Source organism: Mesorhizobium sp. WSM3868, from assembly GCF_002294785.1.
Lineage (GTDB): Bacteria > Pseudomonadota > Alphaproteobacteria > Rhizobiales > Rhizobiaceae > Mesorhizobium.
In genome coordinates, this window is the sequence record NZ_NSGB01000006.1 from 1 (window position 1) to 55,477 (window position 55,477).

Here is a 55,477-nt window from a genome sequence, read left to right on the forward strand (position 1 = left end):
CGAATCGGATGGCCGTCCGGTTCGAGGCTCAGTCGCTCTTCTCGCACAAAGTCTCCTCCGCGCAGATACAAGGGGTGCTCCAGCTTGGCGGCGCCTTAAGTCTAGACAAGAATCTAGCAGACGCGCTCGCGAGCGTCTCACTCCGCTGGAGCGCCCCTCATCCGTCTCGGCGCTGCGCGCCGATCCACCTTCTCCCACAAGGGGAGAAGGAAGAGGCGCTAGCTCACCTCCGACGTCCTTCTCCGTACGATCACACCGAACTCGTCGCTTTCACGCGCAATGCGCAGGCGCTCCTCGGCTTCGGTGGCCTCGCGCTGGCGGTCCCACATCGAGGCGTAGAGGCCCTGCTGGCGCAAGAGCGCGGCGTGGGTGCCGCGCTCGGCGATCTGGCCGTCCTTCAGCACGATGATCTCGTCGGCCGAGATCACCGTCGACAGCCGGTGGGCAATCACAAGGGTGGTGCGGCCCTTGCTGACGAGGTCCAGCGCCGCCTGGATCTCCTGCTCGGTCTGGGTGTCCAGCGCCGAGGTCGCCTCGTCCAGCATCAGGATCGGCGGGGCCTTCAGGATCGTGCGGGCGATCGCGACCCGCTGCTTCTCGCCGCCCGACAGTTTCAGGCCGCGCTCGCCGACCATCGAGCGGTAGCCGTCGGGGAGCTTTTCGATGAACGGCCCGATTTGGGCGAGCTCGGCGGCCTTGCGCACCTCCTCCTCGCTGGCGCCGATGCGGCCGTAGCGGATGTTGTAGGCGATGGTGTCGTTGAAGAGCACCGTGTCCTGCGGCACCATGCCGAGCACCGCGCGCAGGCTCTCCTGGGTGACGTCGCGGATGTCCTGGCCGTCGATCAGCACCTGGCCGCGCTGCACGTCATAGAAGCGGAACAGAAGCCTGGAGATGGTCGACTTGCCTGCGCCGGAGGGGCCGACGATGGCGACCGTCTTGCCGGCTGGCACCTCGAAGGAGACGCCCTTCAGGATCTTGCGGTTTGAATCATAGGAGAAGTGCACGTCGCGGAACTCGACCTTGCCGGCACTCACCTTCAACGGCTTGGCGTCCGGCTTGTCGACGATCTCCTGGGGCACGTCGAGAAGGTCGAACATGTGCTCGATATCGGTCAAGCCCTGGCGGATTTCGCGATAGATGAAGCCGATGAAGTTGAGCGGCACCGAAAGCTGCATCAGCATGGCGTTGATGAAGACGAAATCGCCGACCGACTGCGTGCCGGCCTGCACCTCGAGCGCCGACATGCACATGACGATGACCGTGCCGAGGCCGAAGATGAGACCCTGGCCGAAGTTAAGCCAGCCGAGCGAGGTCCAGGTCTTGGTGGCCGCGGTTTCATAACGCGCCATCGAGCGGTCGAAGCGCTCGGCTTCCATGCGCTCATTGGTGAAATATTTGACCGTCTCGAAATTCAAGAGCGAGTCGATCGCCTTGGTATTGGCGTCGGTGTCGCTTTCGTTCATGTCGCGGCGGATCGAGATGCGCCAGTCGCTGGCCTTGACCGTGAACCAGACATAGATCCACACGGTGACCGCGACCACGGCGACGTATTTCCAGCCATAGGTGTAGGCGAAAATGCCGGCCGTCAGCGCGAATTCGAGAATGGTCGGCGCCGTGTTCAGCATGACGAAGCGCACGATCGTCTCGATGCCCTTGGTGCCGCGCTCGATGATGCGCGACAGACCGCCGGTGCGGCGCTCAAGATGGAAGCGCAGCGACAGCTGGTGCATGTGGACGAAGGTGCGGAAGGCAAGCTGGCGCACCGCATATTGGCCGACGCGGGCAAACAGCGCGTCGCGCAGCTGGTTGAAGCCCAGCTGGACCAGCCTCAGCACATTATAGGCGATGACCAGCATCACCGGCGCGAGCATGAAGGCGGGCAGCGGCGGCGGCGTCTTCGAGGCGTGGGCGAGCGCATCGGTTGCCCATTTGAAGAAATAGGGGCCGGCGACCAGGGTGACCTTGGCGACGACGAGAAGCAGCGTCGCCCAGCTGACGCGGGCTCTCAAGTCGGCACGGTCGGCCGGCCACATATAGGGCCACAGATTGCGCAGTGTGGTGAGGGTGCCGGTTTCGGCGGAGACGGTCTTGTCGGCCATTTTGTTCTTAGCTTTCTTTCATGCTTTCGCCGCAGCAGGAATCGACCAGGGCCGCGAGCGACGCCGAGACCTCGGCGAGCGTAGCGCGGTCCACCGCGTAGCGTGAACGCTGGCGATCCGCCTCGAAGCGGACGAGCCCTGCTTCGACCAGGATCTTCAGATGCTGCGAAACGGTCGACTGGGCGAGATCGAGATGATCGACCACCTCGCGGCAGGAGCAGCAGCTACTGGCCGAGAGATGCTTCAGGATCTCAATGCGTGCCGGATGCGACAGCGCCGCGAACCGCGTGGCGATGCCGCGGCTGTCGAGGGCTCGGCTATTGAGGGCGCGGTTGACGGATAAGGATTCGGTCATCGTTCATCGCCGATAAACGATGGAGGATGAGAGGGCAAGCCAGGCGGATGGGTAGCACGGTAGGAAGTGTCGAACGCCGGCGGGGCAGCGCCCCTCTGCCCTGCCGGGCATCCCCACGAGGGGGATTGCGCTCTTACTCCGTCTTTGGCGCCGTCATCTGGTCACCCATGGCCTTCATGTCGGCCGGCTCGCCTTCCTTCGACTTGCCGGGGACCTTGAAGACCTGACCGGGCCAGATGCGGTCGGGATTGCGGATCTGATCCTGGTTGGCGAGATAGATGGTCGAGTAGCGCACGCCATGGCCATAGACGCGCCGCGAGATGCGCCAGAGCGTATCGTTGCGGCGGATGATGACCGCGCCATCGACGTGTTCGAGCTTCGGCGCCATGGTCTCAGGCACGTCGGCCGCAGGATTCGCTTCGGCGACCTCGGCCGACGTGTCCGCCGTCGCGGCGGGCTTGCCCGCTTCGGCGGTAGCGGTGGCCGGCGCCGCCGTCTCGGCGGGATTGGCCGCCCCGGACTTTGCCTCCGCGGGCTGGGACCCCGCACCCTGGGCGAGCTTGCTGTCGGCGGGCTTGGCTTGGTTGGGCGCGACGGCGGCAATCGACTCGCCGGGCTCGCGTTCGAACGGAACAGCGGCACGGGCGACGACCTTGACGCCGTCGTCGGCCAGGCCGTCGACATGAATGGTGTGGTTGCCGACCGGAATGTCGCGCGCCGCCTCGATCAGGAAATGGCCGTCAGGCGAAGTTTTCGCCTCGCCAAGCAGTACATCGTCGGCATAGGCGCGCACCTTGCGGCCGGGATCGGCCCTGCCCGCGACGAAGATCTTGCCGCCGTCGATCTCAACCGCCTCGACGGCGATCTTCGGTTCGTCTGCGGCGGCGTTCTGGGTCGCGGGAGCCGAAGCCTGATCCGTAGCTGCCGGTGCCGTTGCAGCCGGCGCCCCCGCCGGGGCAGACGCCGCCGGCGCGGTTGCGGCCGGGGCCTGCGCGTCCGGGGCGGCTGCCTGACCGGTGGCGGCAGGTGCCGCCGGCTTGGCCGCGGGCTGCGGAATGGTCAGCAATTCGGACGGCTTGCCGGGCTCCTCGACCATCGCCAGCACCTGGCCGGTCGGGCTCTGCGGCACCGAGACGACGGCGGTCTGCGCCGAGGCGACTGCGACGCCGCCAGCGGTCGAGCGCAGCGTGATCGTGTAGTCGCCGGGCTTCAGCGGATCGTCGAGCACAATGGCGAAGGCACCATCGGGACCGGCATCGGTCGAGCCGAGCACCGTGCCGCCGTTCAGGACTTCGACCTTGGCATTGGGCGCCGCGCTGCCGGCGACGACAATCGAGCCATTGCCTTCGACGCGCACGACATCGAAGGTTGGCAGCGTGGGTCCTGCGGCGGCCGGCGCCTGAGCGGCCGGCGCGGATTCCGCCGGGGCCGTCGCGTTGTTGGCAGGCGCCATTGCATTGTTGGCGGGCGCCATCTTGTTGGCCGGCGCCATCGTGTTGTTGGCCGGCGCCATTGTAGTGGCCGGGGCTTGCGCCTGCGGTACACGCGCCTCGGTGGAGGTGCTTGAGGATTCGGCCGGCTTCGTGCCTGCCTGCGGCAGCGACGCGACCTGCGGCGGATTCTGCTTGTTGATGTATAGGTCGAGCGCGCCCGACCCGTAGGCGACCGCCGCGACGACGGCAACGCCGCCCGCCGCGAACAAAAACGCCTTGGAAGAATTGATAGCCATAATCTTTTCTGCCCCTTAGCCACCTAACGCCGGTCTAGCGTGTTTTCACCAAGCTCACAAGAAAAAGCCCGTCCTTGGGCTTGACCGCGCCAACCGTCCCTATCACCAATCATGACATGAACACGATTCGATCCGTCTGCGTCTATTGCGGTTCGTCTCCGGGCCGCGACGAGGCCTATGTCAAGGCCGGCCACCTGCTCGGCCGCTCGCTGGCGAAGTCCGGCCTGCGCCTGATCTATGGCGGCGGCACCAAGGGAATCATGGGCGCCGTCGCAGACGGGGCACTCAAGGCCGGCGGCAAGGTGACCGGCATCATCCCGCGCTTCCTGATCAACAAGGAGGCGACCGAGAGCGCTCTCGACAAGCTCGACGAGCTGGTGATCACCGACAACATGCACGAGCGCAAGCACAGGATGTTCGAGAAATCCGACGCCTTCGTGGCGCTGCCGGGCGGCATCGGCACGGTCGAGGAGATCGTCGAGATCATGACCTGGGCGCAACTCGGCCATCACCGCAAGCCGATCGTGTTCGCCAACATCAAGGCCTTCTGGGACCCGATGCTGGCGCTCATCGAGCACATGTCGGGCGAAGGCTTCATCCACACCGCACATAGGGTGAAGCCGCTGGTGGTCAACGACCCCGAGGCAATCGTCGCCGCCATCATGGTGGCGGGCTCGTCGGTCGACGCGCCGACGGAAGGCGTGCAGGCGGTGATCGACAAAATGTAAGGTGAATGGTGAATAGTGCGGATCGCGCGAGCCGAAATCTGTCCACTGCCAGATAAGTAACTATTCGCTATTCATCATTCACCGCTCACCGTCCTCCTCAAATCCTCAATCACCGCCCTCCGGTCATTGCGCCGCCAGGCGAGATGGATTTCAACGCTGCGCTTGAACCATGGCAGGTCACGAAAGACGATGCCGGCGGGCGCAGCGCTTTGCAGGCTTTCCTGTACCGTCGCCAGGCCCAGCCCGGCGCTGACCAGGCCGAGCGAGGTCAAGGGATCGGCCGTCTCGTAGGCGATGTCGGGCACGAAACCGGCCTCCACGCAGGCCGCCAGGAACTGGGCGCGGTTGGTGTCATCGGGTTGGCGCACGACGGTGATCCAGACGCGGGCGTCAAGATGGCGGGGCCTGATGTCGCTCGCATCGACAAGCGGATCGCCTTCGGGGATCGCCAGCACCAGCGGTTCGCGCCGCACCAGCATGCTCTCGATATCCGGATCGCCTTGCGGCGTCGGCGCGTAGACGAATCCGAGGTCGAGCACGCGCTGGCGCAGATCCTCGAACTGCGCGGCCGTGCGGCGGCTTCTCAGTTGCAGATGAAAATCCGGCCGCTCGCGGCGGAATTCCCTGAGCATCGCGGCGATCAGCCCGGCATGCACCGCCCCCTCGACGTAGCCGATGGCGAGGCTGCCGGTCGCGCCGCTTGCAAGCTTCCGGCCGAGCTCCTCCAGCCGCACGGCATTGACGAGCAGAGCGCGCGCCTCGGCAAGGAAAGCCCTGCCCTCGGCGTTGAGATGGACGCGCTGCTTCGATCGCTCGAAAAGCGTGACGCCGAGTTGTTCCTCGAGCTGCATGATCTGGCGGCTCAAGGGCGACTGCGAGATATGCAGCTGCTCGGCGGCGCGGCCGACATTGCCGGCCTCGGCGACGGCAACGAAATAGCGGATCTGCCGCAGGTCAAGCATTCTGCGTCCCCATGACTCAAGTCCTTCAAGGTCTGATCTTTAGCTTAATCAGTCTTGGACAGTCTGACCAGCCGGCGCGATATCTTCCGCATCAACCGGCCACAAAGGAGACCGCCATGCAGTTCTTTGCCCTTCTCACCCGCAACACCGAAAAGTTCAGCGATAGCGATTTCGCGCCGCTGCTTCCGGGCGAAGCCGAGCAGCGGCGCACGCTCTATGCGCGAGGCGCCGTGCGCCAGGTCTGGAACCGCGGTGACATCCCCGGCAGCGGCATGATGTTCGAGGCTGCCGACGACAAGGAGGTGCGCGGCCATCTCGCCACCCTGCCGCTGGTCGAGGCCGGAATGATGGACATCGCGGCGATCGTGCCGCTCAATCCCTATCCCGGCTTCGGCCCGAAGCGTTGAGACCGGGATGAAGAGAGGTGCTGCCGCTCACCCGGCAGCACCTCTGAGCGATCAGGAAGCGACGCAAAAGGCCCGCCCGCGACGCCCCTGTATAGCGCTTGGGCAATTGCCGGGTGAGCAGGAACTGGTCGCGCCCTTCGAGGGCGCACCCGATGATGAAGCATGTTGCCAGTTCACGAAGCGACAGCCCAGATCTCACGATCAACCGCGTTGGGTGGCGTCGAGCGATATGGAGGCGCGCCGGCCTATGGGCCGAACTGTTTCGCTTCGCGCGGTCGAACAACCCAAGGTCGCTGTGCCCGATCACTCCGCCGGCGCCACTCGCAGCGTCGGTCTACGGGCGCTGAGCCGGTCGAGATAGAGATAGACGACCGGCGTGGTGTAGAGCGTGAGAAGCTGCGAGACGATGAGGCCGCCGACGATCGCGATGCCGAGCGGCTGGCGCAGCTCCGCCCCAGTGCCGGTCTCGAGCGCCAACGGCAAGGCGCCGAGCAAAGCTGCGAAGGTCGTCATCATGATCGGCCGGAAGCGCTGGAGGCTCGCCTTGTGGATGGCTTCTCGCGGCGCAAGCCCTTCCTGGCGCTCGGCCTGCAAGGCCATGTCGATCATCATGATGGCGTTCTTCTTGACGATGCCGATCAACAGGATGATGCCGATCAGCGAGATCACGTCGAATTCCATGCCGGTGACGACGAGCGCGAGCAGCGCGCCGATGCCGGCCGAGGGCAGCGTCGACAGGATGGTGATCGGGTGCACGTAGCTTTCGTAGAGCACGCCGAGCACGACATAGATCGTGGCGAGCGCGGCAGCGATCAGCAGGAGCTCGTTGAGCAGGTTGGAGCGGAAGGCGAGTGCCGTGCCGGCAAGCGAGCCGTGGATCGACACCGGCATCTTCAGCTCCGCCATGGCGCGGTCGATTGCTGCCGAGGCGTCGCCGAGCGTGGCGCCATCGGCAAGGTTGAACGAGATCGTCGTGGCGACGAAGTGGCCCTGGTGGTTGACCGAAAGCGGCGTGGTCGCCGGACCGTAGGTGCTGAAGGCGGCGAGCGGCACCATGGTCTCGGCCGAGGTGCTGACGGCGGCGCCGCTCGAGGCGCTGCCGTGGCCGGTGACGGCGATCGCATTGGTTGCCTGATTCTGCAGCGAGCCCGACAGGCTGCCGGCCAGTGCGTTGGTCTTCTGCGTGCCGCTCGCCGCCGCGCCCGAGGTGCTGACATAGATGCCGTTGAGCGCGCTCGGATCCTGCAGATAGCGCGGCGCGACTTCCATCACCACGTGATATTGGTTGCGGGCGTTGAAGATGGTCGACACCTGGCGCTGGCCGAAGGCGTCGTAAAGCGTGTTGTCGATGCTCGCCGGCGTCAGGCCGAGCCGGGCCGCGCTCTCGCGGTCGACGGTGATGTTGGTTTCGAGCCCGGCCTCGTCGCGGTCCGAATTGACGTCGGTTAGCTCCGGCGCCTGTTTCAGCAATTCGACGAGTTTCGGCGCCCATTCGTCGAGGTCCGCGGTCGTATCGGCCTGCAGCGTGTATTGATAGGTGGCGAGGCTTTGGCGGCCGCCGACCCTGATCTCCTGGCGCGGGTTGAGGAAGAGCTGCGCGCCGGGCAATTGCCTGAGCTGCGCGCGCAGCCGCCCCAACACCGCTTGCAGCGGCGCTCGATCGCCCTTCGGCTTCAGGTTGACATAGACGAAGCCGGAGTTGGTCTGGCGGCCGCCGATGTAGCCGACGACGTTCGCCACCGCCGGGTCGCTCTTCAGGATCGTCTCCAGCCGCTCGAATTTCTGCCGCATCAATTGGAAGGAAATGGCCTGGTCGGCGCGCAGGCCGCCGATCAGCTCGCCGGTGTCCTGCTGTGGGAAGAAGCCCTTCGGCACGATCGTATAGAGGTAGACGTTGAGCGCGACGGCCGCGATCAGGAGGATGAGCATCACCTCGGCATTGTCGAGCGACCAGGCGAGCGAGCGGCCGTAGCCGGCGCGGACGCGCTCGAAGACGCTTTTGCCGAAGCGGGCGAGGATGGAACGGCGCTCCGACCGGACTGCACCCGCGCGCAAAAAATGTGCGCACATCATCGGCGTCACCGTCAGCGACAGCACCAGCGAAATGGCGATCGCCAGCGACAAGGTCATGGCGAATTCCTGGAACAGGCGGCCGAGTATGCCACCCATCAAAAGGATCGGCAGGAACACGGCGACGAGAGAAGCGCTCATCGACAGCACGGTGAAGCCGACCTCTTGAGCGCCGACCAGCGCCGCCCGGCCGCGCGGCATGCCGTCCTCGATGTGGCGCATGATGTTTTCCAGCACCACGATGGCGTCGTCGACGACGAAGCCGGTGGCGATGGTGAGCGCCATCAAGGACAGATTGTCGAGCGTGTAGCCGAGCAGGTACATCGCCCCGAAGGTGCCGAGGATCGAGACGACCAGCGCCACGCTCGGGATCAGCGCCGCGCGCCAGTCGCGCAAAAAGCAGAACACCACGAAGACGACCAGCAGCACCGCCAGCACCAGCGTCAGCTCGGTGTCGCGCAGCGAGCCGCGGATGGTGAGGCTGCTGTCCGACGCGATGCTGAGGCGCGCATCCGCCGGCACCGAACCCTGCAGTGTCGGGATCAGCGCGCGCACGCGGTCGACCGTGTCGATGATGTTGGCGTTGGGCTCGCGATAGAGCACCAAAAGCACGGCCGGCACGCCATTGGCGAGGCCGAGATTGCGCACGTCCTCGACCGAGTCCTCGACATCTGCGATGTCGGCGAGGCGCACCGCCGCACTGTTGCGCCAAGCGATCACCAGGTCGCGATAGTCGGCGGCATGGCTCGCCTGGTCGTTGGTGTAGAGCTGGTAGCGGAGCGCGCCGTCCTCCTCGAAGCCCTTCGGACTGCGGGCATTGGCCGAGGCAAGTGCGGCGCGCACATCCTCCAGGCCGATGCCGTAATGGAACAGCGCGCCTGGATTGAGCTCCACCCGAACGGCGGGCAGCGACGAGCCGCCGAGATCGACATTGCCGACGCCCTCGACCTGGGAGAGGCGCTGCTGGAGCACGGTCGCGGCGGCATCGTAGAGCTGACCGGGTGTGAGTGTGCGCGAGGTCAGCGCCAGGATCATCACCGGCGCGTCGGCGGGATTGTATTTGCGGTAGGTCGGGTTGCTGCGCAGATCGGACGGGAGGTCGGCGCGCGCGGCGTTGATGGCGGCTTGAACGTCGCGCGCGGCGCCGTTGATGTCGCGATCGAGGTCGAATTGCAGCACAACATTGGTCGAGCCGGTGCCGGAGCGCGACGTCATCTCGGAAACCCCGGCGATCTGGCCGAGATGGCGTTCGAGCGGCGCCGCGACATCGGTCGACATCGTGTCGGGGCTGGCGCCTGGCATCGAGGCCTGCACCGAGATGGTCGGGAAATCCACCTTGGGCAGCGGCGCGACGGGAAGATTGACGTATGCGATCAGGCCCGCCGCCGCCAATCCGATGGCCAGCAGCGTCGTGGCGACCGGCCTAGCGATGAAGGGCGCGGAGAGGTTCACGGCGTGAGCCCGCCGGCCGGCGCTCTCGCTTCACGCGCCCCCGACCGCGTCAGTCTATCGAAGGCAAGGTAGATCACCGGCGTGGTGAAGAGCGTCAGCACCTGGCTGACGATCAGCCCGCCAACGATGGTGATGCCGAGCGGCTGGTGCAATTCCGAGCCGGCAAGGCCGCCGAGCAGGAGCGGAAGCGCCCCGAACAGCGCGGCCATCGTCGTCATCAGGATGGGCCGCAACCGCAGCAAGCAGGCTTCGTAAATCGCCTCGCGTGGGTCCAGCCCCTGCAGGCGCTCGGCCTGCAGGGCGAAGTCGATCATCATGATGGCGTTCTTCTTGACGATGCCGACCAAGAGCACGATGCCGATGATGCCGATCACGTCGAGATCGTGGCCGGCGAGCATCAGCGCCACCAGCGCGCCCACGGTTGCCGAGGGCAGCGTCGAGAGGATCGTCAGCGGGTGGATGAAGCTCTCATAAAGCACGCCAAGCACGACATAGACGGTGGCGACTGCCGCGAGCACCAGCAGCAGCTCGTTGGAGAGCGAGCTTTGCAAGGCAAGCGCGGCGCCCTGGAAGCCGGTGACCAGGCCGGCGGGCGGCTGCATGTCATGTTCCGCCTTGCTGATCGCCGCGGTGGCGTCGCCGAGCGACACGCCCGGGGCGAGGTTGAAGGAGATGGTCGCGGCCGGGAACTGGGCAAGGTGGTTCACCAGCAGCGGCGCCTGCCGGACACTGATATTGGCGATCGCCGATAGCGGCACCTGGCCGGAACCGGAGGACGGCAGGTAGATCGAGCCCAGCGAAGCCGGCGTCTGTCCCACCGAGGGGTCGGCTTCAATGATGACGCGGTATTCGTTCGACTGGGTGAAGATGGTCGAGATGATGCGCTGGCCGAAGGCATCGTAGAGCGCGTTGTCGACGGTCGCTGGCGTAATCCCGAAGCGTGCCGCCGTCGCTCGGTCGATGGTGATGTCGACCGCAAGCCCGCTCTGCTGGCTGTCGCTGGCGACATCGGCGAGTTCGGGAAGTGCCGCCAGCCTATCGGTGAGCTTCGAAGTCCAGGTCGCCAGCTCGGCCGGATCCGAATCCTGCAGAACGTATTGGTACTGCGACGCGCTGGAGGTGGAGTCCACGCTCAGGTCCTGCACCGGCTGCATGTGCAGCGCGATGCCGGTCACGACGTCGGTCTCCCGAGCCAGCCGCCGGATGATCGCGCTGGCATCGGCCGCGCGCTCGTCGCGTGGCTTGAGATTGATCAGCATGTGGCCACTGTTGGCGGTCATGTTCTGGCCGTCGACGCCGATGAAGGACGACAGGCTCGCGACATCCGGGTCCTTCAGGATGACATCGGCGAGCGCCTGCTGGTGCGCTGCCATGTCGGCGTAGGAGGCCGAGCCCGCGGCCTCGGTGATCGCCGAAATCGCGCCGGTGTCCTGAACCGGGAAGAAGCCTTTCGGGATGACAACATAGAGATAGACGGTGAGCGCAAGCGTGGCTGCGGCGACCAGCAGCGTCAGCGCCTGACGGTCGAGCACCCACCGCAAGGCGGCGGCATAGCCATTCGCGACAGCGTCGAAGCCGGCCTCGGCGCCGCGCGCCAGCGCGCCCTGCCTGCGTTCGGACGGCGGCTTGAGGAGCCTGGCGCACATCATCGGCACCAGCGTCAGCGAGACGATGGCCGAAATGACGATGGCGATCGCAAGCGTGATGGCGAATTCGTGGAACAGGCGGCCGACGACGTCGCCCATGAACAGAAGCGGGATCAGCACCGCGATCAGCGAGACGGTGAGCGAGATGATGGTGAAGCCGATCTGGGCCGAGCCTTCGAGCGCGGCGGTGACCGGATCGTCGCCATGCTCGATGAAACGCGAGATGTTTTCGATCATGACGATGGCGTCGTCGATGACGAAGCCGGAGGCGATGGTCAGCGCCATCAGCGACAGATTGTCGAGGCTGAAGCCCCAAAGATACATGACCGCGAACGTGCCGATCAGCGACAGCGGCACCGACAGGCTCGGAATGATCGTCGCCGGAATGTTGCGCAGGAACAGGAAGGTGACGAGCACGACCAGAAGCGCCGCCGTCGCCAGCTCGAACTCGACGTCATGGACTGAGGCACGGATGGTGGTCGTGCGGTCGGTCAGCGGCTCGACGGTGACCGCCGCCGGCAGGCCGGCGCGAAGCTGTGGCAGCAGCGCCTTCACCGAGTCGACGACGCGGATGACGTTGGCGCCGGGCTGGCGCTGGATGTTGAGCAGGATCGCCGGCGAGCGGTTTTCCCAAGCGCCCAGCTTCGAGTTCTCCGGCCCCTCTATGATATCGGCGACCTCGCCCAGCCTGACCGGCGCCCCGTTGCGGTAAGCGACGACCATATCCGCATAGGTCTTGGGGTCGCTGATCTGGTCGTTGGCGTTGATGGTGTAGGAACGGGCCGGCCCGTCGAAGCTGCCTTTCGGCGTGTTGACGTTGAGCGTGCCGATGGTGGTGCGCAGATCGTCGATGTTGAGCCCCATGGCGGCCAGCGCCTTGAGCTTTACGCGGATGCGCACGGCCGGCCGCTCGCCGCCCGAGATGCTGACCAGCCCGACGCCCGGAAGCTGCGAGATCTTTTGCGCCAGCCGCGTCTCGGCATAGTTCTCGACTTCGGTCAGCGGCAGCGTCTTCGAGGTGATCGCCAGCGTCAGGATCGGCGCGTCGGCCGGATTCACCTTGGCGTAGATCGGCGGCGCCGGCAGGTCGGCGGGCAGAAGGTTGCCGGCCGCGTTGATCGCCGCCTGAACCTCCTGCTCGGCAATATCCAGGCTGAGGTCGAGGCTGAAGCGCAGCGTGATGACCGAGGCGCCGGCCGAACTCCCCGACGACATCTGCTCCAGACCCGGCATCTGGCCGAACTGGCGCTCCAGGGGCGCCGTGACTGAAGTCGTCATCACGTCCGGGCTGGCGCCGGGATAGAAGGTCTGCACCTGGATCGTCGGGTAGTCGACCTCAGGCAAGGCCGAGAGCGGCAGGAAGAGATAGGCGATCATGCCGACCACCAGGATGGTCGCCATGATCAGCGTGGTGGCCACCGGCCGCAGGATGAAAGGCCGCGACGGGTTCAGCCAACCGGAGACGAGACCGCTTGGCGTGCTCATTGGGCTTCGCCGCTGTCGCCACCATTTCCGCTGCTGCCGCTATTACCGTTGCCGTCGCGACGATGGTGGCGGTGGTGCTTGCGGCCGGCATCGCCCGATGCGTCCGCGCCGCCGCCTGCCGAGCCTTGGCCCTGGCCGCCCGACAATGCGGGCGCGTTGCCGGGGCCGACGGCAGACGTATTGCTGGTCGCGGCGGCCGGCGCACCGGCGGCCGCGCTGCCCCTACCCGCGGCTTTTGGCTGCGCGGGAGATCCAGCGCCGGCGGTCGGCGCGGCGCTGTTGTCAGGCACGGTCACCTTGGCGCCGTCCTTCAGCCGGTCGACGCCATCGACGACCACCTTGGCGCCCGGCGGAAGGCCCGACAGCAATTGCGTCACCGAGGCGTCGCCCGGGCCAAGGGAAACGGTCTTCACCGAGACGGTGCTGTCGTCGTTGAGCTGATAGACGAAAGTGCCTGGAGCGCCGTGCTGGATGGCCGCGTTGGGCAGCACCGTCACGCCGGTCAGGGTGCGCACCAGGAGATGCACGTTGACGAACTGGTTGGGATAAAGCCCGCCGTCGGCGTTAGCAAACACGGCGCGCAGCTTCACGGTGCCGGTGGTCGGATCGATCTGGTTGTCGATCGTCTGCAGGGTGCCTTCGGCGATCTGCTTGGTGTCGTTGCGGTCGAACAAGGTGGCCTTGAGCCCCGCATTGCCATGCGTCTGTTCCAGCACTTCGGCGAGGGTGTCTTCCGGCAGCGAAAACAGCACCGAAATCGGCTGCATCTCGGTGATCACCGCAATGCCGGTGCTGTCGGAAGGCGTGACGTAATTGCCCTGATCGACCTGCCTGAGGCCGATGCGGCCGTCGGCAGGTGCAACGATATGGCTGTTGGCGATATTGACCTCGACGGCCTCGATCTGCGCCTGGTCGGACATGACCGTGCCCTCGTCGGATTGCACGGTCGCGCGCTGCAGGTCGACCGCCTGCTGCGTGATGGCGTTGGAGGTCAGCTTCAGATCGCGGTCGAGGTCGAGCCTGGCATCGCTCAGCAGCGCCTGATCGTGCTTCAATTGCCCCTGCAGCTGATGCAGCGAGGCTTGAAGAGTGCGGTCGTCGACCTGGGCAAGAAAATCGCCTTTCTTCACCATCTCCCCTTCGGTGAAGGCGATCGCGGTGATCTGCCCGCTGACCTGCGGGCGCACCGTCACCGTCGACAGTGAGGTGACCGTGCCCAGCGCCTCCAGCGTGATCGGGATGTCGGCCTGCGTCACCGAGGCGACGGCGACCGGCTGCGCGCCGAGATCGCCGCCCCGGAAGCGCCCGCCGCCGCGCGCGCCTTGCTGGTGCACCGGTGCTGGATGCAGCCAGAAGGCGACGCCCGCTCCAGCCGCCACCAGCAGCAGCGCGACCATCCAGCCGCGGCGCCGGCGACGCACGACCACCGGCTTGATGTCCGTCATCGGCTCACGGAGCGGCTGTAGCCGGCTGGCGACTTCGTCGTCCACTTTGTCACCTATCCATCGAACCGGAAGCGGCCAGGTCGAAAGCGGCCAGGTCGACCACGTCCTTGGCCAGCGTCACAGGCCCAAGAAGCAGTCCGGCCGGGAACATAACGCCGGAACCCGGCCGTGCAATTGCGCGCGACATTAAATTCCCGTAAGAATTGAATGGGTTAGGTTGAAGACCACACTCAAAAATGCATGCCCGGGGCGGGCTGTTCGGGGACGTGCCCCCATCGCGTGGGAGTGACCGGCCGCGCCGCACCGGCCAATGATGACAAGGCTTTAAGGGGTGAATCCGGCCCGTGCGGCGGACCACCTTTCGAAGGCCGGACGTCGTTCCCGTCCCGGCGGCAACCGCAGCCTCCGAGCGGGACGCCACTCCATCCCGCTCGCAAAGATGTGAACGCAGCCACGTGCGAAGCTGCCCTATTCCTCAGCTTTATCGGCAGCGGGCCGGATCGCGATCGAAGAGGGAAGCCATGACCTTTGCCCGGCTGCTCGCCTTGCCCCTGCTCAGCCTGTTGGCGCTCGGCCACGCGACCGCGCAAAGTCCGGACGGGGCCACCTCGCATGACGCACAGGTCGAGGATCTGAAAGTCTTCCGTCACGACTTCCTCGATGTCGACAAGTCTTATTCCAGCGCCGCCCGCGCGGAAGCGGCATCGCGGCTGCAGGCGCTCGAAACCGCGGCAGGTCCCACCGACGCGACTGCCTTCGCTGTCGATCTCTGCCAGATCGCGGCGCTGGCCGACAATGGTCACACGACCTGCAAGCTGCCGCGCGCCAACGGTGTGGCGATGTCTTTGCTGCCGATCGGCGGCGCCTTCTACGTCATAGCGGCCAGTCCCCAAAACGGCGATCTGCTGGGCAGCCGACTCGCCGGCATCGACGGCCATCCGGCTGCTCAAGTCTCCTCGGCACTGCGCAGCCTGCATGGCGGCGTGGCGGCATGGCGCGACATCGAGGCGACCGACGCGATCGTCCGGCCCGACCTGCTGCATGCACTCGGGCTCGCCAATGCCGCCGGCGACGCGACCTTTCGTTTCCAGACGCCCGACGGCCGCAGCATCGACCGCAAGCTCGCCCCGGAGCCGCAACGCCGCGGCTGGGTGAAGATTTTTCCCAAGGGAAGCGCGCCCTGGCCGCTGCAGGATCAGGAACAGCCTTTCCGCTGGCGCGATGCGCCCGAACTCGATGGCGTAGTCGCCCAAATCAGACGCAACGTCGACGGCAAGACCGGGAAGATAGCCGATTTCCTGGCTGAGGTCGAAGCCGCCCGGGTCCGCCTCGGCCGCAAGAACCTCGTCCTCGACATGCGCTTCAACACCGGCGGCAACTTGATGCTGACCCGCGATGCGCTCAGTTCCTGGCCGTCCCGCGTCAGCCCGCCGGGACGGCTGTTCGTGCTGGAAAGCCCGATTACCTTTTCGGCGGGAATTGTCGACGTCGCCTATCTCAAGCAGGCTGGCGGGGACAGGGTCACACTGGTCGGCGAAGCGCCCGGCGACCGCATGATGTTCTTCGCCGATCAGCAGCAGGTGACGCTGCCGCATTCGGGCGTCGTGCTGCAGTCCGCGACGCAGCGCTACGACCTTCAAAACGGCTGCAAGGCCTACACCGACTGTTTCGTCGGCATGGCGCAACCGAGTTCCGCCACGGGCACGACGCCCGTGCTTGTCGCCACCATCGACAAAGGCAAGGGCCGCAAGCCGGTTGCGCTCAAGACGCTGGAGCCCGACATTGCCGCGCCATGGTCGATCGACGATCTGCTCAAGGGTCGCGATCCCGGAATGGCGGCCGTTCAGGCGGCGTTGGCGGGACAGCAAGAGTAGGACTGTTCAGTCGTGTTTTTATAGCGGAAGCGACCGGCGACATGGCGGCAAGGCTCTCGCACCGCGCGCATACGACGACGACCGAAATCGCCGTCACCACCCAGAAGCCGAGCGCCGTGTCGACTAGCGGCAGCGCGCCGACATTTATGCCGAACAGGCCGGAGATGATGGTCATCGGCAGCAGCACCGCCGTCATCACGGAGAGGATGTAGAGCAGTTGGTTCGACCGCTCGGTGAGCTTCGCCATCAGTTCGTCCTGCAAAAGCCGGGTTCGCGCCTGCAACTGCTCGCCGTCGTGATGCAGCGCCGGCATCGTCTACATGGTCGTACGGCGGCTGGGCTGGGTTTAGCGTCCTATGCGCTTGCGCGCAGATCCTCGACGACCGTACCGGCAGCGCGGACTTCCGCCTCATGGTCCGGCTCGCGCCATGTCTCGGCGAGGCCGGCCGCATACCATTCGCGCATGGCAGGCAGACCGAGCAACCGCTTGGGATAAGCAGCGGCGGCGCCCTCGAATGCCAGTCCATAGGACTGTGCCCGGAAAACGACCGGAGCGAAGAAAGCATCGACCGCGGTGAAGTGGTCTCCGGCTAGGAACGGTCCGCCGAAGCGCGCAAGGCCGTCGTTCCACAAGTCGCCCAGGCGGAAGAGATCGTGCTTCAGCGCATCGGACATCGATGCCAGCTTGACGCGCACGCCACAGCTCATCGGGCAGTCATTGCGCAGCGCGGTAAAGCTCGAATGCATTTCGGCGGCGGCGGAGCGCGCCCATGCGCGCGCTTTCGCATCGGCCGGCCAGACGCCTCGATGACGCTCTGCCAGATATTCAACGATCGAGAGCGAATCCCACACCGCCCAGCCATCGTCGACCAGGCAGGGCACGCGGCCATTCGGCGAGAATGACCGGAAGAGGCTGAAACTTGAACCGGTCGGGAACGGCGTCAGCCGCTCCTCGAAGCGAATGTCGAGGGTCCGCATGAGCAGCCACGGCCGCAGCGACCAGGACGAATAGTTCTTGTTGCCGATATGAAGCTGGTACATTTGCCGCCCTCACCTCGTCGCGGGACCCGCCTGGCGAACCTCGCGCCCTCTGAACATCGACCAGCTGTACATGGCCAGCGCAGTCCAGATAAGGGCGAAAGCTATGGCCTGCGTGCTGCCGAACGGCTCATCGAAGATCAGGACGGCGATCAGGAACACCATGGTCGGCGCGATATATTGCATGATGCCGATGGTGGAGAGGCGCAAAAGCCTGGCGCCGAAGGCAAAGAGCAGAAGCGGCACCGCGGTCACCGGGCCGCAGCCAATCAGCAGTGCGGTGTCGCCGCCGGTGCTGGAGATGAAATGGTCCTCGCCCGTGGCGACCAAGTAGGCGATGTAGCAAAGCGCCGGCACCGACAGCAAAAGGACCTCGAGCAGAAAGCCCTGGCTCGGCCCGATCGGCAGCGTCTTGCGGAAGAAGCCGTAGGCGGCGAAGGAGAAGGCCAATGCCAGCGATACCCAAGGCAATTTGCCGGCCTCGACGGTGAGCACGGTCACCGCAATGGCGGCCAGCGCCACCGCCGCGATCTGCAGCCGGTCGAGCCGTTCGCCGAGGAGAACCGCGCCGACCACCACGCTGACCAGCGGGTTGATATAGTAGCCGAGCGCCGTCTCGACCGTGCGGTCGACTGCGATCGCCCAGACATAGATGCCCCAGTTGACCGAGATGAGCGTCGCCGTCAGCGCCGCCATGGCGAGGCTTTTCGGCGAGCGGATCGCGGCCTTGAAGTCGGCGGTGCGGCCGGCCCAAACCAGCACGGCAGCGGCGATCGGCACCGACCAAACGATCCGGTGCGAGATCACCTCGATCAGCGGCAGATGCGCCACCGCTTTCATGTAGAAGGGCAACAGCCCCCAGAGAAAATAGGCGCCGAGCGCCAAAAGGAAGCCGCGGCGAGCCTTGGCGTCTTGATCGAGATCGGCTGTTGCGGTGACCATGGCCCAACGCTATGGCCCAGGGGACCGTCCAAGACCATCGCAAAATTCTGATGGATCAATGGACTTTTGATGATGGTTCAACCTACTCCGCCGCGACTAAGCCAGCCATATCACGGTTCTTCATCAGCTTGTAGATGATTGAATCCATCAGCGCTTGGAAGGAGGCGTCGATGATGTTTTCCGAGACGCCGACAGTCCACCAGCGGGCGCCGGTGGAATCGTGCGATTCGATCAGCACCCGGGTGATGGCTTCGGTCCCGCCGTTGAGGATGCGCACCTTGAAGTCGGCGAGCTCGAGGTCGACGATCTCGTTCTGATACTTGCCGAGATCCTTGCGCAGCGCGATGTCGAGCGCGTTGACCGGGCCGTGGCCTTCGGCCACCGACATCTTCTCCTCGCCGTCGACCATCACCTTCACGATCGCCTCGGACACGGTCTTCAGGTTGCCGTTGGCATCGAAGCGGCGCTCGACCATGCAGCGGAACGAGGTGACGTTGAAGAACTCCGGCAGGCCGTGCAGCATCTTGCGGGCCAAAAGCTCGAAGGAGGCGTCGGCGCCCTCATAGGCGTAGCCTTCGGCCTCGCGCTCCTTCACGACGGCGATGAGCGCGTCGAGCCGGCTGTCGTCCTTCGGCACGTCGATACCGCGCCGCTTCAATTCGGCGAGAAAATTGGCCTTGCCGCCCTGGTCGGAGACCATGACGCGGCGGCGGTTGCCCACCGCTTCCGGCGGCACATGCTCGTAAGTCGCCGGCTCTTTGGCCAGCGCCGAGGCATGGATGCCGGCCTTGGTGGCGAAGGCGGATGAGCCGACATAGGGCGCCTGAGCTTCCGGCGCGCGGTTGAGCAACTCGTCGAAAGCGCGGGAGAGCCGCGAAATGCCGGTCAGTGCTTCGGCCGAAATGCCTGTCTCGAAGCGGTCGGCGAAGGCCGGCTTGAGCGCGAGCGTCGGGATGATTGTGACCAGATTGGCGTTGCCGCAGCGCTCGCCGATGCCGTTCAGCGTGCCCTGGATCTGGCGCACACCGGCCTCGACGGCGGCAAGGGAATTCGCCACCGCCTGGCCGGTGTCGTCATGGGCATGAATGCCGAGATGGTCGCCAGGGATGCCGCCCGCGATCACCTTCTCGACGATGGCCCGCACTTCCGAAGGCTGCGTGCCGCCATTGGTGTCGCATAGCACCACCCAGCGCGCCCCGGCATCATAGGCGGTCTTGGCACAGGCCAGCGCGTAAGCCGGATTGGCCTTGAAGCCGTCGAAGAAATGTTCGCAGTCGACCATCGCGTCCTTGCCGGCGGCGGCGGCCGTCTGGACCGAGACTTTTATCGAGTCAAGGTTCTCCTCGTTGGTGCAGCCAAGCGCCACGCGTACGTGATAGTCCCAGCTCTTGGCGACGAAGCAGATCGCGTCCGACTTCGACTGCAGCAGCGCCGCCAGCCCCGGATCGTTGGAGGCCGAAACCCCCGCCCGCTTGGTCATGCCGAAGGCGACGAATTTCGCGCTTTCCGTGCGCTTCTGATGGAAGAAGGCGGTGTCGGTCGGGTTGGCACCGGGATAGCCGCCCTCGACATAGTCGATACCGAATTCGTCGAGCAGCTTGGCGATCGCGATCTTGTCCTCGACGGAAAAGTCGATGCCCGGCGTCTGCTGGCCGTCGCGCAGCGTGGTGTCGAAGAGGTAGAGGCGTTGCTTCATCATGGCTGTAGCTCGAAAAGTCGAGATCCTTCGCGCTGGGGGCGCCGTAGAGCACAAACCTGCATGGTTATTTGCCTGCGTATTTATCCGTCGCCCGGATCAGCCGATCCAGAATCCCCGGCTCCGAATACGAGTGGCCGGCGCCTTCGATGAGGTGGAAATCCGCCTTCGGCCAGGCCTTGTGCAGGGCCCAGGCATAGCGCGCCGGGCACGGCATGTCGTAGCGGCCGTGGACGATGGTGCCGGGGATATCCTTCAGCTTCCAGGCGTCGCGCAGCAGCTGTCCTTCTTCCAGCCAGCCGGCATGGACGAAATAGTGGTTCTCGATGCGGGCGAAGGCGATGGCATAGTCGTCCTGGCCGAAAGGCGTGCTGGTTTCCGGCTCCGGCAAAAGCGTGATCGTCTCGCCTTCCCACAGACTCCAGGCAAGCGCCGCCTCGACCTTCGCCTTGCGGTCGGTGCCCACCAGCCGCTTGCGGTAGGCGGCCATCATGTCGCCGCGCTCGGCCTCGGGGATCGGCGCCAGAAAACGTTCCCACTTGTCGGGAAACATCTCGGAGACGCCGAACTGATAGTACCATTCGAGCTCGGCGCGGGTGAGCGTATAGATGCCGCGCACGACGAGCTCGCTGACGCGCTCGGGATGCGTTTCGGCATAGGCGAGCGCCAGCGTCGAGCCCCACGAGCCGCCGAACACCAGCCATTTGTCGAAGCCCGCCATCTCGCGCAGGCGTTCGATGTCGGCGACGAGATGCCAGGTGGTGTTGGCTTCCAACGAGGCGTTGGGCGTCGACTTGCCGCAGCCGCGCTGGTCGAACAGGATGACGTCGTAGAGTTTCGGGTCGAACAGCCGCCGGTGTTTCGGCGAGATCGTGCCTCCGGGGCCGCCATGCAGGAACACGGCTGGCTTGGCGCCTTTGGTGCCGCAGCGCTCCCAATAGATGGTGTGGCCATCACCGACATCGAGCATGCCTGTTTCGAACGGCTCGATCTCGGGATAGAGCGTGCGCAAGGAGCTGCTGTGGATCGTCATAGTTTCAGTCCCTGCTGCGGCCAGTTGGCCGTCTCGTGATCGGGATGCTGGAAGGAGATGATCTGCTCCTGCCGTCGATAGTAGTCGGGGTCGTCGTGGACCGGCGCCTCGAAGATCTTCTCCACCCAGGGCAGCCGCACCGCGTAGTTGACTTGGATCTGCGGCGCCAAGTCCGAACGATCGTCGAAGGCACCGATGGCGATCTCCAGCCCGCCCGGCTGGCGGTAGGTGAGCGGCGTGCCGCAGCGGCGGCAGAAGCCGCGATCGATGTTGACCGAGGACTGGAAATAGCTCGGCTCCTCATGGGTCCATTCGACGCCATCCTTCGGCACCGTCACCAGGGCGCCAAAGAAATTGCCGAACTGTTTCTGGCACATGCGGCAATGGCAGATGGACGGGCGCCCGAGCTTGCCGTGGACGCGGAAGCGCACGGCGCCGCACTGGCAGCCGCCGGTTCGAATTTCATCGGTCATGGTTTTTCCTCCGGCGGCCATTGGTCCGTGTCGTGATCGGGATGTTGATAGGAGACGAGCTCGGCGAGATAAGGCGCCGACGAAATATCGCCCATCGTCTCCTCGGAGGGCAGTTTCGAAACGCCGTCGACATAGGGAAGCTTCGCTTCGACGCCCCACTGGATGGTTGGCGCGATGCCGGCCGGGTCGTCGAAGGCGGCGATCGCCAGCGCCACGCCGTCCGGCGCCTCGAAGGTCAGCGGCGTGCCGCATTCGGCGCAGAAGCCGCGCCATGCCGCGCTGGACGAGCGGAAGCGCTTCGGCTCGCCGCGCGTCCAGTCGAGCCTGGCGCCGCGCACCGAGACCAGCGGCAGATAGAAATTGCCGCTCGCCTTCTGGCACATGCGGCAATGGCAGACCGAGGAATCGCCCAGGGCGCCCTCAACGCGGAAACGTACGGCGCCGCACTGGCACCCGCCCGTATAGACCGGCCGGTTATCAAGGCTCATCGATCCCTCCCATCGAGCTCACTCCGGATCATGGCAGACCGCCTCGACATTGTTGCCGTCGGGATCGAAGACGAAGGCGCCGTAATAATTGGGGTGGTAATGCGGACGCAGCCCCGGCCCGCCATTGTCCTTGCCGCCGGCCGCAAGGGCCGCGGCATGGAAGGCGTCGACCTCGGCGCGGCTGCGCGCGGTGAAGGCGACATGCTGATGGTCCTTCGGCTTCTCCTTGCCCGCGCTCAGCCAGAACACCGGCCGGTCGCGGCCATAGCCGCCGACCTTGGCGCCGCCGGTATACTCCTCCGGCACCATGTAGAGCAGCGAAGCGCCAAGCGGCGCCATCGCCTGGTCGTAGAACGCCTTGGACTTTTCGAAATCGGAAACGCTGATGCCGAGATGATCGATCATGGAACGAGCTCCTGCGTTGCGGTCTCCGGCACTTCGGCGCCGGCCAGGCCGGCCGCAATAACGATGTGCTGGCAGACATTGTCGATATCGCGGATCACGTCGTCGTTCCAGAAGCGCAGCATGGTCCAGCCGCTTGCAGCCAGATAGCCACTTCTTGCCTCGTCACGGTTTAAGTGTTCCGCATCGCCATGCTGGCTGCCATCGACCTCGACTATGAGGCGATGGGCCGAGCACGCGAAGTCAACGATATAAGGTCCGATCGGCACCTGCCGCCGGAAGCTGATGCCCATCAAGCGGTGGGCACGCAACTCGTTCCAAAGTTTCAGCTCGGCATCCGTCATGGCACGCCGCATGGACTTGGCGTTATTGCGCTGACGGGATGGAACGAGGTCGTGGCCCATAGCTAAATGCCCTCACGTTTGCGATTAACGAAATCGCACGCCCGAGCTAATCTCCCCCCTTGCGGGGGAGATGTCCGGCAGGACAGAGGGGGGTGCTGTCCCGCCGACGTAGCAACGAGAGAGTGCTGCCCTCCTAGGAAATAGCGGGTGTGTGAGTGGGAAAACTCAAACCCTGGAGTTCCTTCGCACCCCCCTCTGTCCTGCCGGACATCTCCCCCGCAAGGGGGGAGATTGGACGTCACCGGCGCCTCCGCCAGTCCTGAAACGATCCCCTGCGCCACCCTCACCGCTTGATCTCCCAGGTCGTCACCCGCTGGCCGGTGACCGGATCCTTGCCGTCCTTGAGCTGAACGCCTTGCGCCAGAAGCTCGTCGCGGATGCGGTCGGCCTCAGCCCAATTCTTGTCGGCGATGAACTTCAGGCGCCTGGCGATCGCCTCAGCGATCACGGTTTCGTCCACCTTCGCTGCGCCGACATCGAAACCCAGAAAGACAAGCGCCGCTTTCAGCGAAGCCGCGGCGGCGTTCTCGCCGGCGCCGGTGAACTCCACCGCCTCGCCGGCAAGCTGTGTCAATCGCTGGAAGGCAGCGTAGGTGGCGAGGTCGTCGGACAGCGCTTCCAGCACGTCTGCCGGCTGGTCCCTCGCCGCCGCGGGCGCAAGGTCGGCCGCTCGCTTCCATTTGCGCAGCGTGTTTTCCGCCTCCTCCAACTTGCGCACGGAAAAGTCGATCGGCTCGCGGTAATGCGTCATCAGCATCGCCAGCCGCAGCACTTCGCCCGGCCATTTCCTGCCGCCGAAAGTCTCGGTCTCCAAGAGTTCATGGATCGAATAGAAATTGCCGAGGCTCTTCGACATTTTCTGGCCCTCGACCTGAAGGAAGCCGTTGTGCATCCAGACATTGGCCATGACTTTGGTGCCGTGGGCGCAGCGCGACTGGGCGATCTCGTTTTCGTGATGCGGGAAGATCAGGTCGAGGCCGCCGCCATGGATGTCGAAGATCTCGCCGAGATAGGCGGCCGACATGGCCGAGCATTCGATGTGCCAGCCCGGACGGCCCCTGCCCCACGGGCTTTCCCAGCCGGGCTCTTCCGGCGTCGAGAGTTTCCATAAAACGAAATCGCCGGGGTTCTTCTTGTGGGCGTCGACCGCGATGCGGGCGCCGGCCTGCTGCTCGTCGAGATTGCGCTTCGAAAGCTCGCCATAATCGGGCATCGAGGCGGTGTCGAAGAGCACCTCGCCGCCGGCGACATAGGCGTGGCCGCGCTCGATCAGCTGCGCGATCAGCGACAGCATGTCGGCCTTGCCGTCGGCGCGGGGCGCGACGAACTCGGTCGCCCGCGGCTCGTAGGTCGGCTCGAGGCAGCCGAGTGCTGCGACATCCTTGTGGTACTGGTCGGCGGTCTTTTCGGTGACGCGCCGGATCGCGTCGTTCAGCGAAAGCTTCCCGGCTTCGATCTCGGTGCCGAAATCGCGCAGGGCGCGCGCATTTATCTTGTCGTCGACATCCGTGATGTTGCGCACATACGTGACGTGCTTTTCGTCATAGAGTTGGCGCAGCAAACGGAACAGCACGTCGAAGACGATCGCCGGCCGCGCGTTGCCGATATGGGCAAAGTCGTAGACGGTCGGGCCGCAAACATACATGCGCACGTTTTGCGGATCGATCGGAACGAAACGCTCCTTCGTCCGCGTCAGCGTGTTGTAAAGGCTGAGGCCCTTCGATGCGTCAGACATGCGTGCCCTTCCGATCCCTTATGTTGGACGGAGCCTCCCCGCGCCCGGGCGCAAATCGGGCTCCAGCCTGCTGGCCGGGGCGTTTGTCCAATCTAGGGGAAGATAAGGCGAAAACGTCCGGACCAGCGCGAGGCTAGCCAATAATGCAAATGCCACAAATGGCGAAAGACGTTTTCATGGCCGGCTTTATCGCGCCCGCAAGTGTTGCCGTCAAGTCGCTCAACTCGGGAAAGCTGTCGTTCCATCACAGGTAAAAACCGGCCGAAACATTTTATTAAGCATCTCGGCACAGTGATGAAACATTATCGGACTAGACCGCCAAACGTCACGATTTGGTCCGAATCGACCACCAAACCCAGACACGAAAACGTTACCAGGGAAGAGAACAATGCCTCGAAGTAAGCAAGAACAAAGCCGACCGGCGCAACAGCCGCTCACCAGCCACTACCGCGCGATCGGCCCTGCGGCCATCGTCGCAGCCCTTCTTCACACCGCGAAGAAGAAGAAGCCGGCGCAGAAGATCATCTCGCCGCGCGCCGCCTGAAACGGCAGGACCGGCGCAGCCCCGATGATCGGGGTGCCGGCAATGAGGGCGACGCCAATGCTCGCCCTGGGAGATGAAGGCCTCTGCTAGCAGCCTTCGCTAAAACAGGGTCATCTGGTTTTCGTCCGCGCCGGGTTTCTGGCGCCTGTCCTTGTCGGGCTGAGGCCCGACCATGCCCCGCTCCCGAATCTCCGGCCCGGTGTTGGCGACCTTGTTGACGAGGTCGGAAACCGGAATCGCCTCGAAGAAATCGGGCTCGGCGGGCTTGAGGAGGTCGAGCACGTCGCGCGGCTCCTGCGTGCGGCAATCCAACCAGCGGGCGAAATCGCGTTCGTCGATCACCACCGGCATGCGGTCGTGGATATGGGCGGTGCCGGCGTTGGCCCGCGTGGTGAGGATCGCGCCGGTGTCCATCTCGGAACCGCCCGGCTCGGCATAGGTCTCGATCAGACCGGCGAAGGCGATCACCCCGCCCCGCCGCGGCTGGATCCAGTAGGGCTGGCCCTTGGCGCTCCCCGACTGCTGCCATTCATAAAAGCCGGAGGCCGGCACAAGGGCCCGGCGATGGCGCATGGCGGTCTTGAACGAGGCCTTTTGCAGCACGCCTTCCGAGCGCGCGTTGAAGAGCAGCGGAAATTCCTTCGTATCCTTGACCCAAGTCGGGATCAGCCCCCAGCGCACCAGCATCGCCTGGCGGTCTGGCAGGTTGGAGCCTGGCGCTCTTGGCGGACCGGCGAACGCCATCAGCACCGGCTGCGTCGGAGCGATATTGTAGCGGGCCGGAAACGCCTCCAGCTCCGCCAGGCCAAGAATGGCGGCGGTCTGGTCCGGCGAGGCGGTCAGGGCAAAGCGTCCGCACATGGATTGGCTCTTCGGTCGGGATCGCCATGAAAGTGGCGATGGAACCGCCGCGCCGCAACCGCTAAAGCTGTCCGGTCCACAACCAAGCCGGCAGCCGGCGCGATTCGCAACGCATGAACAAGGTTCGCAAGATTATCCCGGCAGTCTCCGTCGCCGTCGTGCGCGGCAAGACGGTGCTGCTGGTCAAGCGGGCGCGGCCGCCTTCGCAAGGGCTCTACGCGTATCCCGGCGGCAAGGTCGAGCCGGGCGAGACGCTGGCGCAAGCCGCGGCGCGCGAACTCAAGGAGGAAACGGGGCTCCAGGCGAAGGATTACCGCCCGCTGCGCGACATCCATATCGACGGTCGCGCTGAGCACCACGCGGTCGACTATCTGCTGACGGTGTTCGGCGCGGCCTATGTCGGCGGCGAGCCGGCAGCGAGCGATGATGCCGAGACGGCGGCGTTCTACACGCTGGCGGAAATGGCGGCGATGCCGCTGGCGGGCGATGTGTTTGAAGTTGCCGAGGAGTTGCTTGGCCCTGCGCAAGCCGCCGAGCGGTGACCCCAGAATGGCCTTGCAGGCGACAAAATGTTTCGCCACAAAGCCTTGCTCTTCCATCGCAAGGCCCTGATGACCCGCGCCTCCCCCTTTCTCGCCGCAAGCCTCGCCATCAGCATGGCCGTCACGGTGCAGCCGGCATCGCCGGCCGAGGCGCCGTTCGAGCCCGGGCTAATGCGGCTTGCCGAGGTGCTGGGTTCGCTGCATTTCCTGCGCAACCTCTGCGGCGAGAAAGGCGACCAGTGGCGGCTGGAGATGGAAAAGCTGCTTGAGTCGGAAAATCCCGATCCCAACCGGCGCGCCCGCTTCATCGCCTCCTTCAATCGCGGCTACCGCTCCTTCAGCGGCACCTACACGCAGTGCACGCCTTCGGCCACTGAGGCCATTGCCCGCTACATGAAGGAAGGCGAGACGCTGTCGCGCGATATCGCTTCCCGTTACGGGAATTGAGGACCGGCATCGATCGCGACTATCCACCGACAAATCGCTCCAATGTGGCCGGCCTTATTGTATCAGGCTGCGCCTTGGTGCAATCATCTGTTGCGCTTGTGCAACAATGTTAATGAAACGTTAGTGGACAAATGCGGAATTAACTCAAACTGAAGGTTTTAATGCCGCAAGTTGGTCTAATCGGCTAAGCTCGGTCGGAATTGATCGCAGCCTTGCTCGATATGTAGATTGCGACTGCAGAAATGTCGTATTTACAAGCACTTGTACGAGCAGCGCATGAACTGGCAAGTCAAGCCCGGTGCCTTGCCGGACCGAGCTTGAAAAGGTGGACATCGCAATGGAACATGGCGTCAGCGACATCGACGCGTTGGTCAGGGAAGAAAAGCGCCTGACCGCCGTGGAGAGCCACAGCGAAGCCTGGGCGGAAGGATTGTCGGCCGGCATCGAGCCTGAAATCATCGCCGAGGCTGCGCTGGAAACCGCCTTCGGCGAGATGCTGCGCGCCAATGGTGAGACCTCAGCGCTGGCCCTGCTCGACCGCATGCGCGAAAAGGTGATCTCCGGCGCCTTCGAGCCGGAACGGCTCAGGCACTAGCCCGCCCGCTTTTGGCTGCTTTTGACGGCGACGCGCCGTTTGGGCATCATACCCGCCGCCTAGCCATTAGTCTTTTTCGCAATTCCGGACGGAAACCATGCACAGTTTTCCTGGAATTGCCCTAGCGAGCCCGGAACCATGGAGAGGCAAGGGGTGAGATTTTCGTTGGCAGGCAGGCCGCGCGGGCTGGCCCTCGGCATCTGGATCACTGCTTCCTGCGCCGGACCATTGGCAATCTGCCTCGCCAGCACGCCTTCCTATGCGCTAAGCGAGATCCAGCGCGAGGATTTGCCTTCGCCGGTCACTCCGCCCACCAGTGACGAAACGACCGCTCCGGGGACCACCGTGCCAATGCCGGCCGCGCCCGGCACCAAACCCTCCGACAACAGCCAGCCGGCCGACGAGACGGACAAGAGCGCGCCGGAAGCGCCAACCGGCAGCGGCGGCATCACCAGCCCGCGCTCCGACCCGGATTCGCCGCCGCCGCCCGTCGTCTACGACCTCGACAAGCTTCCCGAACCGGTCAAACGCATGCACGGCCTGATCATCGAGGCCTGCAAGAGCGGCGATATCGAGAAACTTCGGCCGCTGATCGGCTCGGGCGAATCCATGACGCAGCTTTCGCTCGGCGACATCGAGGGCGACCCGGTCGCTTTCCTCAAGGGACTCTCCGGCGACGGCGATGGCCAGGAGATTCTCGCCATTTTGGAAGAGGTGCTCAGCGCCGGCTATGTCCATGTCGACACCGGCACCCCGCAGGAGCTCTATGTCTGGCCGTATTTCTTCGCGCTGCCGCTCGACAAGCTGGATCCCAGGCAGCGCGTCGAGCTGTTCAAGCTCGTCACCGCAAGCGACTATGACGACATGAAGCAGTTCGGCGCCTATATCTTCTACCGCGTCGGCATCACGCCCGCCGGCCAGTGGCTGTTCTTCGTCGCCGGGGATTGAGCCAGAAGCTCATCCCTTGCCAATTTTGGTCTGCGGCCATATGCGGTTTGCCTCCTCTCGCAGAGCCGGAATCGCATCGGCTCCCACCGTGGGCATTTCGAGAAGAAAATCGACGAGGGCAAGTTCCCGCAGCTGCAGGCACTGTTAATGCAGGGCGCGCTTAAGAAATCCAACGTGGCCTAAGCCGCCAGCGCCTCGGAAAACTCCACCGCCCTGCCCTGGCCGGGCGTGACGATCTCGCCGTCCCACATTACCCGGTTGCCGCGCACGATGGTGCCGACCGGCCAGCCGGTGACCTCTTTGCCGTCATATGGCGTCCAGCCCGCCTTGGAGCCAGCCTGCGCGTTGGTGATGGTCTCGCGGCGCTTCAGGTCTACGACGGTGAAATCGGCGTCGGAGCCGGCGGCGATGCGGCCCTTTCCCGCCATGCCGAAGATGCGCTGCGGACCATGACTGGAGAGATCGACGAAACGCTGCAAAGTGAGCCGGCCGGCGTTGACATGGTCGAGCATGATCGGCACCAGCGTCTGCACGCCCGTCATGCCCGAAGGCGAGGCAGGATAAAGCTTGGCCTTCTCGGCCAGCGTGTGCGGCGCGTGGTCGGACCCCAGCACATCGACGATCCCTTGCTCGATGCCGTGCCAGACGCCGTCGCGGTGGCGCGCCGCGCGCACGGGCGGGTTCATCTGGATCAGCGTGCCGAGCCGCGCATAATCGTCAGCTGAGAGCGTCAGGTGATGCGGCGTCGCTTCGCATGTGGCGACGTCCTTGTGCTGCTCGAGGAAAACGATCTCCTCGGCCGTCGAGATGTGCAGCACATGGATGCGGGCGCGCGTCTGTCTCGCGATGCGCACCAGGCGCTCGGTGCAGCGCAGCGCCGCGATCTCGTCGCGCCAGACAGGATGCGACGAGGGATCGCCCTCGACGCGCAGACCGAGCCGCTCGCGCAGACGGAACTCGTCCTCGGAGTGGAAAGCGGCGCGGCGGCGGGTATTGCGCAGGATGGAGGCGACGCCTTCGTCGTCCTCGACCAGCAGGTCGCCGGTGGACGAGCCCATGAAGACTTTTATGCCGGCAGCTCCTGGCAGCCGCTCGAGCTCGCCGACATCGCCGGCATTGTCGCGCGTGCCGCCAACCCAGAAAGCGAAGTCGCAATGCATGCGGCCGGTGGCGCGCCGCACCTTGTCGGCAAGGGCCGCCTCGCTGGTGGTCAGCGGATTGGTGTTGGGCATCTCGAAGACCGCGGTGACGCCGCCCAAAACCGCGGCGCGAGACCCGGTTTCCAGATCTTCCTTGTGCTCCAGTCCCGGCTCGCGGAAATGCACCTGGCTGTCGACGACGCCGGGCAGGATGTGCAGGCCCGTGCAATCGATCGCCTCGCCGGCCGACGCTTGGCCGAGATCGCCTATCGCGGCAATACGCCCGGCCTTCACGGCGACATCGCGCCGGCCTTCACCGTCATGGTTGACTACCGTGCCGCCTGTCAGGATGAGGTCGAAGGTGGTTGCCATGGACTGGTCCAATCTCTTGCGGGGGGAGTGTGGCCGGCTTACGTAATGACCATCATTTTTGCAAGATCAGGCCGACTTCACGCCCATGCCCTTTGCCCTGCTGAAAGACCGCGCGCTCATTTCCGTGTCAGGCCCGGATGCCGAACATTTTTTGCAAAACATCCTCACCACCGATCTCGATGCGCTCGGCGCCGGCGAGGCAAAGCCTGGCGCGCTGCTTTCGCCGCAAGGCAAGATCCTGTTCGATTTTCTCATCTCTCGCGCCGGCGAGAACGGCTTCCGGCTGGAATGCCGGACCGACATAGCCGATGACTTCGTGCGCCGGCTGATGCTTTACCGGCTGAGGGCAAAGGCCGAGATTGCCAAGCAGGATCAGGCGCTTGTCGCGGTTGCATGGGGCGATGATTCAACCGCCTCACTTGCCGATTCAACTTCGCTCGCCGACACGCGCTTCCGCGAGGTGGAGGTCAGGCGCACATATGAGGGCGCAGTTCAGGAGAGCGGCGATGCCGGCGCATGGCAGGCCCTGCGTATCGCCAACGGCATCGCCGAAAGCGGCAGCGACTACCAGCTCGGTGACGCTTTCCCACATGACGTTCTCCTCGACGAGAGCGGCGGCGTCGGCTTCAAGAAAGGCTGCTATGTCGGCCAGGAAGTCGTCTCGCGCATGCAGCATCGCGGCACCGCGCGACGCCGCGTGTTGATCGCCACAGCCGGGGGTTCCCTGACTGCGTCCGGTAACGAGCTCACCGTCGCCGGCCGGCCGGTTGGCACGCTGGGTTCGGTAAGCGGCGGACGCGGCCTCGCCATCGCCCGCATCGACCGCGTCAAGGCAGCGCTCGATGCCCGCGACCCGATCATGGCCGGCGATGTCCAGGTGACGCTCGCCATCCCGGGCTGGGCGAAATTCTCCTTCCCGCAAGACACCGTCAGCGCGGAGGAGGCCTGATGGCGGCCGACAGGGCGGGAGCGCCGCCGCGCGCCTGGCAGCGCATGCTGTCCGGCCGGCGGCTCGACCTGCTCGACCCCTCGCCGCTCGACATCGAGATCGCCGACATCGCGCATGGCCTCGCCCGCGTCGCCCGCTGGAACGGCCAGACCAGCGGCGAGCACGCCTTTTCGGTGGCTCAGCATTCGCTGCTGGTCGAGGCACTCTATGGTGAGCTGGTGCCGGCCGCCTCCGCCGAGGCGCGGCTCGCCGCGCTGCTGCACGACGCGCCCGAATATGTCATCGGCGACATGATCTCGCCCTTCAAATCGGTGATGGGCGGCTCCTACAAGGACTGCGAGCTCAGGCTGCAGCGCGCCATCCATCAACGTTTCTCGCTGCCGGCCGAGCTCGGCGCCACCTTGCGCAAGGACATCAAGCGCGCCGACCAGATCGCCGCCTATTACGAGGCGACGCTGCTTGCCGGCTTCTCGACCGCGGAGGCGACGGAATATTTCGGCCGGCCGCGCAGCTTTTCCGCCGACCATTTCGACTTCACCCCACGCTCGGTGACCTGGGCGCAGGCGGCATTTCTGAAACGATTCGCGGCGCTGGAAGCTAAACGCCAGCCTTTTCTTGCGGCCAATTCCGTCAAATAAAAGAACGCTAAATTAACCGGCGGCCACGACAGTAAACTGTTCAGTCACGGTCGGCAGGCGCGCTCATGCCCGTTGCTCATGTCAAGGCTGGTTCGGCCGCAGTCAGGCGGAAGGCAACCGGTATTGGCCCGGTTCGACGAATAGCGGAGGAGCTTCGCGCACAAAACGAACGGTTTTCGGCCGCCGTCGAGAACATGTCGCATGGCCTGTGCATGTTCGACGCCGACGAGCGCATGATCATCTGCAACCGAAACTATATCGACCTCTTCCGCCTCGACGCCAAAGTCACGAAGCCCGGCATTCGCTTCTTCGACATCTTGCAGCACAGCGTCGAAATCGGCATCGCCTCGCAAACCGCCGAGCAGCTCTACGCCGTCCGCAAACCCTATATCGACGGCGCCAAACCCTCGACCTATGAGGAGACGCTGGCGGACGGGCGCATCATCGTCATCTCGCATCGGCCGCTGGCGTCCGGCGGCTGGGTGTCGATCTACGAGGACGTGACCGTGCAGCGGCGCGCCGAAGAGGAATTGAAGGAGCAGCATCGCCGCTTCGACGCCGCTTTGGCCAACATGTCGCAAGGCCTGCTGATGTATGACGCCGACGGCAAGCTGATCGTGCGCAATCAGCGCTTTCTGGATCTCTACAAAGTCGCCGCGGCAGATTTCCCCTTTGGTACGACACACCGCGACGCGCTCAAACGACTGCTGCAACTCGGCATCTACACCAAGATCGACGTCGACAGCGAAGTCACCAGGACCGAAGCCTGCCTGCGAGCAGGGAAAATGCAGTCGGCTTACCGCTATCTTGCCGACGGCAGGACGTTTCTAGTGGTCCGGCAGCCGATGAGCGGCGGCGGCTGGGTCGTGACCTTCGACGATGTTACCGAGCGTCGCCGCGCCGAAGAGCGCATGACGCATCTTGCGCATCACGACACGCTGACCAACCTGCCGAACCGCTCGATGTTCCGCGAGCGCCTGGACCAGGCATTGAGCGAGGCCAAGCCCGCGCCGGTGGCGATCTTCTCGCTCGACCTCGACCGCTTCAAGGCCGTCAACGATACGTTCGGGCATCCGGCCGGCGACTGGCTGCTGAAAAGGGTGGCCGAGCGCCTGCAGCGCTGCCTGCGCAGCGACAAGGACGTGGTGGCGCGTTTCGGCGGCGACGAATTCGCCATCATTCAATCCAATATCAGAAACGCGGTCGACGCCGAAAAGCTGGCCAAGCGCATTATCGAGGTGATCGGCAAGCCTTATCGCGACAAGGGCCGCGAAATGCATGTCGGGGTGAGCCTCGGCATCGCGCTTTATCCCAGCGACGGGCAGGATGCGGATACGCTGCTCACCAATGCCGACATGGCGCTCTACCGGGGCAAGAGCGAGGGGCGCAACATCTACCGTTTCTTCGAGCCGGGCATGGATGCCATGGTGCGGGAGCGCCTGGCGCTCGAGGCCGACCTCGAAGCTGCACTCCCGAGGCGCGAGTTCGAACTGGATTTCCAGCCGATTCTCGACATCGCCGCCGGCGAGATCGTCGGCGCCGAAGCGCTGATGCGCTGGCGCTCGCCGTCGCGCGGGCTGGTGCCGCCGCAAGACTTCATCGCCGCGGCCGAAGAAACCGGGCTGATCGTGCAACTCGGCGACTGGGCGCTGCGCAAGGCCTGCGGCGTGGCGGCGGGCTGGCCGCAGGACGTGCGCATGGCGGTCAACGTCTCGGCGGCCCAGATCAAGAGCGGCGGCTTCGCCCGCAGCGTGATTGCGGCGCTCGCCTTTTCCGGCCTGCCAGCAAGCCGGCTGGAACTCGAAATCACCGAAACGGTGATGATGGACGAGAGCGACAGCGTGCTGAGGACGCTCGGGCAATTGCGCGGGCTCGGCGTGCGCATCGCGCTCGACGATTTCGGCACCGGCTATTCTTCGCTCGGTTATCTGCGGCGCTTCCCGGTCGACAAGATCAAGATCGACCGCTCCTTCATCCACGATCTCGACAAGCGCGACACGGCGGCGATCGTGCGCACGGTTATCGGGCTCGGCGCCGAGCTCGGCATCACCGTCACCGCCGAAGGCGTCGAGGCCGAAGCGCAGCTCGACATGCTGCGCAAGGCCGGCTGCGGCGAGGCGCAAGGTTTTCTGATCGGCGCGCCGGCCAGGGCCTCGGAGATGAGCCGCCTGCTGCGCTCGCAGGAAAAGCTTCGCCGATCCGGTTGATGCCAGGCACCGGTCAGCGCAGCGTCTCGAAATATTTCTCGTGGAAGCTCACATAGCCGGGTTCTACCACTTTGAGATGCCGCGCGATCAGCCGATGAAAAGCCGGCAATTGATGGAACGGCACACCCGGATAGGCGTGGTGCTCGGCATGGTAGGGCATGTTCCAGGCGAGCTTGCGCACGAGCCAGTTGGTCAGCGTCGTCCTGGTGTTTTCCAGTATATTGGCGACGAAGGGGCAGCGGCCATGCTCGGCCAACAGATAAAGCCTGAGAAAGGGCTGCCCGAGCAGCGCCGGTACGAGCCAAACGTAGAGGATCACGGTCGCCTCGAGCCAGATCGCAAGCGTCAGCACGACGAGGTAGAAGGCGATCATCGCCCGCGCCTCGGCCTGGACTTTCGGCAAGCCTTTCGGGGGCACATAGCTGTCCCGGCAGCGGCCGCTGGCATTTCTGTAGAGCGTCTTGAAATGACCCCACCACACCGGCAGGCCAGACACATGGACGATGTACTGTCGCAAGGTCTCGGGCTTCGGGAAAGCCAGCTCCGGATCGTTCTGCGGGTCCTGAGTGAAGCGATGATGGGCGAAATGGAAATAGCGGAACCAGTCGGCGGGCAGCGCGATCGCCAGGCTGCAGAGCCGCGCGACGGCATCGTTCAGCCACTGCGTCTCGAAGGCCGTCCTGTGCACGGTCTCATGCAGCAGCGTGAACAGGAACACGATCAGGATGCCCTGCGGCAGCATCAGAACCGGCCAGTACGGCACCTTGGCCGCGATCAGCGCGCCGAGAGCGATGATGGCGCCGAGATGAACGACGAATTGGATGATGCCCGGCAGATCGGACTTGCCGGTCAGCCGGCTGCGCTCCTCATTGGTCAGCGAGGCGATGACGTCGCGGTGGTCGATGGTGTGGTCGATGGCGCTCATGAGGCTACCGTACTGCAGAAAGAAAGCTTTCGAAAAACGAGGAATTCTGCAAAATAGATAAGCTCAGCTTATCTTTTCGGTCGCCATGGTCGCACTTCCCTCCCTCCGCGGACTTCAAGCCTTCGAGGCGGCGGCGCGCAGCGGCAGCTTTGCCGCAGCGGCGGAAGAGCTGTCGATTTCGGCGGCGGCGGTCAGCCAGCTCATCCGCACCGTGGAAGAACAGCTGGGCCGCAAGTTGTTCCACCGCGTCAACCGGCGCGTCCTGCTCACCGAAGCCGGCGTCGAGATGTTGCCGAGGCTTACCATGGCCTTCCAGGAAATCGGCAGCGTCGCGCGGGATATAGGCGGCGATGCGTTCCGGCCGAGGCTCGTCATCTCGGTGCCGCCTTCGATGGCGATGGGCTGGCTTTCCGAACGCCTCGCCGGCTTTGTCGCCAGCCACGGCGCCGCGGATATTTCGCTGAGAGGCGAGGACGACCCTGTGCCGTTCGACCATGAGATGGTCGACATCCGGCTATCCTACGGCCCGCACTATCGCGAGCACCCGACCCGGGCGATCGCCCGGGATGCGGTCTATCCGGTCTGCGCGCCCAGCCTTGCCGGCGCAGCCAAGCCGGAAACTCTCGCCGGCTTGCCGTTGATCCACACCGATTGGGGCCCGACCGGTGCCGCCTTTCCGTCCTGGCGCAACTGGTTCGGGACCGCAGGCATCGAGCCCGGTCGGGCCGTCAAACTCGGCCTCTCCGCCAACTCGTCGCGGACGGCACTCGACCTCGCCATTTCAGGACTGGGCGTCGCGCTGGCGCAAGGCATCTATTGCGCCCGGGCGCTCGAAAATGGCAGGCTGGTGCGGCCCGTGGCCCGATCCCTGGAGCTGCGCCAGCCCTATTGCCTGACGATCCCCGAACGCAGCGCAAGGCGCGACGTCGTGGCGGCGTTCCGCGAGTGGCTGATCGAGGAATGCGTGCGCGCGGTCAGTTCGCCGGCGCTCGGTGCCTGGTCATACGAGGACTGACGATCGCCAGCGCAGCGATCACCAAGGTCGATTTCAGTCGAACGAAGCAGGAGATTTTCTAATGTCGCTCGAACTCATCAACCCCGGTGATCTGCCGGTTCCGGAGATGTACACGCAGGTGGTCGTCGCGACAGGGTCCAGGCTGGTCTTCGTCTCAGGTCAGCAGCCCGAAGACATAAACGGCAAGCTCGTCGGACATGGTGATTTTGCCGCGCAAGCGCGGCTGGCATTCGGCAATCTCGGCCGAGCGCTCAGGGCGGCAGGCGCGCGGCCTGAGCAGGTTTGCAAGATCACGATCTACATTGTCGACTATGATCGCGATGAACATGTCCCGATCATCGAAGAGGCGCAGATTTCGCTGTTTGGAGATCACAAACCGGCGAATGTGGTGATCGGGGTTGCGACAATGTCCCCAGGCTACCTGATTGAGGTCGACGCGATAGCGGTCATTTGACGAGGCTGTCAGAAGCCAGTTGCCGATCATCGAAAGATGTACGGTGAATGCGAAAAATAAGTGCACTGTCCCCAAATTCCGTTGCCGGGCGCTGGAAGACGGCAGGCTGATCCTGCCCGTTGCCCGATCGCAGCAACTGCGCCAGCCCTTTTGCCTGACGATCCCGAGCGATCGCCGGCGCTCAGCGCGAATGTCGCGGATCAAGCATCTTCGCTGTAAACCTGCTATCGCATCCTTTGACCGAATTGACCTGGAACGCGCCGGGTCGGTTCCGGCACGACAGTCTGCCTCACCGGCTCGGCGCGGGGCCCGCGGGCAAATCCGCCTGGCACGAACCCGAGCAGTATGATCGCAGCAACGAAGCCGTATTGCAGGATCTCGAAGGTGAGTGGCGGGAACGTTCCGGGAAGGATCCTGATGGCCAGTTTCGGAGCGAGAACGCCAAAACCCACCGCGGCCGGCCAGCCGATGTCGCGCACACGCGCGAACACCATCCATATCATGGCCACGATGGTGGCAAAGCCCATCGCCACGAGTACGGAGATGTAGGCCATTCGGATGGCGGAGTTCTTTGCCTCCATGGCGAGCGCCTGAGCCACCATGCCCGAGGCATGCTCTCGCACCGACTGCGGCTGCGAATGCATCCCATAGTCAGGTGTTCTCAATCCTTCGACAAAGGACCTCTGGCTCTGGGCAATATCGGCGCCGTCGGATCCATAGACCTGCTTCTGGATGCCCTCTTTTGTTCCAACCAGAAAATGCTCGATCGGGTCCTTGGCAAAATCGAATCCGACAAGGAAAAGCAGCAGGCAGAAATATAGTATCTGGCCGCAACTGCCTGATTGAAACAGCTTTATCATCTATTCATAAACCCCCAAGCAACCCGCAATATCTGCAGGTAGCATGATGGGCTTAAGCTGCGGTTAGGCGGTCCGCTCCAAATTGAGCAAACCGCGTGCACAGGCGCCAGTCACAGATGCCCGGCCAGCGCCGCCACCATGTCCTTGCTGGTGGCTACCGGAACGATCTCGAACTCCACCAGGTCAGCCCATTCGATGACCCAACGCTGCAGCAGCGTGACGTCATCGGCTTCGACCAGCAGGAAGCAGCGGCTCATGTCGCCTGCGATCCAGCTATGGTGAACGACAAGCGCGTCCGGTTTCAGCCGGCCCCGATCGCGGAAACGCCGGTATATTTCCTTGCGGTCGCAGCCGCGAAAATCCTCGATCACCAAAAACAGCATCTTGCCCCCATTCAGTTGATTGTCTTGGCCGTATTCAGCGACGCCAGCCGATCCCGTCCGGATGCAAAATGCTCTAGCGGCCAGTGCGCTCCAGCCGCTCCAGGAACCATTGCGTAAGCCGCACCCAGAGCTCGTCCTTCTCGCCGGAATCCTCCCAGCCATGGTCGAGATTGGGGTTGTCGTTGACCTCGATAACGAAGACGCCGTCCTTGGTTTCCTTGAGGTCCACGCCGTAGAGCCCGTCGCCGATGCAGCGCGCCGCCTTGACCGCCGTCTCGACGACGTGCGGCGGCGTCTGCTTGAGCGTGAAGGTCTTGATGCCGCCCTGATCGGGCTTGCCGTTGGCCTTGTGGTTGACGATCTGCCAGTGTTTTTTGGCCATCAGGTAATGCACGGCAAACAGCGGTTGGCCGCCGAGCACGCCGACGCGCCAATCATATTCGGTGGGGATGAATTTCTGCGCGATGAGGAGGTCGGAATCCTCCAGCCACTCGGTCGCCAGCTTTGTCAGATCGGCAAGGTTCTCGCATTTCTTGACCCCGCGCGAGAAGGATGAGTCCGGGATTTTCAGCACCAGCGGAAAGCCCAGCGTCTGGGCGGCGAGCTCCAGATCGGAGGTGCCGGCAATCATCACCGTCGGCGGCACCGGCACCTTGTTGTAGGTCATCAGCTCGTTGAGATAGACCTTGTTGGTGCAGCGGATCATGGACAGCGGGTCGTCGATCACCGGCATGCCCTCCTGCTGGGCGCGGCGCGCGAAGCGGTAGGTGTGGTTGGAGATGGATGTCGTCTCGCGGATGAACAGCGCGTCGTAATTGGCGAGCTTGGCCAAATCCTTCCTGGTGATCGGCTCGACCTCGACGCCCATCTTCTCGGCGATCCTCGCCCAGTAGCGCAGCGACGAAATCTCCGAAGGCGGCAATTCCTCATGCGGATCGACGAGCGTCGCGAACGTGTAGCGCGCCGGCGTGCGCCCCTTGGTGTCGCGCCACTCGCGGTTGGTGTAGGTCTCCAGGCACTGCAGGAAGACTCCTTCTTGCTCCTCGCTCATGCGCGCGAGCGGCAGGAAGCCGATCTTGCGGATCGAAGCCCATTCGGCGCTGTCCTTGATGTGGACCTCGAGCGCCGGCGCGCGAAACCAGTCGAACAAGAGCTTGGTGAACCGGTCCCAAACTTTTGAGGGCCCGATGCCGAAAAAGACGGCGACCTTCGTCGGAAAGGTTCCGTCGAGATCCTTGCGGCATTTATTGAGCGCGAGCTCGAGTTCCGGCAACGCATGCTCATAGAGCTTGCGCTCCGACAGATCGATCATGGTCTCGACGGTCGGGATCACTTTGTGGCCGCGCGATCCGGCGAGCAGCGAGGCATAGTAGCCGCGACTCTGATAGCCGTAGTTGTTCGACAGGTTGATCACCTTCGGCCGCTGGCCGCGAAACAGCGCCGGATGCGCGAGATAGTCGCGGTTGGTGATGATCTTGTGCGGCGTCGCCACCTGGTCGAGATCGTTCTGCCTGCCTGTTAGGATGACCCAGGTCATTGTGTCAGCGTTTTCCCAGGTTGATGGCGGCGCGCAACCCGTCGCGGCCGAACTGAGCCATGTTCATGAAGATGCCATAGGGCACGGGAATGTTGGCGGCGTCGAGGATGGTTTCCTGCCTTTCGTCTTCGACCCAAGGATCGTGGATGAGGATATGGTCGCCGTCGTCGCCTATGGCCAGCACCCAATGCGGCACCTTCTTGCCGAACATCAGGAAGCCGCTGATCAACACCAGCACCAGCTTGCCCTCGGCAAGGGCAGCGCGGATGTCTTCGATGCCGAACGGACGGTAATTCACCGGGATGCCGTAAAGTTCCGCGCGCCGGCGGAAGTCGACCTGGGCGAGCTCCATCACCCGGCGCTTGTCCTCGCTGCGCACCGACTGCAGGAACAGCGCGCCGTGAAAGGATACGAAGATCTCGGCGGCAAGCCCGCTTTCATAGCCGGCCACGGCCAGGCCGAAAGGCTCGCAGCCGCCCGGCCCCGACATCATGAATACCGTGGTCGCCTCGCGCCACAGGCGTATTTCCATGACCGGATCGGGCACGAAGCCGGAATCGAAATTGGCCATTGCCATCATCAGGCAGCACGGACCGCAGGTGAACTCGCAGGTCTGCTGGTAAAACGGCACCCCGGTGCTGGTCGGGACATCGCCGCGCAGGGTCTTTTCGTAACGCAGCGCGGTGGCGCCGTCCTCGTAATAGTCGGGCTCGCGGCCGATCTTTCGGTAGCCTGCCTGCTCGTAGATGCCGATGGCGCGCTGATTGTCCTCGCGAACCTCGAGCCGCAGCATCATGCGATCGTGTTCATAAGCCGCCTCTTCGGCCGCGGCCAGCAATTGGCGGCCGATGCCGAGATTGCCGAAGAAGGGACCGACGGCGATGGAATAGAGCCGGGCCACGCCGCTGCCCTTGCGAAACAAGACCACCGCGTAGCCGGCGACATGGCCGTCATTCTCGGCCACCAGCATCTCGGCGGTCTCACGCTCGATCAATTGGCGAAAGGAGCGGCGCGACAGGCGATCGCTTGAGAAGACAGCCTTCTCGATGGCGGCGAGGTCATCGACGTCCGACGCGCGGGCCTTGCGGATCTCGGCAGGCATGCGGGGTTTGGGAGAACCTCGATTGGATTAAAGGAAACGGCCCCGGTCAAAAGCAGCACCCCGGCCGAAGCGCCGGTCTTCATCAAGCGCTATCGCTCCTTGATTAGGGCCGAATTGTGACAGGTTCCGAGCCGGCAGAAAAGCACCACGGCTTTGAACTGAACCACTAATTCGAAACAGCGTAGGCCGTTGAAAACAGCCGCCTCCTCAGCTCGAAATACCGGCCAGAAGCTGGCCATAGGCGCTCTTGGCGACCTGCGACAGACGCTCCGGCGGCAATGTGCCGACGACGGCGCAGCCATAGCCCTTGTCCAGCCAATACACCGCTTCCGGACCGTCAGCCTCGGCCGTATAGGTTCCCTTGGTGGTCTGCGATGATTCGGCGGTGACGAAGAGCGAGATGCGCTCGCCCTTGGCGTCCTCGTAAAGCAACATCGCGGCCTTGCCACGCTCGCCCGCCGGCAACAGCCGGCCGCCGACGAGTGCGAAGCCCTCGGCCGCGAGATCGGGCGCCACCAGCTTCAGCCCTACCCGGTTGGACAGCCAGGTCTGCAAATGGTCCTTGTCGCTTGCCGGCACCTCGACCGCGTGACGCTTCTCGGCGGCGTAGATGAGATGGGCGGCGATCGCCTGCTCCGCGAGTTGGTCGTCGCTCTCACCGCTGCGGCCAATGCCGTCGATGCCGGCGAGATAGCCACCGAACCCGCCGACCATCAGCACGGCTGCCGCCGCCGCCGAAAGCCACCAGCGCGAGCGCCAGGCAGGCGTCCGCGCCGGTGCTTCGCCAAGCACCGCGTGCCGTAGCCTTGCCGGCACCGGTTCGTCCATCACGCCGGCCAGGGCGGCGCGGAGCGTCGCACCGTCGGCTATGTAACGGGCACTCTTCGCCTTCATTTCGGGATTGGCTTCGAGCCAGGCGTCATAGGCCATGCGCTCCTCGCCCGGCAGTTCGCCATCGAGGGCCATGTGGATATCGCGTTCGGTGAAATCGCGCCGGGTCATCGCTCGACGATCCTTATCGAGCGGCGGCGCGAGGAGTCGTCCAGCAGGCCGCGCAGTTCCTCGCGGCCGCGCGCGATGCGCGACATCAGCGTGCCGGCCGGCACGCCCAGGATGTTGGCGGCCTCGGCATAGGAAAAGCCTTCGATAGCGACCATGACCAATGCCGCGCGACGATCGGGGCCGATCGCCTGCAGGGCATCCATGATCTCGCGCGAGGCTATGCTTTCGACCTGATCGGCGGGCGCGGCCTGGGCCTCGCCGGCTTCCAGAGGCAACATTGCCGCCTCGCCTCGCCGGTTAACCTTGCGCATCTGGTCGATGAACAGATGATGCATGATCGTAAACAGCCACCTCCTGGGGCTTTCTCCAGTTTGCCAGTTGTCGAGCCGCACAAGCGCCCGCTCGAGGCAGTCCTGGACGAGATCGTCGGCGGAATCGCGGTCGCGCAGCAACGAGCGCGCGTAGCGGCGCAGACGCGGTATCTCGCTCAGGATCGCTGCCTTCTTGTCGTCCATGACCGCTTGTTTCGTGGTCGTCTTCCATTCGATTGAACGCGCCTTGCCGGCGCGGCGCAAGCAGCCAGCACGAAGCGGACCACCCGCTCCGGTACCCAAGCACCTGGATAACGCCGGCGGATGCCGGTTTATTCCCGGCGCGAGCGGAAGCGGAACCAAGGTTGAATACCGGTTCTGGCCATCGTATATTCGTCATTGAATATCTTGCATATTCATCTTAGAATATACGCCGGAGGAATTCGACAATGTCTTTGTATATCCGCGATGACGAGGTTGACGCGCTGGCTCGTCAGCTGCAGTCCGCGATCAAGGCGCCCACGAAGACTGAAGCCGTGCGGATCGCGCTCAAGCGTGAGCTCGAACGGGCACATGCCGTCCTCCCACTAAGCGAGCGCATTAGAAAGTATCAGGACGCAGCGAGGGCGCTCGGTCCGGACGACCCGGACTTCGACATGAAGAAATTCATGGACGAAGGATGGGATGACCTCTGATGTTCCTCGATGCTTCCGCTATCATCGCTATCATATCGGAAGAGCCGGATGCGAACCGCCTTCTTAGGAAAATGGAAGCCGCCGAGAAGCTTTATTTCTCGCCGAGTTCCGCATTCGAGGCGATTGTTGGGATAGCTCGCAGGAAGTCCGTAGCGGAAAACGACGACCAGCTTCCGACACCACCCGCCCTGATCGAACGATGTAAAATGATCGTCTTGGGTTTCCTGGCCGAACTCAAGGCCGTTGAGGTCCCGCTGGACACGCGGATCCGAGAACTCGCTGTAAGGGCCGCGCAAGATTATGGTCGATATGTGGGCCACCCAGCCAAACTGAATTTCGGCGACTGCTTCAGCTACGCATGCGCCAAAGCCTATCGCGTACCTCTGCTCTACAAAGGCAACGACTTCTCGCAGACCGATCTGGCCTGACCTTTATTCGGCTCCTAACCTCGCCGCCCTTGTCAGCAGACGCTGATAGAAAAGTCCGATGCCGATCAGCACGGCGCCCAGACCGATGAAGGAGAGTGCGCGCAGCACGCCTTCCAGCTCCGACATGTCGAAGAGGAAGACCTTCAGCACGGCGACCGCTATGAGCACGGCCGAGGCAATGCGCAGCACCTGCGACCTCAGCCAGACGCCGGCGGTCAGCAGCGCCACGCCGATGACCAGCCAGAGCGCCGAATAGGTATAGGTCTCAAGCTGGCCGAGGCCGCTCCACAGGCCGATGAACTCGCCCTTGAACAGGCGCCGGACCGACAGCGTGGCGTAGGCGAAGGCGAGCAGCGAAGCGACCAGCGCCAGCATCGCGGCATACCATCTCGGGCGCCTCTCGCGAACATAAAGCGCCAATGCTCCTGCTGCGACCGCCGGCAGCAGATAGGCGAGCAACAACAGGTTGAAGAACGGGACGGCGCCGGTCGATTCATCTGTCAGCAGCGGGTTCAGCACCACGAAATGCCGGATGAGGATGAAGGCGACCGAGAGCACGCCGGCGGCCATCGAGCCATAGCGCAGCACCGGGCTCGGCGAGCGCAGGTCGATGGCGACCAGTATGGCGCCGGCGCCGAGCGCGATCAGCGTGTAGATCGCCTGCTCGGCAAGGGTGACGGGGCCGGTGTCGATGACGCCGCCATGCATGGCATGGCGCACCAGCATCGCAATCGTGAGCAGGCCGAACAGCGCCGAGGCCGCTTCCATGGCAAGACGCGGCCGTCCGTTGGTGGTGCGCGCGAGTTGCCAGGCGGCGAAGCCGAAGGCGAGCGCCGGAACGCCATAGCCCGGCAAGAGCCAGTTGAAGACCGGCGTCGTCGACAGTGCCGCCGCGCCCACGATGGTCGGATCGAAGGCGACGCGGCCGAGCACAGCGACCGCCGCGCCGACCGCGATCCAGCCCAGCACCGGGAAGCTGCGCCAGCGCGTCGCGAGCGCCGGCACGACGGCGGCGGCGCCGAGCAGCACCGTCGTCCAGCCGGAGCCGAAGGCCATGTGCAGCATCAACAAGCCTGCGACGCCGCCGCCGCCGAGCGCGAAGGAGACGGCGGGGCCGCCGCGGAGCGGCGGTTCCTCGGCGCGCGCGATCCACTCGCCGCCGGCGGCAAAGACGAGCACCAGAAGCAGGGCTGGCAGCGCGTAGCCAAAATCGCGGTCGATGTCGCCGAAGGTGAGCCAGAGCGCGGTGAGCACGACCAGCGGCACAATGACACCCCATGCCGCCCAGGACGCGGCGCGGATAGGAGCAGCAGCCGCAAAGCGGCGCGCGGCCCAGAACCCGGCTGCGACGAAGACCAGGGCAAGCGCGATGCCGAGGCGGAAGGTCAGCGTGTCGGATGCGGCCAGCGGCTCGGCGCCCAGGCCGACATCCAGCGCATCGGCGCCGATGGTGGCGGGCGGGATGATGCCAAGATAGATCAGCGCCGTCGCCAGGCCGGCGGCGAAGAGGAGCGGCAAGGCGCGCGGCCGGTAGAGCGCCACTGCCAGCAGAGCGGCGAGCAGCACCGCGCCGTGCGAGGCATAACCCGCCTTGGCAAACACCGGATCGACCGACAGCCCGAGCGCGGTCAGCGCAACGAAGAAGCCGGGCGCGATTGATGGCCAGTCGAAGCCGGGCTCCGCGTCGTCGCGGCCAGCAGTCAAGAAATCGGCTAGCCAGACGAAGGCGAGCACGGCAAGCGAGGCCAGGCTGATGAACAGCACCGTCGAGAGATTCACCTCCGGTGCATTGGTCATGTAGACGATGGTCCAGATGCCGGTGCCGGCGAAGGCTGCCGCGACAAGCGCCTTCCAATCACGGATGCGGGCGATAGCCGCCGTGGCGGCAAGCACGATCGCCAGGTAGACGAACAGCGCCCACGGGTTCGGCGCCTCCGAGGCGACGAGCGCCGGCGTCACCATGGCACCGACGAGGCCGATGCCGGCCAGCGCCAGGCCGTGGACCAGCGAGACGGCAATGGTGGCGACGCCGATCGCGCCGAGCAGCGTGAAGGCGAGCGCGGGGCCGATAAAGCCGTAGATGCCATAGGCTGCATAGACGGTGCCGAACAGGATGAAGGCGCCGGCGCCCGTCAGAATCGCTGGGATGTAGGCGCCGGCAGCTCCCTGCACCGGCACCCGGAAGCCGGTGCGGCGGATGAACTCGGCGCCGGCAAGCAGCACAAGACCGAGAACGCCGGCCATGGTCAGTCGCACGCCGGGGCCGAAAATGCCGGCCTCGATCGTGTAGCGGATCAGGAACAGGCCACCCAGCGCCAGCGCAATGCCGCCGACCCAGACCGCCCAACGCGTGCCGAGCGCCGTCTCGACATCGCGGGCGGCCCTTGCAGGTACTGCCGCTTCGGCCGGCGCGGCAGGTTGCGTCAATTGTCCCTCTCCGGCGGGTTCGGACGGAGTCCCCTCGCCCGCTTGGGCTGGCGCTTCGGCTTTTGGTTCGTCGGGCGTCGCGGCGGCTGTGGCCTGCGGGGCTGCTTCACCTGCCGACGGCGCGGCCGCTGCGGCAATCACGGCGGTAGCTTCGCCTGCAGCAGCTTCCGCGGCCTCGCCAGTCCGGGGCGCGGGCTGCGGGATGCCCGAAAGCACCAAGCTGCGCAGCGCGCCAAGCTCGCGCTCGATCAGTCCGATGCGCGTTTGCTGGCGTGAAATGATGACGAATAGAGCGATGACGGCGGCAATGGCGATCAGGCCGAAAAACATGGCGGTTTCCCCTCAAAACCGTGCCAGTCGTGGCCGACAAATGCGGCGATGAGACGGCTACCCAATCAGCGCCCTGCCGGCCTTGCAAAGATCGAGCATGTTTCGGCGCCGATTGCCAGCGACCGCAGGCTTTATCCAACGGCGATACGTCGAAGCGGCTGAGGCTCGGGCCGCAAATTGCCGGCCGCTCGCCGCGGAACACTCGTGCTATCCTCGAACCCTAGCGGGAATTAACAAGAGGATGACCGATGCCGCAACGAAGCGCGGGCCTGCTGATCTTCAGGCAAACCTCCGCTGTGTTCGAGTTCCTGCTGGTCCATCCCGGCGGACCGTTCTGGGCAAGGAAAGATGAAGGGGCCTGGTCGATTCCGAAGGGGCTGATCGACGATGGCGAGGACGATCTCGTGGCCGCTCGGCGTGAGGCCGAGGAGGAGCTAGGCGTCGCGATCGACGGCGATTTCCAGCCAGTCGGCAGCTACAAGCAGCCGGGCGGTAAAATCGTGATCGCCTGGAGCGTCGAAGCGGACATCGACGTGGATGCCGTCAGGAGCAACATGTTCACCATGGAGTGGCCGCCAAGGTCGGGCGCCATGAAGGACTTTCCCGAAGTGGACAAAGCCGGCTGGTTCTCACTTCCAGAGGCGGGTCTCAAGATCCTGAAAGGCCAGCGTCCCATCCTCGACGATTTTCTGGTGCGACGGCGAGCCGACTAGATCCTCGCCTTACTCGCCGGCAATCACCTTCACCGCCGCCTGATGCCGGCGCAGAGCCGCGAGGAAGCCGGCGCGGGCGTCGGGCGGCTCGATGCCGCGCGGCTCATAGACGTGGCGAGTGAAGAAGAAGCCGGTCAGCCGGAAGGCGTCCTCCAGCGCCGCGGCATCGGCGCGCACGCCGGAGCCGCGCTGCAAGAAGGCCGGCAGCGCCAGCATCTTGTCGTGCCAAGCCGCGCCCGCAGCGCGCGAGACGGCGCGTCCGGATTTCGGCGACACATAAGCGAGATCCTGCCGCGATCCGGTCGCCGCGCATTGGCTGAGGTCGAGGCCGAAGCCGAGCTCATCCAGGATCAGCAATTCGAAGCGCGCCACCAACTCGCCCGCGGCATCGGCATCGCCCAGATGGGAGATCATCACCGCAAGAGCCTCGTAGAGGCCGCCATGGGCATCGCGTTCGGGCAGAAGCCTGAGATGCGCGGCCATGGTCTGCAGGCCGTAGACGGCGACTGCGCTGTCCATCAGCCGGGCGGCGTTCATCTCGATCGCCTCGGCCTGGAAGATGCCGAGATGCTCGTCGAGACGCGCCCGCCACAAAAGATCGACGCGATTGCCGGGCTGCAGCAGCGGCTGCTGCTTGCGCGAGCGCCCGCCCCGCACGAGGCCGAGATGCCGGCCATGGGCGCGCGTCATCACCTCGAGGATGGCGCTGGTTTCGCCATGCTTGCGGGTGCCGAGTATGATTCCCTCGTCGCGCCATTCCATACGTCGAGCTTTTCACCTGTTGGGCGGCGAAATCAAGATTGCCGCCCGTGACCCATAATCTGTCCTGACAGTAATGGCAGGCAACATCTGCCGCTGCCGCCGCGGCGGCAATATCGGAAAATTCTCAGAAACCGTTCGGGATTTTTCGGCCGCGCCGGCGCCAAATACCGGCGCGTTGACCGGGTGAACCGGCGCAGACCGCCGAGCGGCTCGGCTGGCTATTTCCCGAAGCGTCGACCTCTCGGGCAGGCGACCACTCGCTACAATGGCCCGATGAGAGGATCGATATGAGCTCCTTCCTGGGCGTGGTGCGCGGGCACCAGTTGACCATCTTCTTTTCGCTGGCGCTCGGCCTGACATGGCTGGCGTTCATTCCCTTCTATCTGTCGCATGGCCAGAGCATTCCCTGGTTCACCTTCGGACCGGCAATCTCGGGCTTCACCGTCGCGGCACTCGCCGGCGGCTGGGGCGCGGTGAAGACCATCCTCGCCTCGATGGTGAAATGGCGCGTTCGCCCGATCTGGTATCTGGTGGCGGTCGGCCTGCCGTTCGGGACGCAGCTCGCCTCGATCCTGATCAATCCGTTCCTCGGTTCGGCGGAGCCGTCGTGGGGGAACATTCCGGCCTTCTCCGAGGTGGCGCCCATGATCGCGCTCTATGCCGTATTCAGCGGTCCGCTGGGCGAGGAGCCCGGCTGGCGCGGCTTTGCGACCCCGCATCTTCTTGGCCGTCGCCCAGCACTCGCCGGCAGCCTGATCCTCGGCGTGATATGGGCAATCTGGCACTTGCCGCTCGGCCTGCTTGGCGATCTCAGCCTCTACAGCACGATCAACGTCGTGCTGGCCGGGATCGTCTTCACCTGGCTTTACCAGAACACGGGCAGCGTATTGCTGGCCATCCTGATGCATGTCTCACACCAGAACAGCGTACGCTTCCTCGCCAAGGTGTTCGTCGACGGCGACTATATCCAGCAGCAATGGCTCGGCGTCGCGATCTGGGCGGTCATCGCGATCACGATCGTTGCCTATTACGGCACGGAAAGCTTTATGCGACGGCCGGCGAAGCGACTTGCCACTGCATGAATACTCGACCGGTGACGGCGCCTGCTTGGCGCCGTCATCCCAATTTGCGATGATCGGCGAGCACTTCGTCGATCACGCGGCGCTGCCTCCCGACCTCGGCCTGGTTGGCGTCGTGACCGGCAACGGTGATGAGCGCCTTCCACAGCGTCCAGCCGCGTCCGCGCGCCCAGGTCGCGTCATCGACGGAGATGCGCGCGCGGAATGCCTCGCGGCTCTCGCCCTCGAACAGCGTCCAGGCAATCGCCAGATCGCAGGAGGGATCGCCGACGCCCGACGTGCCGAAGTCGATGACAGCGCTCAGACGGCCGTCCTCGACCAGCAGATTGCCTGAGGCGACATCGCCGTGGAACCAGACGGGCGAGCCGTGCCAGCCGGCAGCAAGCGCCGCCTTCCAGACGGCAGTGGCGGCTTGCGTATCGATCCGGCCTTCAAGCGCAGCGATGGCCTGTCTCGCCTCGTCGTCATAGACGGCCAGCGGGCCGCCGCGATAAAAATTGTGCTGGCCAGGTGCCGGGCCGGCGGTCGGATCAATCCGTTTCAGGGCAACGAGGAACTCAGCCAGCGAGACCGCGAACGCGCGAAGGTCGGCGATGTGCCCGGTTTTCGCCGTCTCGCCTTCGATCCAGCGGTAGACGGACCAGTGCCAGGGATAGCCCGCCGCCGGCTCGCCCATGGCGAGCGGCTCGGGAATCGGCAGCGGCAGAAGCGGCGCGAGCTTGCGCAGCCAGCGATGCTCCTTCTCGACCTGCAGCGCATAGGGAGCAGCACTTGGCAGCCTGACCGCCATCGTGTCGCCGAGATGGAAGGTGCGGTTGTCCCAGCCACCGAACGCGACCGGCTTCACAGGCAGATGCCGCCATTCGGGAAACTGCGCGTCGACGAGCCGCCGCACGAGAGCGGTGTCGATATCTATCTTCGGGCTGTGCATGTCGTTATCCCAAAACCGCGTCGCTTTTGGTCGACATGGATCAGTTGGGAAACTCCAATCCCATCTCCCGATAGCGCTCCGGGTCGTCGCCCCAGTTCTCGCGCACCTTGACGAACAGGAAGAGATGCACCTTCTGCTCGAGGATCTCGGCGATCTCGGCGCGCGCGGCCTGGCCGATGGCGCGGATCGTCTCGCCCTTGTGGCCAAGCACGATCTTCTTCTGGCTCTCGCGCTCGACATAGATGACCTGCTCGATGCGCACCGAGCCGTCCTTCTTCTCCTCCCACTTCTCGGTCTCGATATGCGAGGAATAGGGAAGCTCCTGATGGAGCCTCAGATAAAGCTTTTCGCGCGTGATCTCGGCCGCGAGCTGGCGCATCGGCAGATCGGAGATCTGGTCTTCCGGATAGTACCAGGGACCGGCTGGAAGGGTCTCGGCAAGATAATCGAGCAGGTCCTTGCAGCCGGAGCCGGTGAGCGCCGAGACCATGAAGGTGCGCTTGAACGGCACTCTTTCGTTCGCTGCCGCGGCCGAAGCAAGAAGCGTCTCCGGCTTGACCCGGTCGACCTTGTTGAGGACGAGCAGCATCGGCTGCTTGACGTCCTTCAGCCGGTCGAGGATGGCGTCGGCATCGCCCTTGATGCCGCGTTCGGCATCGATCAGCAGCACCACGACATCGGCATCCTTGGCGCCGCCCCAGGCGGTGGTGACCATGGCCGTGTCCAGCCGCCGCCTCGGCTTGAAGATGCCGGGCGTGTCGACGAAGACGATCTGCGCGTTGTCATGCGTGGCGATGCCGCGCACGATGGCTCGCGTAGTCTGCACCTTGTGGGTGACGATCGACACTTTCGCGCCGACCAGCTGGTTGACCAGCGTCGACTTGCCGGCATTGGGCGCGCCAATCAGGGCGACGAAGCCTGAGCGCGTAGGAGGCGTTTCGGAGGTTTCGGTGGCGGTCATGCAGCGCTCCATACGCCTTCGCGCAGCAGCAACGCGGCCGCCGCCGCCTGCTCCGCTTCCCGCTTGGAACGGCCGCTGCCGATCGCCGGCGCGAAAGAGCCGACCTTGACGCTGACGGTGAACAGCGGGTCGTGGTCGGGCCCTTCGCGAGCATCCACCCGGTAGGCCGGCACCGCGCCCGACGCCGCCTGGTGCGCCCACTCCTGCAACTCGGTCTTGGCATCGCGGCGGGCAGCACCGATCGCCTGCGAGCGCGGCTGCCAGTAGCGGTGGATAAACGCGCGGGCGGTCTCAAGGCCACCATCCAGGTAAAGCACGGCGATCAGCGACTCCAGCGCGTCGGCGCGCAGATTGGTTCGCTTGCGGCCTTCGAGATTGCGCACGTCGGAGCCGGCGCGGATCAGCTCCGGCAGGCCGATCTCCTCGGCGATCTCGGAGAGCGCCTCGGCATTGACAAGCGCGTTGAGGCGGAGCGACAGCTCGCCCTCGGCGGCATCGGGAAATGCAGCGAGCAGCATGTCGGCCACGACCAGGCCGAGAACGCGGTCGCCCAAAAATTCGAAGCGTTCGTAGTCGACGCCGGCATGCGTCGAACGCGCGCTGGCATGGGTCAGCGCGCGCTGCAGACGCTGGCGGTCGGCGAAGGCGTGGCCGGTGCGCTCGACAAGCGCTTCGGCAAGGGCATCGGCGGTCAAACGCTTGGTCGCCGCCATGACCTTAGTGGACGAGATGGAACAGGCGGCCGGCACGCATCAGCGACGGCCACTTCCAGATTTCCAACGGGCTGGCGCCATCGGCGATCGAGAAGAAGATGACGTTGGCGCGGCCGACGAGGTTCTCGGCCGGCACGAAACCGACGGTGAAGCGGCTGTCGGAGGAATTGTCGCGATTGTCGCCCATCATGAAATAGTGGCCGGGCGGCACGTCGAACTCGCGCGTGTTGTCGCCGATCGAATTGGGCGTCAGATCGAGCGTGTCATAGGTGACGCCGTTGGGCAGCGTCTCGCGATAGACGTCGACGGGACGGTCGACCTCGGTGATGTCGGGATTGTCGATCTGGCCGACCTTTTCGCGCGGCACGGCGGTGCCGTTGATGAAGAGCTGGCCGTCCTTGACCTGGATCTTGTCGCCGGGCAGGCCGACGACGCGCTTGATGTAGTCGACGGACGGATCCGGCGGGAACTTGAACACGACCACGTCGCCGCGCTTGGGCTCAGAGCCCCAGATGCGGCCGGAGAAAATATTGGGGCCGAAGGGCAGCGAGTAGCGCGAATAGCCATAGGCCCATTTGGTGACGAACAGATAGTCGCCTTCGAGCAGCGTCGGCCGCATCGAGCCGGAGGGGATGGAGAAGGGCTGGAACAGCAGCGTGCGGATGACAAGCGCGAGCAGCAGAGCCTGGATGATGACGGAAAAGGTTTCCCCAAGCCCGCCGGATTTCTTCTGCGATTTTTCAGCCACGCTCATGTCGTCCTCGATTGTGCGTTGGTTGGTATAGAGTCTCGGCGCGCGCTGGGCAACGTCATGCCGCCCGTGGTCAGATGGAATCAATGTGGCGCTTGTTCGGCGGGCACTGCCTCGATGATCACAAAGGCTTGAGCAAGTGGAAAATCGTCGGTGATGGTGAGGTGGATCAGCGCATGGTGGCCCTTGGGCAGGATTTTTTCCAGCCTGGCGGCAGCGCCGCCGGTGAGCGCCATGGTGGGCGCTCCGCTGAGCAGGTTGACCACGCCCATGTCGCGCCAGAAGACGCCCTCGGCCATGCCGGTGCCAAGCGCCTTGGCGCAGGCCTCCTTGGCGGCGAAGCGCTTGGCGTAGGAAGCGGCACGGGCCGCGCGCTTCTCCGATTTGGCCTGCTCGACCTCGGTGTAGATACGCTGGATAAAGCGCTGGCCGTGCCGTTCCAGGGACTTCTCAATACGTCTGATGTCGATCAGGTCGCTGCCGATGCCGATGATCATTCCGCGGGAACTTCCCGTCCGCCCTGCCGAGCCTTCCCGGCTCGCTCGGTCATTCGCCGCTGCCGTTGCGCGCGAAAAGCGGTCATGCCCCACCGCGTGACACCATAGAAGACGAGCCCGAAGACCAAGCCGAGGGGCACCGCGCCGAGAAGCATCGGCTCCAGGATCGGGTGCCACAGCTTGGCGAAGGAAAGCGTGTGCATCATTTCCCCGAGATGCTCCGGCGGCCCATGCCTGGGCAGATGTTCATGCAGGATGAGCTTGCCAGTCTCCCAGGACGCGCCCCAGAGCAGCGGGAAGGACAGCGGATTGCCGAAGAACACCGCACCGAGGGCTGCCGCCACCAGATTGCCGGCGATCACCCAGCAGAGCACGGCGGCGATGATGAAGTGGAAGCCTAGCGGGAAGAAGGAGGCGAAAACGCCTGCCGCGACTCCGGCGGCCACCGAATGGGGCGTCGCTTTCAGCCGCAGAATGCGCTTGGAGAAATACTGAACGGAGCGCGAGAACGAGCGGCGCGGCCATAGGTAAGTACGCACCCGCTCCAGGAGGCCATCAGGCTCTCGGCGTCGAAAAAGCACTCTGTTTCGGTTCCTGGTCCAACACACGCTTCCCTGCCAGCCGGGTCGCGCCAACATATCTTGCGCTTCAACGGCGCAGGAAGGCAACAAAACTTTGCTATAGCGGCGATTGCCAGACCACGGAACAGCGAAACGTCGCCGCGATGGTCTGCCGCAGGCTCTTACATGAGCGCCATTCTGGCGAAACTGAGGAAGACTGGGCAAAGCATGTTTGGCCATTCGTCCTTGCGCGACCGCGGCGCCGAGGTATCGGACGCGGTCAGCCCGGGCTTTTCAGCTAAGTTCGATATTCGCTGACCTCGACCAGGTTGTCGTCGGGATCCCGGAAATAGACCGACATCATCCTGCCGCGAGCACCGGTGCGCTCGACAGGTCCGACTTCGACCGCCACACCGTTGGCTTCGAGGCTGGCGCGGATGTCGGCAAGAGGCACCGCAGCAATGAGGCAGAAATCGCCGGAGCCCGGCGTCGGCGCCTTTGCCTTCGGCTCAAAGGTGCGAGCGACCTCGTGCAGATTGATCTTCTGCGATCCGAACAGAAGCGCGGTCGGCCGGCTCGGCTCGTCCAGCCGCCCCATGCCAAGCACGCGCTGATAGAAGTCGCAAGTCGCTTCGACAGACCGGACCGTCAGGACGAAATGATCGATGCCGGCTATCATGGGCCTCTGCGCGCTTCGCTGGCAAAGAGATTCAACCGGCACCCTCAGGTGCTTGTTTTCATTCATCGCCAGGTCAGATATTTCGGCTTCCCGGCTTAACGGCAGGGATGGCGGCAAGTTCCGGCGGCAGGCGGTCGGGCGGGTAGGCCGGCACCTCATATTCGGCGAGCGCAATCAGCGGCACGCCGACATCGGTCTTGCCGGCCGAACGGTCGATGATGCAGGCGGCCGCCACCACCTCGGCGCCGAGCTGGCGCAGGCAGTCGATGGTCTCGCGTATCGAGAGACCCGTGGTGACGATGTCCTCGACAATGACGACGCGCGATCCCTTGGCGATCTCGAAGCGACGCAGCCGGAACTCGCCCCCTTCCCGCTCGACCCAGACCGCCGGCGCGCCGAGATGGCGCGAGGTCTCGTAGGCCGGGATCAGGCCGCCGATCGCCGGGCCGACGACATAGTCGATCCTGCCCGTCACCGCCTCACGAATCTTTTCGGCCAGCGCCTTGCACAGGCGCTCGGTCTTGTCGGCATGCATGAAGACGCGCGCCTTCTGCAGGAAGATGGGGCTGCGCAGGCCGGACGTCAGGATGAAATGCCCTTCGAGAACCGCGCCAGCCTCGCGGAAAATACCCAGCACTTCATCGGTGTTCATTGTTCGCTCCATGCTCTTGGCGAGTGGTGAGTAGTTATTAGTGAGTAGTGAGTCGAAGGATGAATGGTGAATGGCATTGAGAGCAACCTATTCACTATTCACTATTCACTATTCACTATTCACTATTCACTATTCACCCATTCACACGCCGTGCGTCGCTGACGCTCGAATTGTCCTTCAGCTGTGACAGCAGCCGGTTGAGGTGCTTCAGGTCCCAAACCTCGAGGTCGATCAGCATCTCGGTGAAATCGGGCGCGGTGCGCACCATCGACAGCGTGTGGATGTTGGCATCGTTGGACGCGACGACCTGCGCGATGTCGGCGAGCGAGCCCGGCGCATTGATGGCTGTGACCGAGATGCGGGCCGGGAAGCGCTCCTTGGTCCGCTCGTCTATATCCCAGCGCACATCGATCCAGCGCTCGGGCTGGTCGTCGAAAGCCTGCAGGGCCGGCGACTGGATAGGATAAATGGTGATACCGGTTCCTGGCTGGATGATGCCGACGATGCGGTCGCCGGGCACCGCCCCTTCCGGCGCGAAGCGCACCGGCAGGTCGCCGCGCACGCCGCGGATGGGCACCGCACCGTCGCGCTGCTGGTCCTTGCCCTTGCGCGCGGCGCGGCCAGGCATCTGGAACAGCATGCCGGCGGCGTTGCGGATCTTCGACCAGCCTTCCTCGCGCTGCTTGGGCGCCGCGACTGTGACGCGCTCGTCCTTGTAGTCGGGGAAGACTGCTTTCATGACATCGGTCGAGGCAAGCTCGCCGCGGCCGACAGAGGCCAGCACGTCCTCTATGTCCTTGCGCGCCAGGCGATGCAGAACCGGCTTCAGGCTTTCCTTGGTGAAGTTCTTGCCGGCGCGCTCGAAGGCGCGTTCGAGGATGCGGGCGCCGAGCCCGGAATATTGCTTGCGGATGGCATTCTTGGTGGCGCGGCGGATGGCGGCGCGCGCCTTGCCGGTGACGACGACCGATTCCCAGGCTGCCGGCGGCACCTGCGCCTTGGAGCGGATGATCTCGACCTCGTCGCCGTTCTTCAACTCCGTCATCAGCGGCATGATGCGGCCGTTGACCTTGGCGCCGACACAGGTGTCGCCGACATCGGTGTGGACGGCATAGGCGAAGTCGATGGGGGTGGCGCCGCGCGGCAGCGCGATCAGCATGCCTTTGGGCGTGAAGCAGAACACCTGGTCCTGGAACAGCTCGAGCTTGGTGTTTTCCAGGAAATCCTCGGGATTGTCGCCCTCGGCCAGTTGCTCGATGGTGCGGCGCAGCCAGGCATAGGCGTTGGTCTCCTTGGAGATCGCGTGCGCTGCGCCGTTCGGCTTGCCGCCGCTGTCCTTGTAGATCGAATGCGCGGCAACGCCGTATTCGGCGATCTTGTTCATCTCGCGGGTGCGGATCTGCAATTCGACGCGCTGGCGCGACGGGCCGACAATGGTGGTGTGGATCGAGCGGTAGTCGTTCTGCTTCGGCGTCGAGATGTAATCCTTGAAGCGCCCGGGCACCATCGACCAGGTGGTGTGGATGGCGCCAAGCGCGCGGTAGCAGTCCTCGACGGTGTCGACGACCACACGGAAGCCGAAGATGTCGGAGAGCTGCTCGAAGGAGAGGGCCTTGGCCTCCATCTTGCGGAACACCGACCAAGGCTTTTTCTGCCGGCTTTTGACGCCGGCTTTGATCGCGTGTTTTTCGAACAGGCCGGACAGCGCCTTCTCGATCTCGTCCAGCACCCCCTTGTTGCGCTCGAAGATCTCGGCGAGCCGCGCGGTGACGGCGCGATAGGCTTCCGGATTGATGTAGCGGAAGGCGATCTCCTCAAGTTCCTCGCGCATGCCTTGCATGCCCATGCGGCCGGCGAGCGGCGCATAGATGTCCATCGTCTCCTCGGCGATGCGCAGGCGCTTGGACTCGGGCATATGGTCGAGCGTGCGCATGTTGTGCAGGCGATCGGCGAGCTTGACCAGTAGAACGCGAATATCCTCGGAGATCGCCAGCAACAGCTT

Annotated in this window: 54 protein-coding genes and 1 pseudogene (1 of these 55 cut by a window edge); 17 read left to right on the top strand and 38 right to left on the bottom strand. The window is 64.6% G+C overall.

Annotated elements, in window-relative coordinates; translation table 11 throughout:
- Positions 1–218: 218 nt before the first annotated feature.
- From CK221_RS11630 to CK221_RS11640, 3 genes are all read right to left on the bottom strand, one after another.
- Positions 219–2,102, bottom strand: coding sequence for an ABC transporter ATP-binding protein/permease (locus CK221_RS11630; RefSeq protein WP_095777821.1), 1,884 nt, complete (start codon positions 2,100–2,102; stop codon positions 219–221).
- 7 nt (positions 2,103–2,109) lie between these two features.
- The gene (locus CK221_RS11635; RefSeq protein WP_067321203.1) at positions 2,110–2,457 is read right to left on the bottom strand and encodes a metalloregulator ArsR/SmtB family transcription factor; all 348 of its coding nucleotides are present in this window, start codon (positions 2,455–2,457) and stop codon (positions 2,110–2,112) included.
- Positions 2,458–2,590: 133 nt separating this feature from the next.
- Positions 2,591–4,186 carry a LysM peptidoglycan-binding domain-containing protein gene (locus CK221_RS11640; RefSeq protein ID WP_095777822.1) on the bottom strand — a complete coding sequence of 532 codons (1,596 nt, stop codon included), beginning with the start codon at positions 4,184–4,186 and terminating at the stop codon, positions 2,591–2,593.
- A gap of 116 nt (positions 4,187–4,302) precedes the next feature.
- Here CK221_RS11640 and CK221_RS11645 point away from each other — a divergent pair, with 116 nt between their 5' ends.
- Positions 4,303–4,914, top strand: a complete 612-nt coding sequence (locus CK221_RS11645) for a TIGR00730 family Rossman fold protein (RefSeq protein WP_095777823.1) — start codon at positions 4,303–4,305, stop codon at positions 4,912–4,914.
- 74 nt (positions 4,915–4,988) lie between these two features.
- Here CK221_RS11645 and CK221_RS11650 read toward each other — a convergent pair whose 3' ends face one another.
- A complete protein-coding gene (locus CK221_RS11650; RefSeq protein ID WP_095777824.1) occupies positions 4,989–5,876 on the bottom strand; it encodes a LysR substrate-binding domain-containing protein in 888 nt (295 codons plus the stop codon).
- Between the two features lie 116 nt (positions 5,877–5,992).
- Between CK221_RS11650 and CK221_RS11655 the strand changes: the two genes are divergently transcribed.
- Positions 5,993–6,283, top strand: coding sequence for a muconolactone Delta-isomerase family protein (locus CK221_RS11655; protein ID WP_095777825.1), 291 nt, complete (start codon positions 5,993–5,995; stop codon positions 6,281–6,283).
- A gap of 303 nt (positions 6,284–6,586) precedes the next feature.
- Here CK221_RS11655 and CK221_RS11660 read toward each other — a convergent pair whose 3' ends face one another.
- Genes CK221_RS11660 through CK221_RS30220 form a run of 4 tightly spaced genes read right to left on the bottom strand, consistent with a single transcriptional unit; the run spans position 6,587 to position 14,568 of the window.
- Positions 6,587–9,805, bottom strand: a complete 3,219-nt coding sequence (locus CK221_RS11660; protein WP_095777826.1) for an efflux RND transporter permease subunit — start codon at positions 9,803–9,805, stop codon at positions 6,587–6,589.
- Positions 9,802–12,903: a multidrug efflux RND transporter permease subunit gene (locus CK221_RS11665; protein WP_095778009.1), complete on the bottom strand. Its 3,102-nt coding sequence runs from the start codon at positions 12,901–12,903 to the stop codon at positions 9,802–9,804. Before CK221_RS11665 ends, CK221_RS11660 begins: the two co-directional genes overlap by 4 nt.
- A gap of 29 nt (positions 12,904–12,932) precedes the next feature.
- A complete protein-coding gene (locus CK221_RS11670) occupies positions 12,933–14,426 on the bottom strand; it encodes an efflux RND transporter periplasmic adaptor subunit (RefSeq protein WP_245418611.1) in 1,494 nt (497 codons plus the stop codon).
- 4 nt (positions 14,427–14,430) lie between these two features.
- Positions 14,431–14,568 (bottom strand): hypothetical protein, encoded by a 138-nt coding sequence (locus tag CK221_RS30220; protein ID WP_170950228.1) that lies wholly within the window; start codon positions 14,566–14,568, stop codon positions 14,431–14,433.
- A 334-nt stretch (positions 14,569–14,902) separates the two neighbouring features.
- Between CK221_RS30220 and CK221_RS11675 the strand changes: the two genes are divergently transcribed.
- The gene (locus CK221_RS11675; RefSeq protein ID WP_095777827.1) at positions 14,903–16,255 is read left to right on the top strand and encodes a hypothetical protein; all 1,353 of its coding nucleotides are present in this window, start codon (positions 14,903–14,905) and stop codon (positions 16,253–16,255) included.
- Between the two features lie 73 nt (positions 16,256–16,328).
- Here the strand turns inward: CK221_RS11675 and CK221_RS30760 are convergent.
- The 10 genes and pseudogenes from CK221_RS30760 to cysS form a co-directional block, all read right to left on the bottom strand.
- A pseudogene (locus CK221_RS30760) lies at positions 16,329–16,559 on the bottom strand (CorA family divalent cation transporter); the annotation flags it as partial.
- A gap of 50 nt (positions 16,560–16,609) precedes the next feature.
- A complete protein-coding gene (locus tag CK221_RS11685; RefSeq protein ID WP_095777828.1) occupies positions 16,610–17,296 on the bottom strand; it encodes a glutathione S-transferase family protein in 687 nt (228 codons plus the stop codon).
- Positions 17,297–17,305: 9 nt separating this feature from the next.
- On the bottom strand, positions 17,306–18,235 hold the full coding sequence (gene rarD / locus CK221_RS11690; protein ID WP_095777829.1) for an EamA family transporter RarD: 930 nt from the start codon (positions 18,233–18,235) through the stop codon (positions 17,306–17,308).
- Between the two features lie 82 nt (positions 18,236–18,317).
- Positions 18,318–19,934, bottom strand: coding sequence for a citramalate synthase (gene cimA / locus CK221_RS11695; RefSeq protein WP_095777830.1), 1,617 nt, complete (start codon positions 19,932–19,934; stop codon positions 18,318–18,320).
- A gap of 64 nt (positions 19,935–19,998) precedes the next feature.
- A complete protein-coding gene (pip, locus tag CK221_RS11700; protein ID WP_095777831.1) occupies positions 19,999–20,964 on the bottom strand; it encodes a prolyl aminopeptidase in 966 nt (321 codons plus the stop codon).
- Positions 20,961–21,437, bottom strand: coding sequence for a GFA family protein (locus CK221_RS11705; protein WP_095777832.1), 477 nt, complete (start codon positions 21,435–21,437; stop codon positions 20,961–20,963). Before CK221_RS11705 ends, pip begins: the two co-directional genes overlap by 4 nt.
- Positions 21,434–21,925, bottom strand: coding sequence for a GFA family protein (locus tag CK221_RS11710; protein WP_095777833.1), 492 nt, complete (start codon positions 21,923–21,925; stop codon positions 21,434–21,436). The genes CK221_RS11705 and CK221_RS11710 overlap by 4 nt, the downstream gene beginning before the upstream one ends.
- 18 nt (positions 21,926–21,943) lie before the next feature.
- Entirely contained in the window at positions 21,944–22,330 is a 387-nt protein-coding gene (locus tag CK221_RS11715; RefSeq protein WP_095777834.1) for a VOC family protein, read from the bottom strand.
- Positions 22,327–22,731 carry a DUF559 domain-containing protein gene (locus tag CK221_RS11720; RefSeq protein WP_095777835.1) on the bottom strand — a complete coding sequence of 135 codons (405 nt, stop codon included), beginning with the start codon at positions 22,729–22,731 and terminating at the stop codon, positions 22,327–22,329. The genes CK221_RS11715 and CK221_RS11720 overlap by 4 nt, the downstream gene beginning before the upstream one ends.
- Positions 22,732–23,014: 283 nt before the next feature.
- Positions 23,015–24,466 carry a cysteine--tRNA ligase gene (gene cysS / locus CK221_RS11725; protein WP_095777836.1) on the bottom strand — a complete coding sequence of 484 codons (1,452 nt, stop codon included), beginning with the start codon at positions 24,464–24,466 and terminating at the stop codon, positions 23,015–23,017.
- 388 nt (positions 24,467–24,854) lie between these two features.
- Between cysS and CK221_RS11730 the strand changes: the two genes are divergently transcribed.
- Entirely contained in the window at positions 24,855–25,010 is a 156-nt protein-coding gene (locus CK221_RS11730) for a hypothetical protein (protein WP_095777837.1), read from the top strand.
- Positions 25,011–25,109: 99 nt separating this feature from the next.
- Here the strand turns inward: CK221_RS11730 and CK221_RS11735 are convergent, their stop codons facing one another.
- A complete protein-coding gene (locus CK221_RS11735; RefSeq protein ID WP_095777838.1) occupies positions 25,110–25,871 on the bottom strand; it encodes an SOS response-associated peptidase in 762 nt (253 codons plus the stop codon).
- A 113-nt stretch (positions 25,872–25,984) separates the two neighbouring features.
- On the opposite strand from CK221_RS11735, the gene CK221_RS11740 reads away from it, so the two are divergent.
- The 4 genes from CK221_RS11740 (at position 25,985) to CK221_RS11755 (ending at position 28,403) form a co-directional block, all read left to right on the top strand.
- A complete protein-coding gene (locus tag CK221_RS11740; protein ID WP_095777839.1) occupies positions 25,985–26,413 on the top strand; it encodes an NUDIX hydrolase in 429 nt (142 codons plus the stop codon).
- Between the two features lie 69 nt (positions 26,414–26,482).
- A complete protein-coding gene (locus tag CK221_RS11745) occupies positions 26,483–26,860 on the top strand; it encodes a TIGR02301 family protein (RefSeq protein ID WP_066998125.1) in 378 nt (125 codons plus the stop codon).
- Between the two features lie 337 nt (positions 26,861–27,197).
- Positions 27,198–27,455 (top strand): hypothetical protein, encoded by a 258-nt coding sequence (locus CK221_RS11750; protein ID WP_066997401.1) that lies wholly within the window; start codon positions 27,198–27,200, stop codon positions 27,453–27,455.
- Between the two features lie 153 nt (positions 27,456–27,608).
- Positions 27,609–28,403 carry a hypothetical protein gene (locus tag CK221_RS11755; protein WP_095777840.1) on the top strand — a complete coding sequence of 265 codons (795 nt, stop codon included), beginning with the start codon at positions 27,609–27,611 and terminating at the stop codon, positions 28,401–28,403.
- Between the two features lie 179 nt (positions 28,404–28,582).
- Here the strand turns inward: CK221_RS11755 and CK221_RS11760 are convergent, their stop codons facing one another.
- Entirely contained in the window at positions 28,583–29,914 is a 1,332-nt protein-coding gene (locus tag CK221_RS11760; protein ID WP_095777841.1) for a dihydroorotase, read from the bottom strand.
- Positions 29,915–29,999: 85 nt separating this feature from the next.
- On the opposite strand from CK221_RS11760, the gene CK221_RS11765 reads away from it, so the two are divergent.
- From CK221_RS11765 to CK221_RS11775, 3 genes are all read left to right on the top strand, one after another.
- A complete protein-coding gene (locus tag CK221_RS11765) occupies positions 30,000–30,863 on the top strand; it encodes a folate-binding protein YgfZ (protein WP_095777842.1) in 864 nt (287 codons plus the stop codon).
- Positions 30,863–31,501, top strand: coding sequence for an HD family hydrolase (locus tag CK221_RS11770; RefSeq protein WP_066997413.1), 639 nt, complete (start codon positions 30,863–30,865; stop codon positions 31,499–31,501). Before CK221_RS11765 ends, CK221_RS11770 begins: the two co-directional genes overlap by 1 nt.
- Positions 31,502–31,695: 194 nt before the next feature.
- Positions 31,696–33,708, top strand: coding sequence for an EAL domain-containing protein (locus tag CK221_RS11775; RefSeq protein WP_245430618.1), 2,013 nt, complete (start codon positions 31,696–31,698; stop codon positions 33,706–33,708).
- 13 nt (positions 33,709–33,721) lie between these two features.
- On the opposite strand, the gene CK221_RS11780 is transcribed toward CK221_RS11775, so the two are convergent.
- Positions 33,722–34,612: a fatty acid desaturase family protein gene (locus tag CK221_RS11780; RefSeq protein WP_095778011.1), complete on the bottom strand. Its 891-nt coding sequence runs from the start codon at positions 34,610–34,612 to the stop codon at positions 33,722–33,724.
- 106 nt (positions 34,613–34,718) lie between these two features.
- Between CK221_RS11780 and CK221_RS11785 the strand changes: the two genes are divergently transcribed.
- A complete protein-coding gene (locus CK221_RS11785) occupies positions 34,719–35,648 on the top strand; it encodes a LysR substrate-binding domain-containing protein (RefSeq protein ID WP_095777844.1) in 930 nt (309 codons plus the stop codon).
- Between the two features lie 61 nt (positions 35,649–35,709).
- Entirely contained in the window at positions 35,710–36,102 is a 393-nt protein-coding gene (locus CK221_RS11790; RefSeq protein WP_095777845.1) for a RidA family protein, read from the top strand.
- A gap of 224 nt (positions 36,103–36,326) precedes the next feature.
- Here the strand turns inward: CK221_RS11790 and CK221_RS30225 are convergent, their stop codons facing one another.
- The 6 genes from CK221_RS30225 to CK221_RS11820 all read right to left on the bottom strand — a co-directional run bounded on the left by CK221_RS30225 (position 36,327) and on the right by CK221_RS11820 (position 41,501).
- Positions 36,327–36,962, bottom strand: a complete 636-nt coding sequence (locus CK221_RS30225; protein WP_095777846.1) for a hypothetical protein — start codon at positions 36,960–36,962, stop codon at positions 36,327–36,329.
- Positions 36,963–37,072: 110 nt separating this feature from the next.
- Complete coding sequence (locus tag CK221_RS11800) at positions 37,073–37,345, bottom strand: DUF3303 family protein (protein WP_066997422.1); 273 nt, start codon at positions 37,343–37,345, stop codon at positions 37,073–37,075.
- A gap of 73 nt (positions 37,346–37,418) precedes the next feature.
- Entirely contained in the window at positions 37,419–38,882 is a 1,464-nt protein-coding gene (locus CK221_RS11805) for a RimK family protein (protein WP_066997426.1), read from the bottom strand.
- A 4-nt stretch (positions 38,883–38,886) separates the two neighbouring features.
- The gene (locus CK221_RS11810) at positions 38,887–39,984 is read right to left on the bottom strand and encodes a GNAT family N-acetyltransferase/peptidase C39 family protein (protein WP_095777847.1); all 1,098 of its coding nucleotides are present in this window, start codon (positions 39,982–39,984) and stop codon (positions 38,887–38,889) included.
- Between the two features lie 207 nt (positions 39,985–40,191).
- A complete protein-coding gene (locus CK221_RS11815) occupies positions 40,192–40,986 on the bottom strand; it encodes an anti-sigma factor (protein WP_095777848.1) in 795 nt (264 codons plus the stop codon).
- On the bottom strand, positions 40,983–41,501 hold the full coding sequence (locus CK221_RS11820) for an RNA polymerase sigma factor (RefSeq protein ID WP_066998131.1): 519 nt from the start codon (positions 41,499–41,501) through the stop codon (positions 40,983–40,985). Before CK221_RS11820 ends, CK221_RS11815 begins: the two co-directional genes overlap by 4 nt.
- A 245-nt stretch (positions 41,502–41,746) precedes the next feature.
- Here CK221_RS11820 and CK221_RS11825 point away from each other — a divergent pair, with 245 nt between their 5' ends.
- Together CK221_RS11825 and CK221_RS11830 are read left to right on the top strand one after the other, a co-directional pair.
- Complete coding sequence (locus tag CK221_RS11825) at positions 41,747–41,992, top strand: type II toxin-antitoxin system VapB family antitoxin (RefSeq protein WP_095777849.1); 246 nt, start codon at positions 41,747–41,749, stop codon at positions 41,990–41,992.
- Positions 41,992–42,420, top strand: a complete 429-nt coding sequence (locus CK221_RS11830) for a type II toxin-antitoxin system VapC family toxin (RefSeq protein WP_095777850.1) — start codon at positions 41,992–41,994, stop codon at positions 42,418–42,420. Before CK221_RS11825 ends, CK221_RS11830 begins: the two co-directional genes overlap by 1 nt.
- Positions 42,421–42,423: 3 nt before the next feature.
- Here CK221_RS11830 and CK221_RS11835 read toward each other — a convergent pair whose 3' ends face one another.
- Positions 42,424–45,177, bottom strand: coding sequence for a DUF2339 domain-containing protein (locus CK221_RS11835; RefSeq protein ID WP_095777851.1), 2,754 nt, complete (start codon positions 45,175–45,177; stop codon positions 42,424–42,426).
- Between the two features lie 248 nt (positions 45,178–45,425).
- Between CK221_RS11835 and CK221_RS11840 the strand changes: the two genes are divergently transcribed.
- On the top strand, positions 45,426–45,890 hold the full coding sequence (locus tag CK221_RS11840) for an NUDIX domain-containing protein (protein WP_095777852.1): 465 nt from the start codon (positions 45,426–45,428) through the stop codon (positions 45,888–45,890).
- A 9-nt stretch (positions 45,891–45,899) separates the two neighbouring features.
- On the opposite strand, the gene recO is transcribed toward CK221_RS11840, so the two are convergent.
- Entirely contained in the window at positions 45,900–46,652 is a 753-nt protein-coding gene (gene recO / locus CK221_RS11845) for a DNA repair protein RecO (protein ID WP_095777853.1), read from the bottom strand.
- A 287-nt stretch (positions 46,653–46,939) separates the two neighbouring features.
- Between recO and CK221_RS11850 the strand changes: the two genes are divergently transcribed.
- Positions 46,940–47,734 carry a type II CAAX endopeptidase family protein gene (locus CK221_RS11850; protein WP_095777854.1) on the top strand — a complete coding sequence of 265 codons (795 nt, stop codon included), beginning with the start codon at positions 46,940–46,942 and terminating at the stop codon, positions 47,732–47,734.
- A 34-nt stretch (positions 47,735–47,768) separates the two neighbouring features.
- Here the strand turns inward: CK221_RS11850 and CK221_RS11855 are convergent, their stop codons facing one another.
- The 9 genes from CK221_RS11855 to CK221_RS11895 all read right to left on the bottom strand — a co-directional run.
- The gene (locus CK221_RS11855) at positions 47,769–48,662 is read right to left on the bottom strand and encodes an aminoglycoside phosphotransferase family protein (protein WP_095777855.1); all 894 of its coding nucleotides are present in this window, start codon (positions 48,660–48,662) and stop codon (positions 47,769–47,771) included.
- 40 nt (positions 48,663–48,702) lie between these two features.
- Positions 48,703–49,635, bottom strand: coding sequence for a GTPase Era (gene era / locus CK221_RS11860; RefSeq protein ID WP_179295111.1), 933 nt, complete (start codon positions 49,633–49,635; stop codon positions 48,703–48,705).
- Positions 49,620–50,336 carry a ribonuclease III gene (rnc, locus tag CK221_RS11865; protein WP_066997455.1) on the bottom strand — a complete coding sequence of 239 codons (717 nt, stop codon included), beginning with the start codon at positions 50,334–50,336 and terminating at the stop codon, positions 49,620–49,622. The genes era and rnc overlap by 16 nt, the downstream gene beginning before the upstream one ends.
- Positions 50,337–50,340: 4 nt before the next feature.
- Positions 50,341–51,090 carry a signal peptidase I gene (lepB, locus tag CK221_RS11870; RefSeq protein ID WP_066997458.1) on the bottom strand — a complete coding sequence of 250 codons (750 nt, stop codon included), beginning with the start codon at positions 51,088–51,090 and terminating at the stop codon, positions 50,341–50,343.
- Between the two features lie 80 nt (positions 51,091–51,170).
- Positions 51,171–51,584, bottom strand: coding sequence for a holo-ACP synthase (gene acpS, locus CK221_RS11875; protein ID WP_095777856.1), 414 nt, complete (start codon positions 51,582–51,584; stop codon positions 51,171–51,173).
- On the bottom strand, positions 51,581–52,165 hold the full coding sequence (locus CK221_RS11880) for a DUF2062 domain-containing protein (RefSeq protein ID WP_066997464.1): 585 nt from the start codon (positions 52,163–52,165) through the stop codon (positions 51,581–51,583). The genes acpS and CK221_RS11880 overlap by 4 nt, the downstream gene beginning before the upstream one ends.
- Positions 52,166–52,442: 277 nt before the next feature.
- Positions 52,443–52,823 (bottom strand): VOC family protein, encoded by a 381-nt coding sequence (locus tag CK221_RS11885; RefSeq protein WP_066997467.1) that lies wholly within the window; start codon positions 52,821–52,823, stop codon positions 52,443–52,445.
- 73 nt (positions 52,824–52,896) lie between these two features.
- Positions 52,897–53,475: an orotate phosphoribosyltransferase gene (gene pyrE, locus CK221_RS11890; protein ID WP_066997469.1), complete on the bottom strand. Its 579-nt coding sequence runs from the start codon at positions 53,473–53,475 to the stop codon at positions 52,897–52,899.
- 133 nt (positions 53,476–53,608) lie between these two features.
- Positions 53,609–55,477, bottom strand: partial view of a bifunctional (p)ppGpp synthetase/guanosine-3',5'-bis(diphosphate) 3'-pyrophosphohydrolase gene (locus CK221_RS11895; RefSeq protein WP_066997471.1) — the 3' portion only. It continues 360 nt past the right edge of the window; the window shows 1,869 of its 2,229 coding nt (coding positions 361–2,229); its start codon lies off the right edge, out of view; its stop codon occupies positions 53,609–53,611.

What these genes read in the sequence shown, in the direction of transcription:
- CK221_RS11840 (WP_095777852.1), top strand. Translation starts at nt 45,426, where the DNA reads ATGCCGCAACGAAGCGCGGGCCTGCTGATCTTCAGGCAAACCTCCGCT.
- CK221_RS11785 (WP_095777844.1), top strand. Translation starts at nt 34,719, where the DNA reads ATGGTCGCACTTCCCTCCCTCCGCGGACTTCAAGCCTTCGAGGCGGCG.
- CK221_RS11815 (WP_095777848.1), bottom strand. Translation starts at nt 40,986, where the DNA reads ATGACCCGGCGCGATTTCACCGAACGCGATATCCACATGGCCCTCGAT.
- CK221_RS11805 (WP_066997426.1), bottom strand. Translation starts at nt 38,882, where the DNA reads ATGACCTGGGTCATCCTAACAGGCAGGCAGAACGATCTCGACCAGGTG.
- CK221_RS11675 (WP_095777827.1), top strand. Translation starts at nt 14,903, where the DNA reads ATGACCTTTGCCCGGCTGCTCGCCTTGCCCCTGCTCAGCCTGTTGGCG.
- CK221_RS11765 (WP_095777842.1), top strand. Translation starts at nt 30,000, where the DNA reads ATGCCCTTTGCCCTGCTGAAAGACCGCGCGCTCATTTCCGTGTCAGGC.
- CK221_RS11715 (WP_095777834.1), bottom strand. Translation starts at nt 22,330, where the DNA reads ATGATCGATCATCTCGGCATCAGCGTTTCCGATTTCGAAAAGTCCAAG.
- CK221_RS11770 (WP_066997413.1), top strand. Translation starts at nt 30,863, where the DNA reads ATGGCGGCCGACAGGGCGGGAGCGCCGCCGCGCGCCTGGCAGCGCATG.
- CK221_RS11885 (WP_066997467.1), bottom strand. Translation starts at nt 52,823, where the DNA reads ATGATAGCCGGCATCGATCATTTCGTCCTGACGGTCCGGTCTGTCGAA.
- CK221_RS11685 (WP_095777828.1), bottom strand. Translation starts at nt 17,296, where the DNA reads ATGTACCAGCTTCATATCGGCAACAAGAACTATTCGTCCTGGTCGCTG.
- pip (WP_095777831.1), bottom strand. Translation starts at nt 20,964, where the DNA reads ATGACGATCCACAGCAGCTCCTTGCGCACGCTCTATCCCGAGATCGAG.
- CK221_RS11855 (WP_095777855.1), bottom strand. Translation starts at nt 48,662, where the DNA reads ATGCACAGCCCGAAGATAGATATCGACACCGCTCTCGTGCGGCGGCTC.
- CK221_RS11635 (WP_067321203.1), bottom strand. Translation starts at nt 2,457, where the DNA reads ATGACCGAATCCTTATCCGTCAACCGCGCCCTCAATAGCCGAGCCCTC.
- CK221_RS11630 (WP_095777821.1), bottom strand. Translation starts at nt 2,102, where the DNA reads ATGGCCGACAAGACCGTCTCCGCCGAAACCGGCACCCTCACCACACTG.
- CK221_RS11735 (WP_095777838.1), bottom strand. Translation starts at nt 25,871, where the DNA reads ATGTGCGGACGCTTTGCCCTGACCGCCTCGCCGGACCAGACCGCCGCC.
- CK221_RS11705 (WP_095777832.1), bottom strand. Translation starts at nt 21,437, where the DNA reads ATGACCGATGAAATTCGAACCGGCGGCTGCCAGTGCGGCGCCGTGCGC.
- cysS (WP_095777836.1), bottom strand. Translation starts at nt 24,466, where the DNA reads ATGTCTGACGCATCGAAGGGCCTCAGCCTTTACAACACGCTGACGCGG.
- pyrE (WP_066997469.1), bottom strand. Translation starts at nt 53,475, where the DNA reads ATGAACACCGATGAAGTGCTGGGTATTTTCCGCGAGGCTGGCGCGGTT.
- recO (WP_095777853.1), bottom strand. Translation starts at nt 46,652, where the DNA reads ATGGAATGGCGCGACGAGGGAATCATACTCGGCACCCGCAAGCATGGC.
- CK221_RS30220 (WP_170950228.1), bottom strand. Translation starts at nt 14,568, where the DNA reads ATGTCGCGCGCAATTGCACGGCCGGGTTCCGGCGTTATGTTCCCGGCC.
- CK221_RS11810 (WP_095777847.1), bottom strand. Translation starts at nt 39,984, where the DNA reads ATGCCTGCCGAGATCCGCAAGGCCCGCGCGTCGGACGTCGATGACCTC.
- lepB (WP_066997458.1), bottom strand. Translation starts at nt 51,090, where the DNA reads ATGAGCGTGGCTGAAAAATCGCAGAAGAAATCCGGCGGGCTTGGGGAA.
- cimA (WP_095777830.1), bottom strand. Translation starts at nt 19,934, where the DNA reads ATGATGAAGCAACGCCTCTACCTCTTCGACACCACGCTGCGCGACGGC.
- CK221_RS30225 (WP_095777846.1), bottom strand. Translation starts at nt 36,962, where the DNA reads ATGATAAAGCTGTTTCAATCAGGCAGTTGCGGCCAGATACTATATTTC.
- rnc (WP_066997455.1), bottom strand. Translation starts at nt 50,336, where the DNA reads ATGGCGGCGACCAAGCGTTTGACCGCCGATGCCCTTGCCGAAGCGCTT.
- CK221_RS11740 (WP_095777839.1), top strand. Translation starts at nt 25,985, where the DNA reads ATGAACAAGGTTCGCAAGATTATCCCGGCAGTCTCCGTCGCCGTCGTG.
- CK221_RS11750 (WP_066997401.1), top strand. Translation starts at nt 27,198, where the DNA reads ATGGAACATGGCGTCAGCGACATCGACGCGTTGGTCAGGGAAGAAAAG.
- CK221_RS11745 (WP_066998125.1), top strand. Translation starts at nt 26,483, where the DNA reads ATGACCCGCGCCTCCCCCTTTCTCGCCGCAAGCCTCGCCATCAGCATG.
- CK221_RS11850 (WP_095777854.1), top strand. Translation starts at nt 46,940, where the DNA reads ATGAGCTCCTTCCTGGGCGTGGTGCGCGGGCACCAGTTGACCATCTTC.
- CK221_RS11730 (WP_095777837.1), top strand. Translation starts at nt 24,855, where the DNA reads ATGCCTCGAAGTAAGCAAGAACAAAGCCGACCGGCGCAACAGCCGCTC.
- CK221_RS11820 (WP_066998131.1), bottom strand. Translation starts at nt 41,501, where the DNA reads ATGGACGACAAGAAGGCAGCGATCCTGAGCGAGATACCGCGTCTGCGC.
- CK221_RS11760 (WP_095777841.1), bottom strand. Translation starts at nt 29,914, where the DNA reads ATGGCAACCACCTTCGACCTCATCCTGACAGGCGGCACGGTAGTCAAC.
- CK221_RS11790 (WP_095777845.1), top strand. Translation starts at nt 35,710, where the DNA reads ATGTCGCTCGAACTCATCAACCCCGGTGATCTGCCGGTTCCGGAGATG.
- CK221_RS11650 (WP_095777824.1), bottom strand. Translation starts at nt 5,876, where the DNA reads ATGCTTGACCTGCGGCAGATCCGCTATTTCGTTGCCGTCGCCGAGGCC.
- CK221_RS11835 (WP_095777851.1), bottom strand. Translation starts at nt 45,177, where the DNA reads ATGTTTTTCGGCCTGATCGCCATTGCCGCCGTCATCGCTCTATTCGTC.
- CK221_RS11655 (WP_095777825.1), top strand. Translation starts at nt 5,993, where the DNA reads ATGCAGTTCTTTGCCCTTCTCACCCGCAACACCGAAAAGTTCAGCGAT.
- CK221_RS11830 (WP_095777850.1), top strand. Translation starts at nt 41,992, where the DNA reads ATGTTCCTCGATGCTTCCGCTATCATCGCTATCATATCGGAAGAGCCG.
- CK221_RS11825 (WP_095777849.1), top strand. Translation starts at nt 41,747, where the DNA reads ATGTCTTTGTATATCCGCGATGACGAGGTTGACGCGCTGGCTCGTCAG.
- era (WP_179295111.1), bottom strand. Translation starts at nt 49,635, where the DNA reads ATGGAGCGCTGCATGACCGCCACCGAAACCTCCGAAACGCCTCCTACG.
- CK221_RS11645 (WP_095777823.1), top strand. Translation starts at nt 4,303, where the DNA reads ATGAACACGATTCGATCCGTCTGCGTCTATTGCGGTTCGTCTCCGGGC.
- rarD (WP_095777829.1), bottom strand. Translation starts at nt 18,235, where the DNA reads ATGGTCACCGCAACAGCCGATCTCGATCAAGACGCCAAGGCTCGCCGC.
- CK221_RS11710 (WP_095777833.1), bottom strand. Translation starts at nt 21,925, where the DNA reads ATGAGCCTTGATAACCGGCCGGTCTATACGGGCGGGTGCCAGTGCGGC.
- CK221_RS11775 (WP_245430618.1), top strand. Translation starts at nt 31,696, where the DNA reads ATGTCGCATGGCCTGTGCATGTTCGACGCCGACGAGCGCATGATCATC.
- CK221_RS11720 (WP_095777835.1), bottom strand. Translation starts at nt 22,731, where the DNA reads ATGGGCCACGACCTCGTTCCATCCCGTCAGCGCAATAACGCCAAGTCC.
- CK221_RS11800 (WP_066997422.1), bottom strand. Translation starts at nt 37,345, where the DNA reads ATGCTGTTTTTGGTGATCGAGGATTTTCGCGGCTGCGACCGCAAGGAA.
- acpS (WP_095777856.1), bottom strand. Translation starts at nt 51,584, where the DNA reads ATGATCATCGGCATCGGCAGCGACCTGATCGACATCAGACGTATTGAG.
- CK221_RS11640 (WP_095777822.1), bottom strand. Translation starts at nt 4,186, where the DNA reads ATGGCTATCAATTCTTCCAAGGCGTTTTTGTTCGCGGCGGGCGGCGTT.